Origin of the sequence: Rubripirellula lacrimiformis (assembly GCF_007741535.1) — a bacterium.
Classification (GTDB): Bacteria; Planctomycetota; Planctomycetia; order Pirellulales; family Pirellulaceae; genus Rubripirellula; species Rubripirellula lacrimiformis.
Window position 1 is genome coordinate 2,595,216 of record NZ_CP036525.1, and the last position, 57,671, is coordinate 2,652,886.

Below are 57,671 nucleotides of genomic sequence, written 5' to 3' on the forward strand. Positions count from 1 at the left end.
CCTTGGCGTTCAACGCCACTCGCTCGCCTCCGTTGACGAAGACACGCCGGGTCAGCACATCTTTCAGGGGCAGCAACGATTGGGCGGGCGCGTCGAAAATTTCTTCAAAGATGACGGCTTTGTACTGCGGTGCTAAGAACGAATGCGACGTGTCGTACCGCAGGCAAGTGTCCAGCGACGCCATGTCGGGACCGCCCCAAAGTCGATCTTCGCTCATCCCTTCGCCAAAGGATTGAATGTAGATCTCGTCACTGGTCAGACCCAGCGCATGCAAAGCCGACAACACCATCTCGCTCTTGCCGTGCCCGCCTGGTCCCCACAACAGCAGGTTGCAGGGTTCGTAGAAAGCTGCCGAGATCAGGTCCGCGATCTCGCCGGCGTAGACGAACCGCTGGTCCAGTGCGGATGCAATGACCGGAAGAATTTCGGATCGCGGCGTTGGCAGCCAGTTCCAATCGGGCGGTGGCAAATTACAGGATCCCTGCGGCAGGCAAGAAGTGGTTCGCGTTGTCCCTATCGTAATGTGCCAAGCCAGTGCGGTGTTTGATCGGTTGCCGCTTAGTGGGCTTCTAGCCAATTGCGGCCGACGCCCATTTCTACGACGATCGGAACCGTCATCGGGAGCGTCGTTTTCATGGCCTCTTCGATGACCGGCATGACGGTGTCTTGTTCGCTGCGCAACATATCGAAAACGATTTCGTCATGGACCGTTAAGACCATCTTGGTCTGGAATCCGCCTTCGCGAAGTGCCTTGTGCACCCGGATCATGGCCAGTTTTAGCATGTCGGCAGCGGTGCCCTGGATGGGGCTGTTCATCGCTAGCCGTTCCGCCGCGGCGACCACGGTTCGGCTCTTGGAATTGATGTCGCGCAGGTATCGTCGGCGGCCGGTTTGGGTTGCGACGTAACCGTGTTCTTTTGCAAATGCGATCGTCCGATCGATGTATTCTTGGACGCCCGGATACTTTTCAAAGTAGTTCTGGATCAATTCGCCCGCTTCGGATCGCGGGATGTTCAGTCGTTGCTGTAGCCCGAACGCGGAAATCCCGTAGATGATCCCAAAGTTGACGGTCTTGGCCTTGTCTCGCATTTCACGTGTGACGTCGGCGATGTCCGTTTTGTAAACCTTCGACGCGGTGACGGTGTGGATGTCTTCGCCGGACTGGAACGCTTCCAACATGCCAGCGTCGCCGCTGAGCTGGGCCATCACGCGGAGTTCGATTTGCGAATAGTCGGCGCTTAGGATCAAGTGGTCGTCATCGCGTGGCACAAACGCAGCCCGAATATCACGGCCACGTTCCTTGCGTACCGGAATCGTTTGCAGGTTCGGATCGTTCGACTGCATCCGCCCGGTTGCGGTCCACGATTGGCTGTAATGGGTGTGCAGGTGGCCGGTCTTTGGATTGACGGCCGCGGGTAGCTGGTCGACGTAGGTCGAACGCAGTTTTCTAGCGTTTCGATACTCCAACACGTCCGCGATGATCGGGTGTCGGGCCGACAATCGTTCCAGTTCGGATTCGCGAGTCGAGTATTGTCCGGTGGCCGTTTTCTTGGGGTTGGCTTCGACTTCTAGTTCTTCGTACAGCACGATGCCAAGTTGTTTTGGCGAATCGATATTAAAGTCATGACCGGCGGCGGCAATGATCTGTCCGTGCAGGCTTTCGATTTCGGTATCAAGTTTCTTAGAAAAGATTGCCAACGCTTCGGTGTCCAATCGGATGCCTTCGCGTTCCATGTCGACCAGCACCGGGATCAGTGGGCACTCGACTTCGTAACAGACCTTGCTGACACCACGGGCTTCGATATCAGGCCGCAGTGCCAGGGCGACTCGCCAAGTCACGTCGGCATCTTCGCAGGCGTATTGGGACAAAGCGTCTAGGGGGACGTCACGCATGTTTTTCTGGTCGGGTCCCTTTTCACCGATCAGATCCTTGGTCGGGATCGGCTTGTACCCGAGGTACAGTTTGGCAAGGTAATCCAAGCCGTGCCGCATCTCGGGTTCCTTCATCGAATGGGCCAGCATCGTGTCGAAAAGGTCCCCTCGAACATCGATGCCGTTCCACTTCAACAGCGTCAGATCGTATTTCAGGTTGTGGCCAATCTTGGTGATCGAATCGTCTTCGAAGATCGGTCGGAATTCATTCAGCACCGCTTGCGCCGATTCCAGATCATCGGGGCAAACGACATAGTAAGCTTCGTGCGGTTGGAAGCTGAACGACATGCCAAGCGGCGTGGCTTCGCGCGGATCCAGCCCCGTGGTTTCTGTGTCGAAACAAATCTGGGGCTGTTGTTTCAGTTGTTCGATCAGTTCGCGGCGCTGGTCGGGCGTCGTGATGGTGTGGTATTGGTGTGCGACATCGTGAATCGTTTTTTCTTCGACAGGTTCGTCGAACAGCGAAGCCTGGATTTCGGTTTCGCGCTTTTCACGGATGACTTGAGCACGGTTGGCAGCGGAAGAAAACGATTTGCCGAACAGCTTTTTGCCCAGCGAATCGAACTCCAGTTCCATGAACAGAGTCTTCATCTTTTCGGTGTCGTATGCACGGCAGGCGAACGAGGCCAAGTCGGCTTCGACCGGGACGTCCAGCAGGATCGTGACCAGTTTCTTGCTAAGTCGGGCCATGTCCGCATTTTCTTCGACCCGCTCGCGCTGTTTGCCTTTCAGTTCGCTGGCATGTTCCAACAGGTTTTCGATACTGCCGTATTGGGCAATCAGTTTCTGGGCGGTCTTGGGGCCGATTCCGGGGATGCCGGGAATGTTGTCGCTGGCGTCACCCATCAACCCCAGGATGTCGATGACTTGGTCGACGCGCTGAATTTCCCATTTGGCCAAGACTTCGGGGACACCGATGATCTCGGACTCGCTGCCCTTCCGCCCGGGTTTGTAGATCAACGCATCTTCAGTGACCAACTGGTGATAGTCCTTGTCGGGCGTGACCATGAAGGTGCGATAGTCTTCGCTGCCTGCACGGTGGGCCAAGGTGCCGATGATGTCGTCGGCTTCGAATCCCGGCATCCGGATCGATGGAATGTTCATCGCATCGAATAGTCGATCGATCCAAGGAATCTGTTGGGCCATGTCCTCGGGCATGGCGTCGCGCTGAGCCTTGTACAGTTCGTAATCGATGTGTCGCTGAGTCGGTTCGGACGTGTCGAAGGCGACTGCGATGTGGGTGGGTGATTCACGCGACAGAATATCCATCACCGTGTTGGCCATCCCGAACACACCGGATGTGCAGAGACCAGCGGAGGTCATTCGGGGGCTTCGCACCAACGCGAAATGGGCGCGGTAGAACAACGCCATTCCGTCCAACAGGAACAGTTTTTTGGTTTCGGGAAACAATTCGCCGCTGTGGTCAGCCATGGTGTGGTCACGAGAGGAAGAGATCGAGCGAAGGACAAGGCCGATCGGATAAGCAACCAGACGGCGTACACAATCACCAGCCCGCTAATCGGTCAGCGCGGCATGCTGTTGGGCCGTTAGATCGACGATGCCCTGCTTTGCCAGTCGCAGCAGTTCAGAAAGTTCGTTGTCATCGAAGGTGGCTTCTTCCCCGGTGCCTTGGATTTCTACAAACCGCCCCTTCCCGGTCATGACCACGTTCATGTCAACGTCGGCAGCAACATCCAGCGGGTAGTCCAGGTCCAGTTTGACTTCGCCGTCGATCAGCCCAACGCTGATCGCAGCAACACTATCGGTCAAAGGTCCGCCGGCGGCACCGTCGCTGAACCGGTATCCAGGTACCGCGATTTCGATCGCTTTGGCCAACGCGATGAAACCACCTGTGATCGATGCAGTACGGGTTCCACCGTCGGCCTGCAGCACGTCGCAGTCGACAGTGATCATGTTTTCGCCTAGGGCTTTTAGGTCGACAACCGAGCGCAGGCTGCGGCCGATCAGACGCTGGATTTCCGTGGTTCGTCCGTCCACCTTGCCATCGCGATCACGTCGTTTTCGCGGACTGGTGCTGCCGGGCAACATGTTGTATTCCGCGGTGACCCAGCCCTTACCCTTGCCTTCCAACCACGGCGGAACCTTCGCTTCGATCGATGCGGTGCACAGCACGATGGTTTGCCCGCATCGGTACAGCACGCTGGCCGGATTGGATTGCAGGTATCCGGTTTCAATTTGAACATCGCGAAGTTGGTCGGCGGGACGCATAAAGGAACGATCGTGAAGTGGTGTAGGGGATGAACGGGGAAAGTTTTTAGACGACGCAGTCGGATCAGCTGACGTTCTGGTCGATCCAAGCACGATTCAACAGCCAGACCATCAGGCCCTTTTGAGCGTGCATGCGGTTGCCGGCTTGGCGAATCACATCACTTTGGTCGCTGTCGATCACCGCGTCCGTGATTTCTTCGCCACGGATCGCGGGCAAACAGTGCAGCAGCCGTGTATGCGAAGGCGCCGCGGCCATCAACTTTTCGTTGACTTGATAGTTGGCAAACGCCTCTCGGCGAATGGCCGACTCGGCTTCTTGTCCCATGCTGGTCCAAACGTCGGTGTAGATCGCATCGGCTGAAGCGACGGCCACCATTGGGTCACGCACGGTTTCAATCGCAGCCTTGGGGTAGGCCTTGGCGACAAGATCCATCCAGCCGGCGTCCATTTCGTATCCATCGGGACAGGCCAACGTGAACCGCATGTCTAGCATGGCGCAGATCAACGCCAATGACTGCGCCACGTTGTTCCCATCGCCGACGAACACAACATGTTTTCCAGTCAGGTTGCCCAGCGATTCTTCGATCGTCAACACGTCGGCCAAAGCTTGGCAGGGGTGACACAGGTCGGTCAGCCCGTTGATCACCGGCACAGCATTGAAACTGGCCAGTTGCTCGGCACGGTCGTGTGCTTTGGCGCGGCAGACGACCAGGTCCACGAATTCGCCCAACACGTGCGTGAAGTCGCTCGGGGATTCCCGTTTGCCCCAACCAACGTCGTCACCTAGGAACAGACTGGATCCGCCCAGTTGTGCCATGCCGGTTTCGAAACTAACGCGAGTTCGCAAACTGGGTTTTTCAAACAACAACGCCACCATCTGACGTTCCAAGACGGCGGGACGATCCCCAGCAGCCAAACGCTGTTTCAGGTGCAGCGAGGTTTTCAGGATTCGTCGGACGTCATCCGGAGTGACTTCGAATAGGGTCAGGAGGTGTTGCATCAAATTTCCCTGCGTTACTGATGAATAGCGACGCCGCTGCGTCGGCTGTCCAGGTTGCATTTATAAACGGAGTGGTTGTTCTTAGGACTGAGCGGAAAACAGGTGTTCGATCCCTTTTGTGCGAAGCACCCGGTGGGGCGGTTCCCGGCAAAAGGAGGCTGACGCTTTTTTCTCACGCGATCCTTAGCTGGTCATCGCAACAGTCGATCGTTCCAAGTCCAACATCATATCGGCAATCGATTGCAACAAACGTTGCCGATCGCTGTCCGCCAGCACCAGCGGTGGTTGCAGCCGAATCGCTTGGTCTCCCGCCGCTTCGACTCGCAAACCGTGTCGTTGTCCCATCGGAACCAGTTCGTCCGATGGCAAATCGGTCTCGATTCCGATGGTCATTCCCGTGGCATGGATATCGCGGAGGAATTCGAACTGCGAAACCGATTCGGCCAATTCGACGGCAAAGTCGCGGGCTTCGTCGGCGATTCGATCGATCACACCGGACTGTCGGATCGATTCCAAGGTCTGCGTCGCGACATCACCGATCATCCGATAGCGATCGGTGTCTGTCACCGCGACCGGATGCGCCCGATCGTTGGCGATGACGATCCCGCCGGGCAGTCCTCCGAAGAGTCCGGCCGCCAGGACCGCCACATCCGCCTCGATTTCGGCGATCGATGAAAGTGTCAGTGGCGTACCAGCGGCGCCGAAAACCAACGCCGTTTCATCCACGATCAGCAACAGGTCTTTGTCGTCGCAAAGTTTGCGCAACCCCTGCCAGAATTCCGGTTCGTAAGACGATGCGGCCGCGGCAAAGTTGATGGGCGATATCAGCACCGATCCGGTGTGTTCGTCAATCATCGATTCGATCGCGGCTAGGTTTCCACCCGGTGCGTGTGCGAATCCGGCCATCATCGGGCCGAACTGGTCGTGCAGTTCGGGGATGCCGCTGGCGGTTCGGCACAGGCCGGTGCGACCATGGTCACTGCCGACGATGGCGATGGTTCGATACCTTTCTCCCGCTGTGCGAAAGCGGGCGATGGCGATGGCCTGTTCGATCGCATGGTCCGCCGACGGCAGCAACCAAGTCGATGTCGCTTGGATGCCCGTTGTCATGATGGCGGACAACGCGTCTGCCAAATCCGATCGCTGGGGATCGCCAGCCCGTTGGGCCGAAACGGATCCAGGGCTGGGGTAACGTTCGGCAAAGACATCGCCCTGATAGACGCTGCTGGCCAACTGCATGGCGGTCGCGATCGGAGCAAATCCGAAGCCGAAAACCGATGTGCGACCGGCCATCGCGTCGATGATCAACAGCCCTTCGCTGTCGGCGCGGCACAGTCCCTCGGGATCGCCGGTGTATGCGGGGCGAACCGGTGGCGGTACCGGTGCGACCGGTTCGATGTAGGCGGCAGCGGTGTCTAGCGGTGGCGAGTCGTGATTGGCCGAGTCCGACTGTGAGGCCGAATCGACAGGGATCTCGGATGCTGGTGCCGGCAACTCATCGTCGGCGTCGACACTGTCGTCCTCGTCCTCTTCTTCGTCGTCACCCTCGTCATCATCCTGTTCTTCTTCGTCGTCATCATCCTGTTCACCGTCCGGCGATTCGTCCCGCCATGGTTGCTGCGAATCGTCGGCGGCTGCCGGTTCCACGGACCGGTGCGGAATCGGTTTGACGGAACCATCGTCGTCGAACTCGACGAATTCGGAATCAAAATTCGGCATCGGGTCGGGATCGTCGTGTTCGTTCATTTCGCTCACCGAGGTTGCTTCCGTTCGAAAAGGGGCGAATGGCACAGAAGGACGAAGAAAAGTGAATCCGATGAATTGCGTTTCATCGGATCAAAACGATCAACCGGAATCACGATCAGGCTGGGATGGGTGTCACCGCGTTTGGCATCGGTCTGTGGGACGCCTGCGGTGACGGTGTCATTGGTTAATTTCGGTGCCGACGCCGCTGGTCGTGAAAATTTCTAGCAGCAATGAGTGTCGGATGGATCCGTCCACGATGTGCACCTTTCGTACGCCGCGGCCCAGCGTTTCTAGGCATGCTTCGACCTTAGGGATCATACCGCCCGCGATCACGCCATCGGCAATCAGTTGTCTCGCTTCGGCGGCGGACAACGAATGGATGATGGTTTTGGGATCATCTTTGTCCATTCGCACGCCGTTGACGTCCGACAGGAAGACTAGTTTTTCGGCGCCCAATGCCTGTGCCACGGCCATCGCTGCGGTGTCAGCGTTGACGTTGTAACGTTGGCCGTCTTCGCCGGCACACATCGACGGGATCACCGGAACTTGGTCGGTGTACGAAAGGCCTTCGATGACGCTACGGTCCACTCGCGTGACATGACCGACAAACCCCAGATCTTCGTCATCGGGTGTCGGGAGTTTCTCGCCGAACAATACATTGGTCGTATCGAAAGAAAGGTTCATGGCGCGGCCGCCTAACCGTTCCATTTCTTCGGTCAGGAACACGTTCAGTTCGCCGGCCAACACTCGCGACACTACATCCAGGGTCGCTTGGTCGGTGTATCTTCGTCCGCGAATGAAGTTGGGTTCGATACCCGATTTGGCCAACGCCCGATTGATGGCTTTGCCACCGCCGTGAACGATCACCGGTTTCATCCCCACCGATTCCATGAAAATCACGTCCAACAGGATGTGCATCAGGGCGTGTTCGTCATCCAGCAGGCTGCCACCCAATTTGATAACGGTGGTCTTGCCGCGAAAACGGCGGATCCAGCCCATTGCTTCGATCAACGTGTTGGCTTTGCCAATGGCTTCTTGCATGTCGAAGTCTCCGGGCGGTGGGGGCGTTAACGAGCTAGCAGGTGCAGGCATAAGTAATGGATCGAACAGAGTTGGAAAGGAATAGCTGACATCCAGCGATATGTGCCGCGGTGGGCAGCGCGGACGTTCGAAATGGACGCTGGAAATTCCCGGCGATTTTGCGGGGGTGTTCGGGATGGGAAAAACCGATCAATTTAGAGCCGCCGTAAGGCAGGGTCAATTGAGGACGAAAATGGCGGCATGTCCGTCGAAAAGGCAAATGATGAGTGAAGCAATCAATTTGGCGGTCATCGGCGGAGGCCAAATGGGCCGAGCACTCGTCAGCGGCATGTTGGCCGCCGACGTGGTTCAAGGCGATCATGTCCGGCTGGTCGACCGCAATCCCGCCAGCAAGCAGTGGTGGGCTACAAACCATCCCGAGGTGGTGATCACCGATCTGCCCGCCGCGGTCAGTGACAGCGATGTCGTCCTGTTAGCTGTTAAACCGCATGGAATGGAAAGCGTTGCCAAGCAAAAGGGCCGTTTCTGGAACAAAAAACTGGTGATGTCTGTTGCGGCGGGTGTCAGTCTGGGGTCGCTTGGCCAATGGATCGGCCATGAACGGGTGGTACGCGTCATGCCCAATACGCCCTGTTTGGTGGGGCTGGGGGCCTGTGGGTACTGTGTCCCCGAAGGCTTTCCCGATGCGGATATTGCGATCGTCGAAGCCATGTTGGGCGCCGTCGGCATTTCAGTCAAAGTGCTGGAAAAGCAAATGGATGCCGTCACCGGAGTCAGCGGATCAGGCCCAGCCTATGTGTTTTTGATGATCGAAGCGATGGCCGACGGCGGAGTCAAAGCAGGTCTGCCAAGACCTTTGGCGATGCAATTGGCGACCCAAACCGTGATGGGGGCCGCCAAAATGGTCGCGGAAACAGGGCGACACCCCGGTGAATTGAAAGATTCGGTGGCCAGCCCCGGAGGTACGACCATTGCCGCTTTGGCGACCCTAGAACACAATGGGTTCCGATCGGCAGTCATCGAGGCTGTCGCTGCCGCCGCCAACCGAAGTCGCGAACTAGGTGGTTGATTTCAGGGCGGATACGATTTTCCAACTTTTTCGCTGAAAGCAACCATGGATTCACCGCTAATCCGAATCGATGACAAGCACGTTCCGCTATATCGGATCGTTTGGGTGGCCGATGTGCCGCACTTTTGTGGCGAACCGGATTGCATGCACGAAGGCGACTACGAGGTCCGGCTGGACGTCGATGACTCGCTATGGACCGGTGCGAACGAGCGAGATGAAGTGATTTCGGCGCTGGCGAAATGGTGCAGCGATCCTCGCGGTGAAGAGGGCGGCGATTGGATGTAGCGACCAGCTGCATCGGTGTTTCACGCCGCTGCGTCCCTTGCGATTCACTGTCGGTGAACCCCAGAAGGCGAAGCGGTCAGCCCGCAATCATTCGGGTGATTGGCCGTTTGGCGATCGCAGCGAAGCATTCGTCCTCCACGTTTTCGGCGGTTTTCGTAGCGCAACTCGCCAAGAGTTTCGGCCCGGGGTCTTGGGATCCCCGAAAGTCTTGACGGTTCGTCGGTCTTGTGAGCCGTTAGGCGATAGCCTCGGTTTCGTCACCCAAGAACCGCGGCAATCGGCCAGGTGATTTCGTAGCCAGACGCGTAAGCGAGGGATTCGACTGATCCACTTCGGGTTGTGATTCGCTCGCTCGCTTCTGCGGCGGGATGTGATTTTCTCGCTCGCTTAGGCGGCGGGATTTGAATGATCCGCTCGCTCACGCTTCGGGTTGTGATTTTCTCGCTCGCTTACTCGTTGGAATTTGGCTGATCCACTCGCTTACGCTTCGGGTTGTGATTTTCTCGCTCGCTTCTGCGTCGGGTTGTGGCTGATTCACTCGCTTACGCTTCGGGTTGTGATTCGCTCGCTCGCTTACGCGTGGGGATTTGACTGATCCGCTCGCTTACTCGCCGGGTTGTGAGTTTCTCGCTTGCACTTCGGGTTGCGACTTCCGCTGCGAAATGCTGCGTTGCGTTCGGCCCAGCGTTGCTGCCGGCGTCGGATCACTGTTTCGCGTACTGGTCGTGCTTTGGCGTGATCGCTGGCGTAGGGGATCAGGTGAGATCCATGGGGTGTTTGCCGCGATGACGGTTAGGCCGAGCGAGGCGTTGTCCAGGAGTGCTTGATTGCCGGACCTGCGTCGCTCCGCTCCTTGATCCGGCCTACTTTGCTTACCCTCCGTTTTCAAACTGGAACGCGGCATCGGCCACTAGGGTCGGGATGCTGCCCCGAACAGGGTAGATCTGGTTTCCTCTCTGGGTGGTTAACCCCCCGTCGATCGGATCGGAAATCTTCTGGTCCTGGCGGTCCCGGAGTTCGCCCTTTTCGATGGCTTCGTTGATGCGTTTGACCAGTGAATCGTCGACTAAATGAAGCTGGCTGCCGTCGATCGGGCAGCGCAACATGGAAAGCAATTTTGGGGCAATCACGTATTTTGTCTCAGTTGGTTGTGCGGAAATAGCCGAAATTTTTGGTGAGGCTTCGGGGCGCGGTCAAACTGCGCACCGACATCGGGGCAGACGCTCGAATTGGAGTGTGTGAACCGGCTTCGCGATCGCGAGAGTCGCAGGATGCGGCTGTTTGTGAAAACGAAGCGGTTCGTTGCCAGTCTTACAACCGCTTGTCCGTAGTACTAGGCGAAGGATTGCCATGAAAGCTCGGATCTTATCTTTGGTTGTTGACCGTGGAATGACTTTCGCGGCAGCGACAATTGCAACGACGCTCGTCGTTTCTCAGCCGGCTTCGGCTCAAACCGGCAACGGATTTTACACGGATCCCAGCACCGGGATTGTGTATCGCAAGGTAGCCAAGACCATCGAAACACCCGTGGTAGAAACGAAGGTCGAATCACACCAAGAAACGGTCTACACGCCGAAGACCATCACCGAGACCAAACCTGAGTCCAGAACGATCTACCGTCCGATCGTTGAAAGCACCTGGCAGCCTCGGTTGAATGGCCGCTGGAACCCGTTCCAACAACCCTCGGTTTCTTATCATCACGTTCCCCAGACTCGCTGGGAAGCACACAACGAAGTCGTTCATCGCACACAAACGCGAACCGAGTGGGTTCCCGAAACACGCAAGGTCGACGTTCCCAAGCAGTTCGTTCGGATGCAGCGAGAAGAGAAAGTCGACTTCGAAGCGGTCGGCCGTGTCGCTCCCGCCCAGCAGTCCGCGCCCGGAATCAGCAACGCCATCGCATCGCGGCTTCGCCCGCTGGACGCCAACGAACAGGTTCAACCAATCGGCCAGTCGGCTCCCATGGTTGCACGCTACACCGCACCGCGGATCGCAGCATCGACGGTTGGCCGGATGACCAGTGACCCGCCTCGTCGGACCATCGGCCAAAGCGGAATGGGGACAACCGATTTGACTCCGCAGGGTCCCGGATACCATGGTCAAGCATTGCCGCCAAACGCGGGCGGCATCGGCGTGGCCACTCTACCAACCCTACCGTTCTTTCGGTAAGCGCAGCATCGCAGCAAACTTCTAGCGTAATGACGCTAGAAGGCTTGGCGGTTGAGGGTGCTGTCGCGAGGTGATTCCAGGCAGTGGATTGACTTGGCTGTTCAACCGGAAGCCTCGGTTTGGTCACCCCACGAGAAAATAAGCCTAGCGGCCCTTCAACACCGTGGTGAGACACAGACCGTGACGCCGCGGGTCCGTGACGACGTGGGCAATGCCTGGCCGCACGCGGATTGGCGGCCCTGCGTGATGCGAGGGGGGGGGGGCAGGTGATCCAGCAGTGGCGGGAAGTTCGAGTTCGAGTTTAAGTTCGAGTTGAAGTTGCCAGCCGGACTGCCGGTGAGGAAGCTTGTCCTCGTTCGACTGCCCAAACTTAAACTTAAACTCGAACTCGAACTCGAACTCGAACTCGAACTCGAACTCGAACTCGAACTCGAACTCGAACTGTTCCCCGGGATCGATCCGCTACCCCAGCGTCAATCAACTCTTCTGCCCATCAACGACAAAACCCCGCTGGCCTAACGACCCGCGGGGTATGTCATTTGAATCAGAATCGCTAGTGCGACGAACTACTTCAGTTCGACGGAGCCACCGGCTTCTTCGATTTCGGCTTTGACCTTTTCGGCGTCTTCCTTGGACACTGCTTCTTTCAGTGTTGCAGGGCAGCCTTCGACCATCTTCTTGGCTTCCATCAGCGAAGCACCGGTCAGGTTCTTAACAACCTTCACGACGTTCAGCTTCTTGTCGCCGAATCCGGTCAGGATGACGTCGAATTCAGTTTGTTCGGCAGCAGCTGCGGCGCCTTCGCCGTCGCCTGCGACCATCATGACACCACCACCGCCCGCAGCGGGCTCGATGCCGTAGGCATCCTTGAGGTAGTCGCTAAGCTCTTTGGCTTGCTTAAGAGTCAGTTCGGCGATCTTATCGCCCATTTCTTTGGTTTCGGCGCTAACTTCTACGACGGCGGTTTCGTCAGACATTTCTAAATACCTCAAAAACAGTTGGTGGTTTGATAAAGGATGGAAGACCAGCTAGATGACAAAGACTATTCGTCGCCTTCACTCTTCTTCTTGATTTGGCTGTTAAGTTTCTTGCCCGGTCCGAGCATTGCACCGGATAGTTGCGATCCAGGGCCAAGAATCTGACCAACCAGCATCGAAATTTGTTCTTGGCGGTTAGGCCATTTGCTGACGGCCTTCAGCCCATCGGCGTCCAGCTTTTCGCCATCCATCACGCCGCTGTCAGCGACGAATTTGTTGTACTTCTCTTTGTCCTTGTCTAGCTTGACAAGTTCTTTGACAAGCGAAACAAAGTCTGACGAACCCCAGCAAACTCCGACTTGGCCAGAGGCCCCTTCGAAGGCAGTATGCAACTGGGTTCCTTCGCTAGCCCGACGGGCCAGTGAGTTTTTGACAACCAGCATGTGGATGTCCTTCTGTTCCAACTCGCCGCGAAGCTCGTTGGTCGTGTTGGCGTCCATCCCCACACAGCTGACCAGGACAGCATCTTCGACTCCTTCGAGCCGACGCTTGATGTCGCGAGTCACGAGTTCTTTGACGTATTTACTCATCGATTGGGTTCACTTCGCAGGATCGTTTTCGGTCTGAATTTGCAGTGGACAAAGGCATGGCCTGATGAAATCCCAGTGTCGCGGTTCCCGGCCCGGTTGGGCGTGGGACTCTGACGCCTGTTCTAGGCCGTTCTTCGTCTACCCGGCCACTCGTACGCTTGGGCTCATCGTTGCACAGATGGCAACTCCCCGAACGTATGCCCCTTTGACCGATTGAGGCTTGAGGCCTTCGATGAAATTGGTAAACGCTTTGATGTTTTCGACAAGCTTTTCTGAATCGAAGCTCATCTTTCCGACCATCGCATGGACGTTGCCGCCCTTGTCGTTTCGGAATTCGACTTTACCAGCTTTGTATTCGCCGACCACTTTGGCGACGTCGGGAGTGACGGTTCCGGCACGTGGGCTGGGCATCAATCCGCGAGGTCCGAGAACGCGTCCCAGGGGACCAACAAGGCCCATCATGTCGGGAGCGGCGATACAGACATCGAAGTCGGTCCAGCCATCTTTGATCTTCTTGGCCAGGTCGTCTTGTCCGACTTCGTCCGCACCGGCTTCTTCGGCTGCCTTCGCTGCGTCGCCTTTGGCGAACACGACAACACGTTGTGTCTTGCCGATGCCGTTTGGCAGAACCAGCGAACCGCGGATGATTTGATCCGCTTGGTTCGGGTCGACGCCCAAACGCATGTGGACTTCGACAGTTTGGTCGAACTTGGTCGAATCGTATTTCTTCAAAGCCTCAACCGCTTGGCTTAGCGGGAGTGCTTCTTTTGGTTGCTTTTCAAGCGAAGCGCGATAGCGCTTGGATTTTTTACCCATCTGGTCACGACTTTCGTTGGTCGGGTGGTTCGGCGAAATCACCTGGCCCATCAGAGGCTTATCGGTTTAAAACGACAAGCGAATCACTGCCGATGGCGGCAAAGTCTCCCACTTCGTACAAGCTTTCGCTCGCGAAGTGCAGAATTTGGCGAACGTTGGCTGGATCGTCAACGCCAATCAGCCCTTTCGGCACGATATTTTCACAGATTCTATGTTTTTGACCCTCCACAGCCCGTCCGTTGGGCTAGGACGGACGTGAAATCGATCCAAACGACGTTCCGGTCCGCCCCTATCTGGTCGGCTCCTACTGGTCGGCTCCTACTGGTCGGCTCCGGCCGTCAATCGCCGCAGTCCCTCCAACACGACTTGGAATCGCCGTTTCGCGCGGTCAACCTCCTGAGTTTGCATTCGATCACGCGTTCGTTTGATCTGTAGGTCCTTTGGCGAAATCTTGACCTTGCCTGTCGAGATGTCCATCTCTTCGCGAGCCAGTTGCTGAGTCCGTTGGTTGGCATCCGAATTGAATCGAGAATACAGGGCGTCGATCGCGGCAAAGGCCAGATCGTATTTGCCCAATCGGAATTCGCGGTCGCGAACATGCCCGATCTGGTCGGCGCTGCTGACCAAACCGGACCTCTGAGCGGCGCTCATCAATTGGCCGAAGGCACCCATGTCCAAAACGTTTTGTTGGCCGTCGGTATCATCGAAATCGATATCGTCGGAATCGTGATCGCCCCGCTGATCCGATCCGCCCGAGGTGTGGTCGGAACCTGGGGGTAGAAGGCTGACTTGTTTGGTCAACAAGACCATCATCCGTTGTTGGCCGAGTTTGACAAATCCTTTCCGAGTGAACGGTTTCAGGGCCTGCGGGTCGGCCAAGTTCTTGGCTTCGATCGCGTCGTCCGACGCAGCGGTCAGCGATGTCTGGACCAAATAACTGTCATCGCCGGTCCGAATGAAATACACGGCGGTGGGATAGATGTCGTCGTCTGACAGGACTTCGCGAAACCCAAACTGATCATTGATCAGGTCCATGCGTTGGTCGTCGGTGCCGGATGCAAACGAATCGAGGAAGGATTCGGACAGGTCGGTCGCCGTTGCCAGCATGACGGGTGCCGACGATGACGGGTCTTCGGCGGTGTTTGATTCATTGTCCGGGCCGCCACCTGCGTCGTTGTTTCCGTCGGAATCCGATGCGACTGCGTCGGCGGAGTCATCCAGATGATCGTCGCTCTCGATGGCCGATGCGGGGACAGGTTCCTCGTTGATTTGGATCTTGGCTGCTTCTTCGCGCTTGGCCATTCGCTCGAGTCGCGGCATCAGTTCTTCGAACGACTTCAGGATCTCTCGAGTCTTCTCTTGTTTGCGTGCCAGGACTTTTCGATTTCGAACATCGTCCTTGCCCTTCCCCGCGAATTGCTTCTCCGGATCTTGTTTCATCAATCGCGAACGGCTTTCCATGTACGATTCGCGCGCATCGATCAACTTTTCTCGGGCTGCCGTAAAACGCCCTTCCTGGGCCAACGCCCGCGCATCCAGGACAGGGTTCGCCGACCGACTGCCGCGCAGCAGCTTGTACAGCTCGTCTAGATCATCGCCGATCATGGAACGGAATTCTTGTCTACGAGAAGGGGCAAAGCCGAAAAGATCGATCCATTATACCGGTAATTGCAACGCCGCCGTGGCTAGTTCCAAACGCCCGCATCGATCAATTGTTGGGTCGCCGATCCGGCCCAATCTTTGTTCGCAGCCGGTGATGCCGGGCTGGGGTGCAAGATACGCGCGATCGCGATTTCATCGGGCATATCGGCGATCGTTCGCTGCAAGCATTTCTCGGCATAGGCACCCACGCCAATCGCAATTTCGGGCTGCACCGCTTTCAAGACGGATTTCAAATGCCGATCGCAGGCAGCGTCTAGCGGTTCACGTTCGGACGCCGGCAGTTTGTCGGGCGTACGGTTTCTTGCCGTCGATTCCATGAACACCAGCGGGCAATAGTTGACGACAAAGTGTTCGCTGAAAAACGCGTCGGCACTCTCGAAACGCTCTGAAAATAGGCCCCAAAGACGGCGTCCGCTGACTTCGCTGCGCGGGCAATCGAACCCTTGGATCGGTCGTTTGGGGTGTTCGTTGACGGGATGTTTGACCGGTTCGTTGATTCCCATCCAGTCGCGGGCCGCTGCGATTTCGCCGAACGGCACACCGGTTTGGGCCATCCCCCATGGCCCCGGATTCATGCCCAACAAGACGATGCGGACGCCCTGATCGTTGATCTTCGACAGATACGCTTGGTGAGATTTCCAGGCGTAGTCCAGCGGGTTGTAGACGTGCGAAACCGGATCGGCGAACGACAACGCATCGACGTCCTTGGATAACCTTCGGGCGGCCGCGATCAGCTTCTTTCGCACTCCGCCGGTGACGTTGGATTTGGGTCGGACAGGCATGGCAGTGAGTGGTCCGTGCAATTTTTTGGGTGGGGAGCGAACTGCACGCGAAACGACGATGGCGTGACGAACGATTGGGATTTCGATGGCGAGCCACTGCGTGGCGGGGATGGGTGCACAGGATACCGCCGCAGCGAATGGGGACGTACCCGTAGCGGCCCGGTATCGAATCGGCCCGGTAGCACTGCGGCCCGGTATCGCTGCGGCCCGGTATCGCTGCGGCCGAGTATCGCTGTGGGGCGGCTATCGCTGGGGGGCGGTTTGGGGCATCGGTTTGGGGCATCGGTTTGGGGGGGCTTGGAAACGCCGTTGACCTTCCCGCTTTGAAAACCCTAAAAGGGCATCGGACTGCATGCACCTTCGTTTCCATTCGCCTCGTCGGAGAACTCCGAGTGATTCACCAATTCAAAACCTGGAAACGACGGCGGCGGGCTGCTAGACAGGAACGCAAACTGGCTGATCCAAGCTGTTACCCGGCCGATATGGACCGCGATGCCGTCGAAGCGATTGCTTCGGTTCGCGAATTCACGATGACGTCGACCGAACGAATCTATGGCCTTTGCGAAGCGGTTCGCTACATCAGCGAGACTGGGATCGAAGGTGACATCGTTGAATGTGGTGTGTGGCGTGGTGGCAGCATGATGGCGATCGCCAAGATGCTAGAAGGATCGGGGACGACCCACCGCAATCTGCACCTTTTCGACACGTTCGAAGGGATGAGCGAGCCGACCGATGCGGATGTGTCGGTCGACGGCGAAACCGCGGTCGAGCAATTGGCGGCCGAAGATCGCAGCGATGCGAAATCGGTGTGGTGCGTCGCATCGCTGCAAGACGTGCAGTCGAACATGCAGAAGACAAACTATCCGGCCAACAAAGTTCACTATCACGTCGGCAAGGTCGAAGAAACCATCCCCACCGCCGCTCCGGAAAAGATCGCTCTGCTGCGACTCGATACCGATTGGTACGAATCGACGGCCCACGAAATGGAACATCTGTTTCCTCGCTTGGCCGACGGTGGCGTGTTGATCATCGATGATTACGGACATTGGCAGGGAGCCCGTCGGGCAGTCGATGACTACTTTGCCAAACATAACATCGGAATGATGCTGCATCGGTTGGACTACACCGGCCGAATCGGCATCCATCACAACGGTGTCAAGCGATCCGCCGCGGGAGTTCTAAATCGTGAAGTTGCTTAACGTTGGCTGCGGACGCTGTTACCACCCTGCCTGGACGAACATCGATCTGGTGGCGGCGACACCCGAAGTGCGCGCCTATGATCTGCGCCGTGGATTGCCCTACGCCGATCACTCGTTCGACGGTGTCTATCACTCGCACGTCCTGGAACACCTAAGCCCGGATGCGGCTCGGTCCATGCTGCGGGAATGTCGCCGAGTGCTTAGCCCCGGCGGTGTGCTGCGCGTTGTCGTGCCTGATCTAGAAGGCATCACGCAACAGTATCTGCAGACGCTTCATCAAGCCGACCTCAGTGACGGGGATCCCGAATCGCTGGCCAAACACCGCTGGATGACCCTGGAACTGATCGACCAGATGACACGCCAATCCAGTGGTGGTTTGATGGGCCAGACCATTCGTCAGCCCGAAGCAACACCGACCGAGTTCATCGAGAGCCGGTTGGGGCATCAGGTCAGCGGCAACGCGAAGGTCAAGAATCGCAAGACAATCGCAATGCGAGTGACGCGATGTTTGTCCGATGCACGCAAACAGTTGGCTCTGGCTGCGGTCACCTTGATCGACGGATCCTCGGGGCGGGCTGCCTACCGCGAGGGTCGGTTCCGTCAATCGGGCGAAATCCATCGATGGATGTATGACCGCGTATCGCTAGGCCGATTGCTGGTCGAACTTGGATTCGATGCGCCACGACCTTGTCGTGCCGAAGAGAGCCGGATCCATCACTTCGATAGCTACCAGCTAGACCGTGATGGCGAGTCCATCCGAAAACCGGATTCGCTGTTCTTCGAAGCGGTCAAGCCGATCGCTTCGGCAGTCCCAGCCAGTTCCGAATCTGCGGCGCGGGCAGCCTAGTGTTTCGCGGCACCGCCTAGCACTGAACCTTGGTTTTCGGGTCGCGGAACTCGTCAACGGTTTGTCGATTGAGTTAGCCGCCTGAGGCGCTAGCCTCGGTTTCGTCACCTATGAACCGGGGCTAACGACCTGCCGATTTAGTAACCCGCTGCGTGAGCGAGGGATTCAACAGGATCCCTCGCCCACGCTTCGGGATGTGATTTGCACGCTAAGTTCCGGAAGACGATCAAATCAGCACGCCGCTAGCGCCCAAACGGCTAACATTCAGAATCGAAACGGGATTCAATCGACAAACCGTCAAGAGTTTCGGCCTCGCTGTGATTAACGAAAGTCTTGACGACTTCCGCTACGCTTTTTCCTTGCCGTGACGGCCGCGGGCAATGCGCAGCCGCTGACGCGACGCTAGGCGACGCGACCAATCACTCATTCAGCGTTGGGTGGCGTGACCTGATCGGTCGACGTGTCGTCCGTCGGCGGCCGGCGGTTGCCCTTGGGACGCTTGGTTGCCGGGCCCGGGTCGATGCGAGAAAGCGATTCACGTGACTGTTCCAAGATCATGATCTTTTGCCAGATCTTGCGGCTCAGTCCGGTCGTCAGTTGCTCGACTTCGCTGACCGCCGCGACCGCATCTGCATCGTCGAAGTGTTGGACATACAGGGCTGCGATCTTCCCGGTCAGCGATAACATTTCGCTGCAGTAGTCCAAGTACCGATGCAGCAGGAATGGTGTCATCGATTGGCGCGGCGAATGTTTGGTATCGCGGTTCACCGATTCCGGGGAATCGGATTCGCCAAATTCGGTGCTGCCGATGGGCTGGTTGCGGAAGAAGCGTTCAGGGTCTTTCGTCAGTTGGTGCATGTCGATCACGTGTGCGATCGAGCGCAGTTCGTGAATCGCAGCGAGTGCACGGCGACGTTTGATGCGGTTTTCCAGACTGATCAGAAAGAAGATGGCGATCGCCAGGAACACGATGTCATTCAGGCCCGATTCGATCACCTGAATCCATTCCAGAACGCCGAAGGTTTCGGCCGGCGACGCGGTCTCGGGGCCCGCTGTCGGTCGGACGGCTAGGTTTTGGAAAGCTAGTCCGACCGCGGCGATCAACGCTAGGATCAAGCCTGTTGCGACCAGGTATCCGGAAACACGCAGCCATCGAATTGGCTTTGCGATCGCGGTCGATCGCTCGGACGCTTTGCAGGCCACGACATGCAATCGTTCGCACAGCCCGGCAAGCCCCGAATTGGGAAAGCGGTCCTCGATTCGGCTGTGCAACATGGCGACTGTTTCGATGATTCGGTCATCGCGAAGGACCATGTCGGCGACGGCGGTATTCATGTGCAGGTCACAATCGGTGGCGGAAAGGTGGTGCCGGCGCGTGGCTAGACGCCCAAGTATTCTTCGATCGCTTCGCTGATCACATCCACCGATGACGCGTACGGTGTGGATGTGAATCGGGTCCATCGTTCCAGGCATTGGTCCAGCATGCCGACGCGTCGTTGATGGGCCGTGACAACTTGGTAGCCACGGCGTGCAATTTGGTCGATGTCGGGATGGCAGCCCGACAGGTCGATCACCAGGGTTGTCCCATCGTCTTGCCCCCAATCGTCCAAGTCCAGTTCCACCGGGTCATCGTCATCGGCGACGACGATCAGTTGCGACTGGGAAATCGATTGGGCGCTGGCGTATGCGTGAACGTCGGCGACGTCAAAATTCGACGTGCTGATCACTCGCTGACGGTTAAGATCGTTGTCGAAGGGGCGGCCGATCCACAGTCGTTGCACAACCGGGTGGCGGTCGATCCGGGTTTCCAGCCACTGTTTTTGTTCGTAGCTGGCCTTGAACATCAATTCTTCATCGCGGTACAGACAATCGATTCCGGCCAGGTCGGATTCCGTTTTGTTGGCATGCCAGGCGGCCGCTTCGGACATCACCGACGGATCGATCATGACGCCCGCGATGCCGGTGACTTTGAATCCTTCCAACGCGGCTGCGATGTGGTGCGGATGGACATCGAACGAAAGCACTCGCCAATCGAGATCCTGGGCCTCCAGGGCGCGTTCGATCGCAAATTGGCTGGGGTTGCCGGCAATGGGGTGTCCCAGGACCGCGATGATCGGTTCGGTGGTACCATCCATGTTGTTTGGATCAACTTCGTGCGTGCGTTGTTGAATGAAGTAAAAATGGGACGTGGTATCGGAGTTGGATTTTGCAATCCACCGTTTCGACTATAGACAACGGCGACCGGCAATCGGGTTCCACCGGCGTTGGCCGGCAAAACCATGGGCACAGCAGCGTGGTGCTGCCCCGCGTAGGGTTTCGGTCGATAGCGGTGTTATTGGTGTTCGGGCTGTTCACCGCTGCGATTCGGTTCGCGGTGGCGATTCAGAATGATGGAGTCACGATCTACCGCGTTGATTTGCCGACTCAGATCATCTTGTCGGACCTGATCATCGTCGGCGTCGTGTACGGAACCTGTTCCGGTTTGATCTGGATGATATCCTGCCTGCCCCGGGCGTGGGCCCGTTATCTGGCCCGGTTCGCCGTTGTGGTCTCGATGGCGGCGATACTGAACTTTTGGGGCACCCATGATTGGCTTAAGAATCTGTCCAACATGGGCGGTCTTGCTCTGTCGCAGTGTACGATTTTCTTGATCCTGCAAGTACCCGGATGGCGATGGGGCAGCGCTATGCCGGCGGATCCGGGACCAGGCGATTTGTATGGTCGCCGCCAGTTCCAAATCTCGGACGTGGTCGTCGCTACCACCTGTACCGCGTTTCTGTATGCCGCGGTCGTTCGTTACGTCGCGCCCGTCGCTGCAGCACAGTATTGGTTGGTGACAATGGCCATCTGGGGCATCGGGCCGGTGATTGCCGCCTGTCTGCACTTTTCGATTCTGGTATCCAGCCGATCCAAGCGAATCGGATTGGCGATCGGCGGCGTCGTGTTGGCGTTTGCTGGGACTTTGGGGTTGGCGATTGCACAGGCGTCGGCATCGTCGCTGCAGTTTCCGTCCCTGCGGTTGCCGATTGGCGAAGGCCCGGGCACGGCTGTTGCAGCCAGGACCGCGGTCCATGTGGGGGACGCGACGCCATTTTACGGGGCATTGATGATCGGATTTGTCGTCACATTGGTCATGTTTTCGGCCGCCGGGCGTCTGGAAGCGATCTTTGTTCGCAGCACAGGCCAAGAAAGCTAGCCAATCGGCGAAAACTATCTTGCCGATAGGCTCTACAGGAAGGTCGGCAGGTCGTCCGAACGGCCAACCCAGGACCGCAGTGAATCCAGTGTCCGCCCTCGCCCAACGAAACGAGGGGGGCGAACGCGACTTTCGCCTATAATGCAAACGCCGGTGCGCAGTGCACCGATCAACTCTCTTGATTGGAACCCAGCCGTGGCGCGTGGTGATCATTTTTTCGTTTGGCGGCGGCAATACGGTGTCGGCCGGTTCCAGCACCACGGGATCGACCTGGGTGACGGAACCGCCGTGCATTTCACCGATGGCGGTGACGGCGTGGCCGGTCCGACCGGGCCCAGCGAGAACTTTGTGATCCAGCGGACGACAGTCGAAGTGGTGACACGTGGTGGCCAAGACATGATGCATGTGGTCGCCCATCGCCAGCGATTGGATGTGGAGATGACCGTGGATCGCGCGATCAGCCAAGTGGGAACCGGCAACTATCACCTCGTTTTCCACAACTGTGAACATTTCGCGGCGTGGTGCATCCACGACCGGTACGAGAGCCGTCAGATCAATGTCGCGTTTGATCGGGCGACGGCCGTGGGCGTCAAAACATTGGCCTCCACCTCCGCTCGTGCAGTCTCTCGGTTGGGAACCAAGGGCATCGTCCGCGGCGTCTCGCCATGGATGTTGATCGCCGATGCAGCACAGTGGGCGACCGAAGCAGGCGGGCATCACATCGGACTTCGTGATCCGCAACGTCGCAAACAGGCCAGTCGTGCGGTCGGGGTGACCACCGCGATGTCGATCGGCGCATTGGGCGGTCCGGTCGGTGTCGCGGTCGCAGGCGGGCTGTGGTGCGTGGGCGAAGTCGCAGGTGAAATGTCTCAGGCCGCCTACGAAAGGGCTCGGCTGCGTCGAACCAGGCGTGCGGCTGATGATGATCCAGTCGGCTAGCGACTTCGACAGTGCGCCCTGCGGAACTTGCTGCCAACGGATTCGGTCTCCGTTTCCGACGCTACATCACAGCGCCCGTTCGAGCGTTTGGTCTAGGCGTTCTTTCAGCAGTTCCATCTGGTCGGCGCTGAGGCTTTGCCCGATCTGGCTGGCGATGTGCAACCCTAGGATCAGCAGCAGTCCCGTTGGGATCATCAACAACGCCCAGGGGCGGTCGCCCATCCACCATTGGACGTAACCATAGACCGCTGCTCCGGCCACCAATATCGCCACGACAAAATAGATTGCCATGAACATGGTCCAAATTTCTGGACGTGGTGCATAGCGGCAGTGCAATTGGCTGCCAGATTCGGTGTCGGTGACTTGGACCGACAGGTGCGGGGACCAGAACCTTTGGTCTGCGGCCGCGATCTTGTAATCGATGCACATCGACGCGGTCTCGGCGAACGGCCGCAGGTCCGGTTGCTGCAACGCTTTTCGGACGCGTAAGATCACTTCCGATGCCGGCAGGTCGGATTCGATCAAAAACGACGGTTGTAGTCGTAGCCACTGTCGCATCGCGAGCTGTTCCGGGGCTGTTGGCCAGTCGATTGGTGGGGTGGGGACGACAGGCTTTCGGCTTCCCGCTTGGCGATGCTGCGCTAGCTCGTTGACTGTTTGCTTTCAGACGACTGCATTCGTTCCCGCAGTTCCTTGCACGCATCCGCCGGATTGCTGCACAGCCCGCAGGCAGTGCTGCCGTCGGGGTTCGTCTTGTTGGCCAGTCCGCCACACGAACCACTGATGGCTCGACGTCCGAAGATGACGCCGATCGCCATCAGGAACAGAATTGTACCAAACGCAATCGTGCTGATGGCCATGGTCGCCCAGGGGGACCCGGCGGCGGACTGCGGTCTGGCTGTGCTTGACGTTGCTGGATCGGCATCGGTGGCGTACTGGGCCATCGCTCCGGAACCTGCGCGAGCGAAGCCGTCCGCCGTGCGGCTGATCAGCAGCGCGGAAATGTTTTCGCGTTTGGCGACTTCCAGGCCGTCGACCGGTCCCAGCACGTTCAGTGCGGTTGCCCAGGCGTCGGCATCCACGCACTTTGCTGCGACGACCGACACGGATGCCAAGTCATGTTGGATCGGGCGACCGGTGCGAGGGTCGATGGTGTGCGAGTAACGGATCCCGTCGGCTTCGAAGAAATTGCGATAGTCTCCCGAAGTCGCCATCGCGTTGTCGTTGCCGCTGCCGGTACTGAGCGCGTGAGCCACGGTCCAGGCATCGGTCGCCGCATCGGGCGTTTGAATCCCGACTTTCCACCATTGTCCGGATTTGGATCCGCTGGTGCGAACCTCACCACCGATTTCCACGAACACATCCGGGAATCCTTCGGTGTTGAGGTATTCGACAACGCGATCCGATCCGTGTCCCTTGGCGATGGCGGACAGGTCGATCTGCAGAGCGGCGATTGCCTTCTTGATCGCTGGCGGGTCCGTTCGCACGGCCAGATTCTGATAGCCCGTCGATTGACGAAGAGCTTCGATCGCGGCGTCGTCCGGAACCTTGCCCGTTCGCTGGTCCGGACCAAAGTTCCAGGCGTTGACCAGAGGGCCAACGGTGACATCGAAGGCACCGTCGGTCTGTTCGGATATCCGCTGGGCGGTTTCGACCACGCCCGCGAATTCGGGGCTGACGTCAAACCACTCGGTGGTCTGCGATTGGTTGAAGCGACTGATTTCGGACGATTTCAAGTACGTCGACATCTGGTCGTTGACGTTCCGTAGAACGCCATCGACACCGATTTGGACGTCTTGCATTCGCGCCAGGCTGGGCGTGTCGGCTACGACATGGATCTTGACCGAATAGGTCGTCCCCATGGTGCTGCCGCCAAAGGACACCGTCTCGCCCTGGTCCGCGGACGCGGCTTGGTTCAGGCAAGCGGCGATGAAAAACAGAGCAAGAAAGCGAGGCATCAGCTTGGTATTCCCAAAGATCGATTAGCCACCGAAGTCGTCGTAGGCGATGTTTTCCGGTTCAACGCCCAGGTCATCCAACATGCGGAAGACCGCTTGGTTCATCATCGGTGGTCCACAGATGTAGTACTCGATGTCTTCCGGCGCCGGGTGAGTGCTGAGGTAGTTTTCGAGCAGGACTTGGTGGATGAATCCGACGTAACCGTCCCAGTTGTCTTCCGGGGCAGGTTCGGAAAGAGCGATGTTGAACTTGAAGTTCGGGAAGTCCTTTTCGATGTCACGGAAGTGATCGACATAGAACAATTCACGAGCACTTCGTCCACCGTACCAGTACGAGACCTTGCGGTCCGTCTTGCCACGTTTGAACAGTTCGAAGATGTGACTACGCAGCGGAGCCATACCGGCACCACCACCGATGTAGACCATTTCGGCGTCAGTGTCCTTGATAAAGAACTCGCCGTAAGGGCCACTGATCGTCGCTTCGTCGCCCGGTTTCAGGCTAAAGATCCAACTGCTCATTTGACCAGGCGGCACATCGGGCATCCGCGGCGGCGGTGACGCCACGCGAATGTTCAGCATGATGATGCCTTTTTCGCCGGGATAGTTGGCCATCGAATAGGCACGCACCACAGGTTCGTCGACCTTCGACACGTAACGCCAAATGTCAAACTTGTCCCAGTCGCCGTGGAATCGTTCTTCGATGTCGAAATCTTTGTACTTCACTTCGTGCGGTGGGCACTCGATTTGGATGTAACCACCGGCCTTGAAGTCGACTTCTTCGCCTTCGGGAAGTTCCAGGACAAATTCCTTGATGAAGGTTGCAACGTTGTGGTTGCTGCGAACCTTGCACTTCCACTTCTTGGTTTCGAAAGCTTCCGGTGGCACTTCGACCGTCATGTCGGTTTTGACGGCCACTTGGCACGACAGACGTTCGCCTTCGGCTGCTTCTTTTTTGTTGATGTGGCCTTTTTCGGTTTCCAGGATATCGCCACCGCCCGACGACACTTTCACCTTGCACTGGGCACAGGTGCCACCGCCACCGCAGGCGCTGCTGACAAAGATGCCGGCATCGGCCAACGCACCGAGCAGCTTTCCGCCAGCTGGGATTTCGATGGTTTTCTGGTTGTTGATCAAAATTTTGACCGGACCCGAAGCCACCAATTGTTTCTTGGCGGCCAGGATCAAAAAGACGAGCGCGACCACAATGATCGTGAACATCGCGACGCCGAGGAAAATGGTCATTTTAAGAACTCGTAAGTGGTTTACAGGCTGATTCCGCCGAACGACATGAAGGCCAACGCCATCAAGCCAACGGTGATGAAAGTGATTCCAAGGCCGCGAAGCGGCGGAGGCACGTCACTGTATTTCATCTTCTCGCGGATGCCGGCGAGCGCCACGATGGCCAAAGCCCAACCGATACCGCAGCCCAATCCGTAGACGACCGATTCGCCAAAGTCATAGTTGCGGTCTTGCATGAACAACGAACCACCCAGGATGGCGCAGTTCACGGTGATCAACGGCAGGAAGATTCCCAAAGCGTTGTAAAGCGGTGGGAAGAACTTGTCCAAAACCATTTCCAGGATCTGAACCATTGCCGCGATGACGCCGATAAAGCTGATGAAGGCCAGGAAGTCCAAGTTGACGTCGGCAAAGTCGATCGTGCTGGTCGGGACGCCTAGGTCGTTGATCCATGTCATCGCGCCTTTCTTCAACAACCAACTATTGATGACTTGGTTGGCTGGGATCGTGATCGCTTCGATCACAATCACTGCCGCGCTTAGTCCCAAAGCCATTTTGACGTTCTTGCTGATCGCCAAGAACGTGCACATGCCCAGGAAGAACGCGAGTGCAAGGTTTTCGATGAAAACAGCTTGCAAAAAGATGTTGATGTAGTTTTCCATGGTTCGCTTACGCCTCTTCGATTTGTTCAGGCTTCCAGGCGCGGATCGCCCAGATCATGAATCCGATGATGAAAAATGCGCTGGGCGGCAACAGCATCAAGTTGTTTGGGTTGTACCAACCACCGTTTCGATCAAGCGCGAATACTTCCATGCCGAAGATCGTTCCGCTGCCGAATAGTTCGCGGAAGAACGCGACCACCATCAGCACCAAGCCGTAGCCCAAACCGTTGCCGATCCCGTCTAGGAAGCTAAGTCCGGGACCATTTTTCATCGCGAATCCTTCGGCGCGACCCATCACGATGCAATTGGTGATGATCAACCCGACGAACACCGACAATTGCTTGCTGATGTCGTAGAAGTATGCCTTTAGGAATTGGTCGACCACGATCACAAGCGATGCGATCACGGTCATCTGAACGATGATCCGGATGCTGCTGGGGATGAAGTGGCGGATCGCACTGACGCAAAAGTTGCTGGATGCTGTAACCGCAATCACGGCCAACGACATCACCAGCGATGTTTCCATTTTGCTGGTCACCGCAAGCGCCGAACAGATTCCCAGAATCTGAAGAGCGATCGGGTTGTTGTCGACCAGTGGATCGACCAACACGTCTATGGGTTTCTTAGCCATTGATCGATTCTCCGGATGTGCGAATGTCGGCGGATTTGGCCTCGGTGGCGTCCGCGGTTTCTTCGTTGACCTTGATTTGATCCAAGATCGGCGTGCCGTCTTGGATGTCCTTGCCTAGTTTTGCTAGGAAAGGGCCATACGCGTCGTCACTGGCCCAATAGCGGACCATCTTGGTGACGCCGTTGCTGGTGATGGTCGCACCCGACAATCCGTCGACCGCATAAACGTTGTCGGCTGGTGCGGGGCCTTTGAAAACCATCGCTGCGGGCTCGCCATCGGCGTCGTAAAGTTTGCGTCCGTCCCACTTGGCTTTCCAAGCTGGGTTGTCCACTTCACCGCCCAAACCGGGCGTTTCTTTGTGTTGATAGAACGTCAAGCCTTGGATCGTTTCCAAGTCGCTTTTCAGTGCCATGTATCCCCACAGCGTTCCCCACAACCCTTTGCCGTAGATCGGCAACACGACCTGTTGGATCGTGTCGCTGCCCGGTCGGGTAACGAAGTAGACCTTCATCACCGAGGGGCGTTTTTCTTCGCCGGGATCGTATTCGGGATCGACAATTTTAACGGCGGTGGAATCCGAGGCCGCTTCGGCCAGTTCCCAGTCCGCTGCGTTGACTTCGTTGTTGAACGAGCCATCGTCCATATTGATCAGCCCTTCGTGGACCCATCCATACAGTTCGTCAATTTGTTTCTTGGACAGCTTGCCCGCAGGCACGCCGTATTCGCCGATCGCCAGACCGGCCGCATCCAAGATGTTCTTTTGTTGGTCCAACTTTTCGTTGGCCAATTGGGTTGGTCGCAGTGCAACCGCCGCGGCGCTAACCGCCAGCGAGCAAACGATACATAGGACCGCCGCGGTGGCGACGGTGCTCATTAGGGAATCACGTCGTTGCATAGCGTGCCATCCTCCGGCGAACGTTAACTTGAACCACGAAGTAGTCGATCAGCGGCGCGAATACGTTGCCGAACAGGATCGCCAACATGATCCCCTCGGGGTACGCCGGATTGACCACTCGAATCAGGACGGTCATGAAGCCGATCAGCGCGCCGTAAATCCATTTGCCTTTGTCGGTCATCGATGCGCTGACCGGGTCGGTCGCCATGAAAACCAAACCGAAAGCCAAGCCGCCGATCACAAGGTGCCATTCTGGGGGAACGCTGAACATTGCGTTGCCGCCCATGTTGACGCCCATCATCAACCAGGATGTTGCAAACACGCTACCGATGATGGCAGCCATGATCTTCCAAGAACCAACACCGCTGGCGATCAGGATGAATGCACCGACGATGCACAGCAGTGCGCTGGTTTCGCCGATACAGCCTTGGACGGTCCCTAGGAACGCATCCATCCAGCTGATCGAACTGACCCAATTGGCCTGTTCGGCTGCGGCCGATCCCATGGTGTATTGAATTTCAGAGAGAGCATCCGTCGCTCGGGTTCCTTCCGGAGCCGAAGCCAGTTTGCCCAGTGCGGTTGCCCCGCTGAACCCGTCAACGGCTGTCCACACTCGCTCGCCGCTGATCTGGCCGGCGTAGGCGAAGTATAGGAAAGCACGGCTGCTCAAGGCCACGTTTAGGAAGTTACGACCGGTCCCGCCAAAGACTTCTTTGGCGACGATCACCCCGAAGGCGATGCCCACCGCAACCTGCCACAGCGGGATCGACGCCGGCAGGGTCAACGGGAACAGTAGCCCCGTCACCAAGAACCCTTCGTTGATCTCGTGTCCTCGGAGCACACTGAATACCAATTCGATGTGCCCGCCAACAAACATGCAGACGATATAGATCGGTAAAAAGTGGATCGCACCGAGCACGAAGTTATCGGCAAGGTTGGTCGAATCGTGACCGAAGCCGAGTGCATGATGGATGTCGTAGTGCCAGTCTTGGTCGACGCTAACGCCAACGGCTTGGCCCTGTTCGATCGCAACGTTCGCCAAATGGCCGACGTTCCACATGCCGAACATGGTCACCGGAATCAACGCCAATACGACGGTGATCATCATTCGTTTCAGGTCGATCGCATCGCGAACGTGCGTCGTCCCCTTGGCGACTTCGCCAGGCGTGTAAAGAAACGTGTCGAGGGCTTCGTAGACGGGGTAAGCCATCTCGAGGGGCCCGCCCTTGGCAAAGATCGGATGAACTTTGTCGAGGGCTGTTCGGAGTGCTTTCATGGATCAACCTTCTCGTTCGATCGTGCTCAGGCTCTGACGCAGCAGTGAGCTGTATTCATATTTCCCAGGACAGACAAACGTGCACAGTCCGAGATCTTCTTCTTCCAATTCCAACACGCCCAATTGCTGGGCTTCGTCGGTGTCACGGTAAATCAGCGAACGCAGAAGCTGGGTCGCCAAAATGTCCAGCGGCATCACCTTTTCGTAGGTCCCAAGCGGCACCATCGCGCGTTCGCTGCCGTGGGTGCTGGTCGTCATCGGGAACTTCTTGTTCGGAATCCCCGCCGACGCAAAGACTTTGGTGGTCGAGTACTTGTCGAACCCAGGTTTTTGCCAACCCAGGAATTCTCGCTCGTCACCCTCTTCCAGAACCGAAATCTGATTGTGGTAACGGCCCAGGAAATCGTGGAAACCCAGTGCCGTGCGTCCGCACAGCACGCTGCCACTGATCGGGCGAATCTTGACCGATTCGTCGTATTCGCCGTTGATCAGTTGGCTGATGCTGGCGCCGATGCGGGTCTGCAACAGACGTGGGCGGCCGATCATCGGGCCGGCGACCGAAATCACGCGGCGAGTGTCCAGGGTGCCGGTTTGCAGCATCGATCCGATGGCACAAACGTCTTGGTAGCCGATGTACCAAACCGTTTTGTTCGGGCCGACAGGATCCAAAAAGTGGATGTGTGTGCCAACCAAGCCGGCCGGGTGCGGGCCGGAAAATGATTCGACTTGCACGCCGTTGACGCCCGAGCCGGGAACGTCGCTGGTCGATGCTTTGCAAACAAAGACGCGGCCGTCAGTCAACTGTGTCAGTGCTTGCAGGCCCAAAATGAATTGGTCCTTGCGGTCCGCGATGACGATCGATGGATCGCCGGCGAGTGGATTGGTGTCGATCGCTTGGACAAAGATCGACGATGGCGATGAGCCGATGGCCGGAACTTTGCCAAATGGGCGTGTTCGCAGGGCGGTCCAAAGTCCGCTTTGCACCAAATGTTCGGCGATCGATTCGCGTCCCAACGATGCTGGGTCTTTGCCGGCCATCCCATCGAATTCGACGCGATCGTCGCCATCGACGTCAATCACGATCGATTCGAACTTCCGCTTGGCACCGCGGTTGACCTCGGCGACCGTTCCCGAAGCCGGGGCCGTGTACAGCACGCCCGAGTTCTTTTTGTCTTCGAACACCGGTTGGCCCAAACGGACGCGATCACCCGGGGCGACCAGCATCGTTGGTTTCATGCCGATGTAGTCATCACCCAGCAATGCCACTTGGGACACTTGCGGTGCGATCTCGATGTGTTGTTCCGGACTTCCCGTGATAGGAAGATCCAGCCCTCGCTTGATGGTCGTCATCAATGACCCTTTTCAACGGTCGTCAACAGTGAATCGTGTTGGCAAGAATTGCAGTGCCCCAGCATCGATGAAAACGCAGGAATCGGGCGAACTTGGTCTCCCAAATCACCGTCTACCCCCCTGTTGCAACACAGGCCGTGGTCCATCGTGTGCCGGACGAGCTTTGCCGATTAAAAATCTGTCCGTTCGCCAAGCACGACCGGGAAATAACGCGGCCGAAGACAACCGCCTCGTTCAGTTTGTGAAAAAAATCACAAACTTGGTCCGAGTGAACGCCCGCGTAGAAAAAATCAACGCGAGCCATCGTCTTCATTGCCATCGATGGACATGCGATTGTCGAGGTCCGACGACGGGGGGATTCGAGCAGTCAGGGCGAATACGGGGACATCCATCGAGACGAACCTGCACTGAAATGCTGGTTGCCCGCGGACATCGGATGCGCCATTCCACTCGATCCGTCGTTGGACGCGGCATTCACTTGCCAAACGTTCCATGATCGTGCTGCAAATCGCTCGTTCGAGCTCACTGTACGAACCGTGCTAAGGCGCGTGCAATCAACGCTAAGAAGCGAATTCTTGCGAGTCAGAAATATGGCATAGTGACCGATTCATCGCAACGCCACTGAGTTTTCGACCTCCGAAATCTGCGTCTGACGGTGATAATGTCTTGATCCCACCCGCTAAGTGTGCCGGAAGGGCATTGCAATCGGGAGGGTACCCACTTGCGTCTCGACTTTTAGGCCCCAAATCGATCAGATATTCGCACAGAGGCGGCGCGCATCTTGAAACGGAAAGTTGTTGGGGCTGAAAAACCATCGATTTTCCATCCCGCCGAATCTTACTGGCAGACTGATGTAGTGTTGGGGCAAGGCAACCGTTTTTGCCCGGCCCAGCCGCTTAGGCACGGTCTGTTTTGGATACGCAACTTTTCGACACGCCATTTTTTTTTGAGGTCACCGATCGTTATGAATCGAGCATTCACCCTGCTGTCCTGTGCCCTGGTTGCCACTTTCGGATTCACTGTTTTGGCAGGTTGCGGGTCGTCTTCGGCTCCGCCGGCCGAATCTGCGGATCATGGCCACGACGACCACGATCATGAAGGCCACGACCACGATCATGACGATCACGAGGGGCATGACCACGACGATCACGGTGACGATCACGAGGGGCATGACCATCCTGCCCACGGTCCCAATGGCGGCCATATGGTCGACCTGTCCGGCGGCGCACATGCCGAATGGGCTCACAACGACGACAAAGAACTGATCACGGTCTATCCCGAAAATGCCGACAAGGTCACCAAGGTGGAAATGAAAACCACCATCGAAGGTGACAGCACGGTTTACCCGTTTGCGAAAGCGGACGATGACGGCCAGACCATCTATACCCTGACTAGCCCCGAACTGCTGACGGCCATCAAGATGGGCGATGCGGTCAAAACGGAATTGGTCATCACCACCGCCGATGGCGAGTCGACCGGCAAAGTCGCTCACCACGCTCACTAAAACCCAGTACTGGCTCACTCGCATGACTGATGCATCCACCTTGGTCGCTGACCAAGACCCGACCTCGTCCGCTGACACTAACCACGCGACTGTTAAATTGCGCCGTCAAGATATTCGAAACGTCGTCATTATCGCTCACGTCGATCACGGCAAAACCACTTTGGTTGACTGCCTGCTACGACAAAGCGGACAGTATCGCGACACCGAATTGCAGGGCGAACGGATCCTCGACTCGAACGATATCGAGAAAGAGCGCGGGATCACGATTCTGTCCAAGAACATCGCGCTGCCTTACGAAGGCGTGAAGATCAACGTGATCGATACGCCAGGTCACGCGGACTTCGGCGGCGAAGTCGAGCGAGTCGTCCAGATGGCTGACGGTTGCTTGGTGCTGGTCGACGCAGCCGAGGGCCCCATGCCACAGACGCGTTTCGTCTTGGAAAAAGCTTTGCAGGCTGGTTGCACGCCGATCATCGTCGTCAACAAGGTCGATCGTCCGGACGGACGTCCTTTGGAAGCATTGGACGAAGCGTTGGAATTGCTCGCCGAACTCGGTGGCGAAGAACAGCTGGACAAGGTCAAGTGCGTTTACACCAGCGCCAAAGAAGGCTACGCGACTTTGGACCCATCGGTCCGCACCGAAGACATGCGACCTCTGTTTGATCTGGTGATCGAGGCTCTGCCGGGTCCAGAAGTCGTCGAAAACGCTCCGCTGCAAATGATGGTCACCACGTTGGGCTGGAGCGAGTACGTTGGTCGGATCGCGATTGGTCGGATTGCCGCGGGCAAGATCGAAGCGGGCCAAACGATTGAACTGCACCAGAAAAGTGGTCCGGTCAAAGTCAAAGCTGCCGGTCTGTTTGTGTTTGATAATCTGGGACGCACCGCTGCCGAATCGGCCAGTGCCGGCGACATTGTTGCGTTGGAAGGTTTGACCAACGTCGAAATCGGCGACACGATTTCCGCCGTGGATGCGAACAACGCATTGCCACGTCTGACCGTCGACGAACCGACTTTGGAAATGGTTTTCAGCGTCAATTCGTCGCCCATGGTTGGCCGCGAAGGCAAGTACGTGACGACTCGCCAATTGAAAGCTCGCCTTGAAAAAGAGCTCGAACGTAACGTCGCGTTGCGAGTCGAGATGGTCGAAGGCGTCGAAGCCTACGCCGTGAAGGGGCGTGGCGTGCTGCACTTGGCAGTGTTGATCGAAAACATGCGACGCGAGGGCTTTGAACTGTCCGTTGGCAAGCCACGCGTGATCTTCAAAGATATCGATGGCAAAAAGAACGAACCGTTCGAAACATTGCAGGTCGAAGTGCCCACCGAAACGATGGGGCCAGTGATGGAATTGGTGGGTCTGCGCCGCGGACAGCTAGAGGAAATGACTCCGCGTGGTGAATACACCATGCTGAAGTTCTTGATCCCATCGCGTGGTTTGATCGGACTTCGTACCCGATTGTTGAACGCGACTCGCGGAACGGCGATCATCAACCACCGCTTTGAAAGCTATCGTCCGATCGAAGGCGAAGTGCCCAAGCGATCCAACGGTGTGCTGATCTCGATGGTTGCTGGCAAGACGGTCCCCTTCGCGATGTACGGTTTGCAAGACCGTGCGGAACTATTGGTTCCCGCTGGAATCGAAGTCTACGAAGGAATGATTGTCGGCGAAAACGTTCGCGATAACGACATGACGGTGAACCCGTGTCGCGAAAAGAAACTGACCAACATGCGAGCCTCTGGCAGTGACGAAAACGTCATCCTGAAGCCACCACGCGATATGTCGCTGGAAGCCGCACTGGAATACATCGAGGAAGACGAACTGGTCGAAGTCACCCCTCAGAATATCCGGTTGCGGAAGATCATGCTGAAGGAATCCGAGCGTCGTCGTAAGGGACGCAACGCCTAATCGGCAGCTTCCAAAGATCGCCATGAATCCAAGAAGGCCAGGCTAGTCCTGGCCTTCGTCGTGCGCCGACGAAGGCTTCGCGGCGACCGTATCGAACGTCGCCAAGGCTCTCGGCCGACTCGCGCGCTGCTTCGCAGCCAAGCTCGCCCCGCCGCTTCGTCCTTCGGCTACTGGTTCTTTGTGGGGTCGTCGTTCAGATCGCCTTCCGTGATGATCGTGAACCCTTTCTCGTGCAACGTCTGCATCGCGAATTCGATGTTCTCGACCATGATGGCGACGGCCGGTTTGCCGTTGGGGCGGACGATCAAAGGATACGCCTGTGTGATGTTCAATTCCGCTTGCAGCAAGGCCGAGCAGACTCGCAGCAGTGGTTGTGGGCCTTCGGGCAGTTCGACGCCGATCAGATCGGTTTCGATGATCGCCAAGCCGCTACGTTCCAGGATCTCGCGTCCTCGGTCAGCGTCACTGACTAGAAAACGGACGAAGGCACATTCGGCGGCATCGCTGACCGAAAGGGCACAGATGCGAATTCCGGTGCCTTCGAAGCGTTTGACGACTTCCAGCAATTGGCCGACCCGGTTCTCCAAAAAGATGGTGAACTGACGAAGAGCCGGGAAATTGCGACCGCGAATGGTTTCGAACGCGGTGGTTGAATCGTCGCCAATGCTCATCGCTGGTTCATCCTGTGATGGGTTGTTTTCCGGCAAAGCTGAAAAGTTTAGGCTTTCTAAGGCTTTGCGGTCAATTCGATCGCTGGATTCGGGGGCCTTCGCTGCCGCAACCCGGCGCTAAAGTGTCAACCAAGGACGTACCGAAGATGGTTTTTAATCAGGAAGCGGCGCCGAGCGATCATCCGTTGATGCGCCACTGCGAGCAAATTCGTGTTGCGTATCAAGAAACCGACGGTCAGCGGCGAGTGCACCACGCCAATTATCTGAACTATTTCGAACGCGGTCGAGTCGAGATGCTGCGGGCTGCGGGCGTCAGCTATCGATCCTTCGAAGACGACGGACAGATGTTGGTCGTGACAGAGATGAACGTGCGATATTCGGCAGCCGCAGAGTTTGATGATCTGCTGGAACTGACCGTTACGGTCACCGAGATCCGTCAAGTTCGCATCCGGCACCACTACGTGATCCAACGCAATGGCGAGACGATCGTCGAGGGCGATTCGACGATCGCATGCGTCAACCGAAGCGGAAAGCCGTCCAAATTGCCCCAAGCATTCCTGGACGCGCGAGCGTATCTAGCCTGAATCCACCATCCGCCGTCTTCCGCTAGGTTGAACGTGGATGGTGGGGGGCGTTGAAGTCGGGGGGCGTTGAAGTTGGGGGCGAATGGCCGATCATCGACGTTGTGAATCCCGTCGATCTTGGCGGGGCCGTTCACACCGTCGCATGATTCGGCGGATCGGTTCATTGGTTGCCCATCAGTTGGCTGGCCTTGCGGACCATTTGAATGAACTCGGTTCGCAGGCCGTTTTCGTCTTCGCCTTGGGACGACTTTGCGGCTGCTAGGACATCGTCGATCGCCCAGGATCCGACGTAGGGGCTGCGCCGGAGCTGCATGCCGAATCCTGCCACGGCCGCGGCGAACCGAGTGTCGATGTCGGCATCGTCGAACTGCTTGCCATCGTCCACGACCGGAAACTCGACCAGCGTGCTGGTGTCGCCATCGGGCTGCTTGTAACGCAGTTTCAGTGTCAACGTTTCGTCGCTGTCGGCTGCCGGGGCGGGTTTCGATTTCACTTGATACTTCAGGTCATCGACCTTGGGGGCTGCCGCGTCGGTTTCCTTCCCTGCGGGGACCAATTCGTACAGGGCGGTCACCGAGTGGCCGGCACCGATTTCGCCCGCGTCCTTCTTGTCGTCGTTGAAGTCCTCTTTGGCCAGAACACGGTTTTCGTATCCGATCAGTCGGTACGACGACACCTGTGTCGGATTGAATTCGACTTGCAGCTTGACGTCCTTGGCGATCGTGACCAACGTGCCGCTGATCTGGTCGACCAGGACCTTGCGAGCCTCTTGCTGGCTATCGATGAACGCATAGTTGCCATTGCCGCGGCCACTGATCTGTTCCAGCATCGAGTCGTTGTGGTTGCCCATGCCGAATCCCAGCACGGTCAAGAATACACCGCCCTTGGCTTCGGTTTCGACCAGTCGAACCAGGTCGCTGGTGCTGGTCGTGCCCACGTTGAAATCACCATCGCTGCACAGGATAACGCGGTTGACTCCATCGGTGATGAAATTTTCGCGAGCGGTTTGATAGGCCAACTGGATGCCTGCGCCACCGTTGGTGCTGCCGCCGGCCGAAAGCTGGGTCAGGGCCTTGCTGATCTTCTTTGCCTTCTTGGCTGGCGTCGAATCGAGCACCAGGCCCGCCGAACCGGCATAGACCGCGATCGCTATACGGTCCTTGGGACCAAGCTGTTTGGCCAGCATCTTCATGCCATTGATGACGAGCGGCAGCTTGTTCGACGAGTTCATCGATCCGGATGTGTCGATCAGGAAGACCAGGTTGCAAGCCGGACGCTGTTTCTTTTGCATCGTCTTGCCCTGGATGGCGATCCGAGCCAGTCGATGTTCGGGGTTCCAGGGGCAGGACGAAATGTCGACCGCCGAAGCGAACGGGTGCTCGGCGTCCGCGGCGGGCGGTTGATACGCATAGTCGAAGTAGTTGATCAATTCTTCGATCCGTACCGCATCGGGTTGCGGCAACTGGTTGGCACGCATCAGATGATCGCGAGTCTTGCTGTACGAGGCCGTATCGACATCCACCGAAAACGTGCTCAGCGGATGTTCGTCGACTCGTTTGAATGGGTTGTCCGTGATCGGTTCGAACTTGTCGCCAGATGCCTGCGGTCCACGTCCCAAGGTGGTCTGGCGAGCTTTGCCCCTGATCGAAATTTCAGTTTGAAGCTCGTCGAAGAACAGGTCTTTGTTCGTCGGTACGACAACGATGGCCGGTGGCTGAGGCCCGCCGGGGACCGTTCCCATCGATTGGGATTTTTCCAATCGCTGACGATTCATGGCCAGTAATGGTTTGGAAAGAGTTGGTTCTGGAGCGAACGGGGCAGCGACGTCCGCCTGGATATCGTCACCGGCAACGGTGCTGGATTGCAGTTGAACCGAGTTTGGTGCCGCGGGGGGCGTCGGTGCAGGCATGCCTCCCATCATTCCACCATCCATCCCCATTCCACCCATCCCCATTCCACCCATATCCACTCCACCCATATCCATTCCACCCATCCCCATCATCATGTCATCCATCTCCATGCCGGATGTATCCATGTCCATGACTCCCTCCAGATCCATAGCCATATCCATGCCGCCGGCTCGCCGACTACGACGCGATCGCGTTTCGTTCTCCGGTGCGGGGGCCTGGTTTGGTGCTGTCGAAGCGAGTTGGGGCGTCGTCTGCAGAGCGTCATTGCGTTGAAACGAGAAAGCCGTTGACGCAGGTTCCGGCGGCCGTTCGTTGGTCGACTCGGCGATGGGGCCCAGGCTGTCCGATTCGGTTGATTCTGTGATCGACGAGGTGGGGTTGATGTCGTAGGCAACTTCCGCGTCCGGCTTCAGCATCGGCGCAACGCCGACCATCAAGGCCACCACCGCCGCGGTCGCCAACATCAACATTGGAATCTTCCACGATCGATTGCCGCTGTGGCCCGGTTGCGTACCAGGGTGGATGGGGGGCGGCCCCGTGCGTACCGAGGCGACTGAACCCGCGTTGATCGCGCTGAGCCGGTCGTCGGTCAGTGGCGGAGTCGATTCGGCATCGAACAGGTCCGCCAATTTGTCGGTCACGTGTCGCGCTTCGTCGACAGCCGACTGCAGTTCAGCGTTGGACTGGATTTCTCGCTCGAACGCCGCCAGTTCGTCGCCGGACAGTTCACCGATCACATAGGCGGTGATGCGGGGGTCGTCCCAGGTGGATGGGTCGGACATGGATGGTCTCTTTCAAGTGGTTCCGACAGGCATGCGACTGGCGCGATCGGTGTCGGAAAGGGAGTGTGTGGTGGTGACGGTTTCGACTGCGCCACTGGTGGGACGCCGGGTCGACAAATGGATCCGCTGGGGGGCGTGACCTAGTGGGCCAGCGCGGTGCGCAGACTGCGGACGGCTTCGTGCAAATGGAAACCGACGTTGCTGACTGACAATCCGGTGACGTCGGCGATCTCGCGGTAACTCAGTCGCCCGGTCATCCGCAGTCGCAGCACTTCTTGTTGACGCGGCGACAGGCCGTCCATCAGCGTGTCCAGGTGGACGTGTTCTTCGGCGTCGATGGCGGCCGTCTGTGCATCGGGCGCAGGATCGGGCATCGGCGATTGCGATACATCGATGGGCATCGCACGAGCTGTTCGTTGCATGTCAATCACTCGGCTTCGGCAGACAGAGAAGAGCCAAGCTGCGATGCGGGCATCAATTTTTTCGGGACGCTCGCGACACAGCCGCAGGAACGTTTCCTGCACCGCATCCTGGGATCCCTGCCAATCGCCACCATTCATACGAGCCGCATAGGCAAGCAGTGGCCGCTGGTATCGATCAACGATTTCGTCGATCCGGCCCGGCGGCCAGGGGCTTGGTGGCGTTGTCATGGATGGCGACTAAGGCAGAAGAAAAGAACGCGGTTTCGCAATGACAACGATCGGCCAAGAGATTTCTTAGGCCAAGAATCGAAAAAGTTCGAAAGCATGGCTCAGCAAGCCGCGTTCGGGGCACAAAACCACGTAGCGAAAGTCGCCAAGACTTTCGGCCGTTCTCTTGGCGGTTTGTCGATTGAATCGAACTTTCAACGGCGTTGATGAGCCGCTGGCCGTGAAGCCAAGGGCATGGGGGGGATTCCCGGCCGCTGACGCGATCACGGCTCACTGAATCGACAAGCTCTTGGCGGTTTGTCGATTGAATCGAACTTTCAACGGCCATGGTGAGCCGCTGGCCGTGAGGCCACGGGCATTGGGGGGTGATTCCCGGCCGCTCACGCGATCACGGCTCACTCAATCGACAAGCTCTTGGCGGTTTGTCGATTGAATCGAACTTTCAACGGCCATGGTGAGCCGCTGGCCGTGAGGCCAAGGGCATTGGGGGAGGATTCCCGGCCGCTGACGCGATCACGGCTGACTGAATCGACAAGCCCTTGGCGAGCTTCGCTACGGGATTGGATTCAGCCAAGCTCGGTCTGCCTAGACCAACTTGGTTTTGCCGGGGATCGCGTAGTGCGATTCGGGGCGTGGACCGTTGATGTCGAAATCTTCGGGGAACATCGCCAGCTTGGATTCGTTGGTCAAGAAGTCCCAGGTCACCTTTTTTCCGGTGTAGGCGGCGACGCGTCCCAGCACGGCGGTCAGCGAGCTGGCGGCGGTCTCCTTCAGTTCGACGATCGGTTTGCCGTTGCGGATCGAATCGATCAGGTCTTTGTGTTCTTGTTGATAGGCGGCGCCGATGTCGCCCTTCATCGAAAAGATTTCTTTGCCGCTGCGATCGACAATCTCGACACCCTTGTTGATGCCGTGGATGGTTGCTGTTCCTTCGGTGCCGTAGATCACGTTGGAATTCTCAGTTGCGGCGCCTGGAATTTGGCGGCATTTGAACGAAATCATTCGGTTACCCGGGTACTGATAATCGACCGACATGCTGTCCCACATCTCGCTGCCTTCGGGGCGAGTGAATCGGCCTCCCGATGCAAACGCCGACTCGGGCGGACCGCCCATGACCCAGTTCAGTGTGTCGATGTTGTGGACGGCCTGTTCGACGATTTGGTCACCGGATAGCCAGATGAAGTGCATCCAGTTGAACACTTGATAGGCCGTGTCGCTTTGGTCTGGTTTGCGGATTCGATTCCAGATCCCATTGGAACAGTAGCGTGCGGTTCCCGAGATGATGTCGCCGATCGCACCGTCATGGATCTGTTTGATCCCTTCGACATAGTTGGTTTGTCGACGGTATTGGGTTCCGGTAACGATCGCAGTGCCGTTGGCTTCGGCCTTTTCGTGCGCGGCTACACAAACTTTGTATCCGGCCGGGTCAACGCAGGTCGGCTTTTCGGCGAACACATGTTTGCCAGCTTCGACCGCTTCCATGATGTATTGGGGGCGGAACCCGGGTGGGGTGGCGAATAGGACGACGTCGACATCTGCGTCATCGAGGATGCGTCGATAGCCGTCGATGCCGCTGTACATTTTATTGTCAGCGACGTTGGTCTTGGTGTCGTGCCGTTTCTGCATCGCCGAACGCAATGAACCTAGCTTGGCTTCTTCCAGGTCCGCGATGGCGACCAATTGGATGTTTTCGTTGATGGACATCGAATCGTTGATCGCACCGCTGCCCCGTCCGCCGGCACCGACCAAACCGATCCGAATCGGTTGATCCGAACCGCTGGATGATCCGGTGGTTTCGCCGGCGTGAACGCCACGGACACTGGCTAGCGAGGCGGCAACGCCGGCCGAAACGACCGAGCCGGACTTGATGAAGTCGCGCCGCGAAGCCGCAGGTGTCGAATCCGAGGAATCTTGAAGGCGAGATGTGGCTGGTTCGGTATGGGCCGATTGAGATTCAGGTTTCATCAAAGCAGTTCACGCAGGAGGGTAGAAAGGTGAGTGACAAGTGGGGAGTCTCGTCATTTCTGCATTCTAGTCCGCCGCGGCCATGCGGTGTGGAAATCACTGGGCTGCCCCAGCGACGATTCGCGTTTGGACGTCGTGGGATTCGCCAGAAGTCTGCTGCGGAAGGAAATTCTGCGGGGCGAAATTCATCGGGAGAATTCATCGGGAGAATTCTTCGGGGGGAATTCTTCGGGGGGAATTCTGGCGAATCTCACGACGGGGGGCTCGCGCGATCGCCGGACCGGCGAATTTGGGCTGTGACCCTGGGCTAGGCTGCCCGACGCTGGCACAGGTCGGCAGATGTTTGCTCGGATGGGTTGGCGAGCATCTGCAGCAGCGGGTCGATTCGGTAAGGTTTGCTGACCACCATTTCGACGCCTCCTTGGCGAGCGTGTTCCAGATCGGCGGAACTGGATGTCGATGCGATCCAGGCGTGCCGAGGCGAGCGGTCACAGGTTTGGAACGTCGCGATGCGTCGCCGCCAAACTTGGCTGCCGGCCGGCGGGGCGACCGAATCGTCCCACCATACCGCGTCGATGTTTCGCAGCGTGGTTGAATTGGGCGTTCGGCACCAAACCGCTGTTGCACCGGATGATTGAGCTACGTCCATCAGCGGTTCCGCGTTGGCCATCGTCGATGCGATGACCGCGACGCTTCGCACCGGCGGAACATCGGACAATCCGCTGTCGTGGGTGGCCAGAAATCGCGGCAGCACTTGGTTCGATCGATGCCAAGGGTGTCGCCCGGCGTCGAAAAATGGTTCCGGCATTCGGCTGATGGCAGCACACATCGACCCCAGCAGGTTGACGCGAGATGCGTTGGGATACATCGTCCCCAATGCAGTCAAGTCATCCGATGCGATGTCAAACCGAGTCGATTGGGTCACGATGATGCGATCGACCGCACCGGCGGGACGCCGCAATGCGGATTCCAATTCAGCACGCCACGCAATCTGGGACGCCTGCGATTCGCATTGATGATAGATGTTGCGAAAGTCGACCGAATCGCGGTCGCCGATCCACAGCAGCGTGCCCTGCGGACAATCGCTGCCCCGATGAATGACCTGATGATTGGCCTGGTCATTCCCGACGGCTGAATCGCCGTGGGAACGTTTGGCTGGCTGCGGCTGGGCGGCCGATGGCGGGTTCACGTGGGTCACTCGATTCCATCCTTGTATCGTTAACATTCCGTGCGACCGACCGTACTTGGCCGAGCGATTTTGCCGGTTGAGGGATTCCCAAAAGCAGACGCCAACGTTTGCTGGTTACTCCGCTTCGTCGATCGCTTCTTCGACTTCCTTCAGCACGTGCCACGCTTCGGTGGGTGATCCGGCGGCGCGGATCCGATCCAGCATGCCGTCGGTCGAAATCATTCGACTCAACTTTGCCAGGATACGAAGGTGGACCGTGTCGTCGTAAGAGCAGATCAGGAAGAAGATGTCGGTCATCTGCCCCTGGTCCGAAAATGGAATCGACGACGGACAGACTGCCAATGCGATCACCGAATCGGCCAAGATCGAAGTTTGGGGACGCCGGGGGTGCAGCAGGGCCACGCCGCAGTCCAGTGCCGTTGGGTGCATTTGCTCGCGCGCCGCAACCGCTTCGGCCATCGCCGGCGCGTCCCACATCAACCCCGTTTGCCCCGCTAGATTGCACATCGAACGAATCACCGATCCGCGGGTTCGTGCATTCAACGGGATTTCGATCGAATCGATGCTGCACATTTCGTGGATCGGTCGGTCGACGGCTTGCGGATCGGCGCGGTCCAACACGTCCTGGACCTTTTCCAGCTCCTCTCGGTCGCTGACGCCGATCTGTTCTTCGAGCCAGTGGTGGATCTCGGCTTCGCTGAATCTCCATTCCCCGCCCACTTTTCGGCCCGGTAGTCGACCGCGCATGGCCATCTTGCTGACCTGATCGGGCAGCAGGTGCAGATAGGCGGCAAGTTGGGCAACGTCTAGATCTTCCATCTTTCGGGAGCTCGCTGGGGTGGGGTGGGGCACGGTGTTCAATGGATTTCGTAGCGTCATGATAGCAACGGTTACCAGATTTCAAGCGACGATCGTGACGCGGCAGGAAAGTAAAACCGGCCCGTGGAACGCTAGCAAACCGTGGTCGCTCTTGTTTTTTTCTGAATCTGGTCTCGCTCCCGCGGCCTGATGTTGCCGATATTGGGTGCACGATGGATCGGCCGATGCGGACGTCGATTTAGCAATTTACGATACTGCCAACGGAAACCAAAGATGCGTAACCTTTTCATCATCGGCATGCTTGGCGTTGCCGCGTTCATGGCTGGTTGGTTCAAGATCAATCGCGATGGCGACAGCACCACGATCGAAATCAATCGAGCCGAGATTCGCGAAGATGCTCGCAAGGCCATCGAGAAAGGTCGCGAAGTTCTCGATCGCCGCGAAATGGCGGACCAGGAACGATATGCCGATGGCCAGGACGCAAGTTATGGCAGTCCGATGGGACCGCCGATCGCAAACGGATACCCCGACCAAGCGGGATACCAAAACCAGCCACCGCAACGTCCGACCGACGTTTACGACGATCGTGGTTTCGGTCAACCCGCTGGATACGGTGCGCCAGCGTATCCGCCATCCTATGGCAACGGTTATCCCCAAGGCACCAACCAGTACCCCGGCCAATCGGCCCAGTACCCTCAGCAGCCGCAGCCGAACTATCCCGTTCGCTAGTTCCTCCGCGATACGTTGTGAAGTATTCATCCCCACGTTTGTGCGGTTTTGCGTATCGGAACTCGTCAAGAGTTCGTCGATTGAGTGAGCCGAGAATCGCGTGAGCGGCCGGGAATCCTCACCTGAAAATCCCGTGGCCTCACGGCCAGCGGCTCACCATTGTCGTTGAAGGTTCGACGAAATCGACAATCCGTTGACGACTTCCACTTTGAGGATCGCCGCGGGTTTGCCCGAACGGCTGGAATCTTCGAGCCTAATTTCATATTTGGGTGTCGCACACGATATCGATGGTGACTCGATATCGCAGGGTTTGGTAACAGTGCATCTGAACGGCGGAAGTTCGCCGTTGCCACACCCACTGGATAAGCCAAGTTTTGGCTTGGTCGGAATTGCGATGAAACATTTCCCACACGGACGCCTGTGTGTCACTGTCTGTGCCGCGATGCTTTGCTGGGGATTCGGGATCGGCTTGTTCGCCATGTCTGCCGCCCTTGGTGCTGGCGATACCCCGGTCACCACTCCATCGTGGATGCAAGGCATTTCAACGTTCAACGGAACCGGATACGACACGGTTCCCACACCGTCGGCGCCATCGACACCGTCCACTGCGGCGACATCCGCAACGCCTAGCTACACCATGCCGGTGGATCCCAATGATCCGCTGCGTAGCAATCCGTACTTTCCTGCCGTTGGCACGGCCAATCTTTCAGGCGTCGATGGATCTGTGCACAGCAATCCACTAGCCACCCCAACCAACCCGGTCCAGCATGTTGCCGGTTTGGCAGCGGCAACGGTCGATCAGGGGGCTTCGAAAGTCGAACAGGCCAGCGAGACGGCCGGGGCCGGAATCGATTCGATGGTCAAGGCGGTTTCGGGGGCCACATCATCGCTACCAATGCCGCTTCGCAGTGGCGACGGTTCGATGTCGCTGCAAGATCCGACGGGTACATCGGTCGATCAAATTTTGCCGTCGGCATCGGACCAGATCATTCAGCAGCTCAATGCGGGGACGACGGCCGAGGTGGCACCGCTACAGGAAGAAGTGATTCGCTGGTACCAGTACCCGGCCAGTTGGATGAAGGGATGGGATTCGCACGCCGAATTTGGACTCGACGGCAGCGGCGGTAACGCTGAAACCCTGGCGATTCAAACTGGTTTGGAAACCAAACGCAAAACCGATCAGTACACGTTCTCGCTCGACGTCGACTACCGGCAAGCCAGTAGTCGTGGCGTGACGACCGAGGACAACGGTCGATTCAATTTAGATTACGACCGCTTGCTCGGTGACTCGGCTTGGTCGGTCTTCGGCAAGTACGGGATGGAATGGGACAAGTTCAAAGCTTTTGATTTGCGGCTGAACGTCAACGGTGGTCTTGGGTATCACTGGATTCGAACCGACGATGCATCCTTGGTCACCCGCTTTGGTGCTGGTGCGTCGAAAGAGATCGGGTCGCCGGACGACGCTTGGTCGCCGGAAGCTGTGTTTGGGATCGATGCCGAACGGCAATTGACGTCGCGACAAAAATTGAAGGGCAAAATCGATTACTTCCCCGCTTGGGAGGACTTCGCGGACTATCGAATGGTCGCCGACGCATCTTGGGAAATTCTGCTCGACGGCAGCGACAATCTTAGTCTGAAACTATCGGTCACCGATCGCTACGACAGCACGCCGCAGGGTGCTAAGCCGAACGACATCTATTATTCGCTTCTGTTGCTGTACAAGTTCTGATCGGGGATGACGTTTGGCGAATTCTTCCCCGCCGGATGATTTCCATGCCGGCGGCCGTCATCCGCTGGCCGATTTTGAACGGCCCCCAATCGGTTGATCCGATACATTCGATACGACCGATCCGCCTGGCTGGGGCGATCACGATGAATCCGGCCGTGAACGCGAAATGATGACGCGGGATCCAGTGGCGACCTAGGTTTTTAGGTACCGTCTCTATCGCCCTGGTTCTTTATCATCGTCATGAATTCATCGCCAATTCCGTGGAAACACGTTCGCAACGTTTTGGTCCTGTTTGCTCCTTTGTGGGCCGGTGCTGTGTTGATGTTCGGCGCCGTGGGGATCGTCTACGCGATGTTCAGCAGCGACGTTTACTCGGCCCGTCAACCGCTTGTCGTGCGCGACGAAGCGACGACCGCCGTGGACCGACTGGGACGATTCGCCAGCCAAACAGATTTGAAAGCCGCACAGGAAACGCTGCTGGAGATGACTCAGAATCCCGAAGTGGTTGCCGCGGCCCTGCGCCAAGTTGGGCCACCGTCGGGCAAGCCGTCGGAGAACTGGCCGAGCACGAAATTGATTGACGAGGTTGCCACCAACGCCGTCAATCTGGTCGCGCCGAAGGGATCGGAATTCGGGAACACCGAAGTCGTGTACCTTCAAGTCAAAGCGAACGATCCAAAGCGAGCTTCGGACTTTTGCGAAGCGATGTTCGAACATCTGACGCAGCAATTGCGCAAAGTTCGCCGCGTCCGAGCCGACAGTGTGATCGCGGAACTCAGTCATGCTCGCGACCTTGCTGAGCACGATTTGGATGAAGTTTCGGCCAAGCTGCGCGAGATCGAAATCGGGTTCGGCGAAGACCTGGGAGATCTGCGAAATTTGAATGACACCATCAGTGGTGATGGCACGAATCGACGAACGCTGGAAGAAACCACTCGCGAGGCACAGGTCGTCGAAGTCGAGTTGGAAAAGATGCAGGCTTTGAAAGCAGTCCTGATTGCCGGTGCCAAGGATCCTCAGCAGTTGTTGGTCAGCGGCAGTGATCTGCTAGCTAGCCAACCATCGTTACAGCGTTTAAAGGATGGGCTGATCGATGCTCAGTTGGCCGCTAGTCAGTTGGCGGGCATCTACACGCCTGAGAATCCAAAGCGACAAGCTGCCGAAGCCACCGAGAACGAAATCAAGCGTCGCATGCAGCAGGAATCCATCACCGCGCTAGGGGCGATGGAGCCGACGCTGCGTCTGCAAGCCGAACGTCTGAGCCGACTTCGCGATCGAGAAGCCGGGCTGAAGAAACGATTGGACCACTTGGCGACGATTCGAACGGATTACGCCAAAATCGATGCCGACGTCGAACACCGTACCGCGATCCTAGGCGAAGCGAAACGTTCACTGTCCGAAGCCGAAGCGAGCCGATCGGCCGCACTGTCAACCAACTTGATCGCCGAACTTGGTCCGCCGCAGGTCAATGATGATCCGATCGGGCCGGGCGGTGCCACCGTGACGGTCGGTTCGATGATGGCTGGTCTGATCTTCGGACTCGGGGCCGTGTTCCTGATCGCTCCGGGCCCGACCGAGATTCAGGGTGGCCGCCGTTGGAGCGATTACCTGGGTGCTGGTCGACGTTCTAGCGATCAAGTCGGGACCGTTCCCACGGCCGAACGTCGCCGCCGCAGTAGCGGTGACACCCCCACGCCGCCAACAGCCTGACCCCATCCCAAGGGCGATCTTCGGAGTGCATGTAGGTCACCGAAATCGCCTGGGTTGGACAGCCAACAAGCGGTGATCGCTTCTTGCCGCTGGCGCCGGCCACCCGAATGCCGGTGTGACTAACGAATGGACACGGTCATGGTGTCCCCGACGTTGGGGCGATCGGTCAAAGCGTCTTCGTAGGCCGGTGGGCCAGTGATCGAACGAGCGTCTTCGGAATATCCGTATCGTTCGTTGGGGATCCCCAGCCGATTTCGGTTCAGCGTTTCATCGCTGTTTTCGTCGTGATAGGCCGCGATCGCGAACTTCTCGGGCACCATTTCGAATGGGATCAGAATCTTGGCTTCGCCCTCTGTGATCGGAGCCGACATCTTCAAAAACGCACTTTCCGGGTCGTTGAAACTGTTCGCCGATTCGTAGAACGCGATCCGAATCATCCCGTTATCGCTGCCCGCACCGATCACCGAAAGCACGATCCCTTCGTCGGCGTTGGCCGGGTTCGATACGGCTGATTCGGTCGGATTGTCGATCGCGTCGGCTTCGGGGAAACGGACCGGTACAAAGCGATTTTGACGATACAGCAGGATCAGGGCACCGATCAGCAGGATGACCGCAAAGAAAACCAGCAACAGGTTGCCATGGTTTTCCTGCCAAACGGTCAGCGTCTGGTGGTGCGGAATCGGATCCGATTCGATGGACGACTGTTCTGACAAGGAATTAACCGGCGCAGGAGAAGAACAGGGGCAGGGGATGTTGATCCACCTACGTTATACGATATCGGTTGCTTTTCCCACGCCAGGAACCCTGAAAACGCCCCGGGGGGGATGGGGTTTTCCTGCGCCGCATCGACTGAGCGATCGACGAAAGCGATCTCGTTGATTCCAAAACGCATTTCTAGGCTAGCGTCCGGGGCTGGAAAAAGGCGACTTTAGCTTGGTTGCCAGCGCGATAAAGTTTGATGGCAGGACACCGATCCCCGCTCGCTGCACAGCCCCATTTTCCATCTTCGTTTTGATTCCCCAGGCGCTGCGACCATGGCCGGCCCAATCGCCGAACCGAGTGAACGAAGTTCCAATCATCCGCCGGTGTTGTCCATCCATGGGCTGCGGAAGTCGTTCGGATCACGGCACGCATTGCAGGGGGTTTCGTTTGATTTGAAAGCGGGCGAGCGGTTGGCTTTCTTGGGACCCAACGGAGCGGGCAAAACGACTCTGATCCGCTGCCTATGCGGTCGTTGCACACCCGACGCGGGAACCATCCAACTTTTGGATCGGCCAATCGACGACCTGGGTGTCCGTCAAGCGATCGGGCTGGTGCCGCAAGAGATTGCGATCTATCCCGATCTGACGACTCGCGAAAACTTAACGGTCTTTGCCAAGTTCCACGGGCTCCGCCGCGACGCACTGGTCCAGCGAGTGGATTGGGCGCTGCGTTGGACAGGGCTGCAGGATCGCGCCAGCGAACTGGTGGGCGGATTTTCGGGTGGGATGAAACGACGCGTCAATCTAGCCTGCGGTGTGATGCACTCGCCCCAGGTGCTGTTGTTGGATGAACCCACCGTCGGAGTCGATCCGCAGAGCCGCGAGAAAATCTTTACGATGCTGGACCAATTGAACCAGCAAGGTACATCGATCCTGTTGACCACCCATCATTTGGACGAAGCCGAAAGCCGCAGTGACCGAATTGTGATCATGGATCAGGGACAAGTCGTAGCGGACGGGACGATCGGCGACTTGGTGCGAAAGTCGGTCGGGCCATCCAGAATGGTGAAGCTGCGGTTGGATCGACCGCTGGAACAAGCGATCTCGCTGTTGCCGGATGATGATGGCTGGTCAAACAACGACGGTGAATGCGTGGCGACAGTAGGCCAACGGGAAATCCGGTTGCGGATCGGCGACGTTGCCCAGCAGTTGCCAGAATTGCTTCGCCGCGTGAAAGAATGTGGGTATGACATTGCCGATGTCGAGGTGCATGCGCCGTCGCTGCACCACGTGTTTTTGCATCTGACCGGTCGCGAACTGAGGGAGTGATCCAGCCGATATGATCGCGACAGTATTCGAAATCAGTTTGCGTCGGTTGCTGCACAATAAGGTCGAACTGTTGATGACCTTTGCGGTTCCGATTGCGTTCTTCAGCATCTTTGCGTTGATCTTTGGCGGTGGCGTCGGAAGCGGCACGACACCGAAAATCAAAGTCGTGACCGTCGACGAAGTTCAGTCCGAACAAAGTGCAATGGTGGTCGATGCCCTTCGTGAAAGCGCGGGGCTGCGGTTCATGCGGGATTCGATCCCGGGCGGCGGTGCCATCGATCGTCAGGCTGCCGCCGAATTGGTCCGTCGCGGGTCATTGACGCTGGCGATCGTGATCCGCAACCAGGATGGCAAATTGGTCGCCGACCTGCTGGCCGATTCGTCGGACCAAGTCGCATCGCAGGTGGCCACTGGTTTGGTAGGCCGATCGTTGATGATGGTGGATGCACAGTCCCAAGCATTCACGTTGGATCTTGAATCACTCAACCAAGCGGCCGATGAATCGGGTGCGGAAGTTGGCCCACCGCGGGGTGTCAGCACCGCTGCGAGTGTGGATGCCAATACGAGTGTGGATCCGGTGTCGGAAATCGTCCAAGTGGTGGATGTCATCGGCGAAGGAAAGTCGAACCCGGTTGTCAGCATGTACGCGGCCGGGATCGCGGTCATGTTCCTGTTGTTCGGTGCCACCGGCGGTGGCGGATCATTTCTAGAAGAACGTGAAAATCAAACACTGGACCGATTGCTGTCGACGCAGCTGACCATGGATCAATTGTTGCTTGGGAAATGGTTTTACATGACCTGCATCGGTGTGATCCAAGTCAGTGTCATGTTCCTATGGGCGCAGTTGGTCTTTGGCGTGGACCTGCTGGGGCACCTGGACGGGTTTGTGACGATGACGGCTGTGACCGCGTCCGCCGCATCCGCGTTTGGATTGTTCTTAGCGACGTTGTGCAAAACACGTGGTCAATTGAACGGGTTGTCAGTGATCTTGGTGCTGTCGATGAGCGCCTTGGGCGGATCGATGGTGCCGCGTTACGTGATGAGCGACCAGATGCAACAGTACGGACTGTGGACGTTCAACGCTTGGGCGCTGGATGGGTACGACAAGGTGTTTTGGCGTGAACTGCCGATCGAGTCCCTGGCACCGCAGTTGTCCGTGTTGATGATCAGCGGGTTGGTGTTCATGGTCGCCGCGCGGATGTTGGCCGTCCGCTGGGAAACCGACTGAATCGTGTTTCGCTAGGCAGCTTCGCCGTCGGCGATCTCGCCATTCTCGCTGACGTCTTCGAATCGGATCGAGACTCGTTTGCTGACTCCCGATTCTTGCATCGTGACACCATACAGGGTGGTGGCTGCCGTCATCGTCTTTTTACTGTGTGTGACCACAACGAACTTGCTGTGATCCAAGAACTCGCTAAGCACGGTCACAAAACGGCCGATGTTGGCTTCGTCAAACGGCGCGTCAACTTCGTCCAAGACACAGAACGGGCTGGGGCGATACTTGAAGATCGACATCAACAGGGCTACCGCGGTCAACGCTTTTTCGCCACCGGATAGCAGTGAATTGTTGAAACTCGGTTTGCCGGGCGGCGTGGCAACGATCTCGACGCCGGCTTCCAATGGATCATCGCTTTCTTCTAGGATCAGGTCGGCGTGACCACCACCGAACGACTTGCGATACAGTTGTTGGAAATTGACGCGAATCGCTTCCAGGGTATCCAAGAACAACCGCCGCGAATCGGCATTGATCCGTCCGATGATCCGCTGCAGTGAATCTTTGGCCGCGGTCAGATCTTGGTACTGCCCGTGCAGTTCGTCGTATCGTGACTGCAAGCCTTCGAGTTCTTCGAGGGCTTCCATGTTGACGCTGCTGGTCCGCTGCAACTGGGCGCGCAGGTCGCTGATTTCTTTTTCGACAGCGTCGCGATCTTCCGGGGCTTCCATATCCTCGGGCGGCTCGCTGGCCTGCAGGTCGATCTCGTAGTCTTCTAACAATCGTTGGGATAGCGTGTCACGTCGCAGCCGTGCGCTGTCGCGGTTGGCGGTGATCGAGTGGACCGCTGCGCTGGCCTGCGTCGCATCTTTCATGGCCCGTTCGCTGGCCTTCATGATGTCGCGATTTTCACGCCGGACCTGGGCGGCATACTGGGCTAGGTCTTTCAGTTCGGCGCTGCTTTGCTGGGCATCGACTTGCAGTTTGGCCAGATGGTGGGTCGCATCCAGGATTCGGGCGTTCAGTTCGGCGATCCGGGTGCGTCCCGACTGCGCTTGGACGCGGACTTCTTCGACCGCCGCTTCGCGTTGTGTTTGGTCGCGTTGTTGCTGCTGCATCGTGGCCGACAGTGCTTCGAACTTTTGTTCGGCGCGGGCGACATCGACGGAAATGGCCATCACACCGCTGGTGGCGGTTTGCAGCGCGGTTTGCGTTTCGGACAACATCTCGTCAGCTTCGGCGGCGTCCAGTTCCAGCTGTTCGACTTCTTGGCGGCCGCTCGTGATCTGAGTTTGCAGCCTGGCGTTTTCAACCTTGGCAGCATCGCGAATTTGGGTTGCCGATTGAATTTCGCCGGTGATTTCCGCGCACAGAGTTTTCTGGACCGTCAGCCGTTCGTTGCGGTGACGCAGTTCGGCCTCGGCGGCGGCGCGGTCGGTGATCATCCCCCGATGGCGTTGTTCGATGCGGCCCAGGGCAGCGGCTTCGCCGTCGACCCGTTTGGCCAAGCGGGCGGTTTCGGCTTCGGCTTCCTGCAATTGGTACTGGTAGTGTTTGGTTTCGGCTTCGGCGGATGCCAATTCACTGCGCCGGCTTACCAATCCGGTCGATGCGGCAACCGGACCGATGACAGTCGATCCGTCGTTTTCTAACAGTTCGCCGGCGGCGGTCACGAACCGCAACCCGGCCCCGCTTAGTTTGCGAAGTCCGTAGGCGGTTTCCAGCGAATCCACCAACCAGGTGTTGCTCAATAGGTGCCGCACCAGCGGTTCGAACGCGTCCTGGCATGTGACCAGTTTGTCACCGCGACCGATCACGCCTTGCAGGCCGTCGAGTCGAATTCGGTCGCCCGGTCGGCGGGTCGGCAATTCGTCCAACCGAATCAGACCGACGCGGCTGTTAATCTTCAACACGCCATCCAGGATCGCACGCTGCAGATCGCCATCGGCGGTGATCACATATTGGCTGCGTTCGCCCAACGCCGAATCGATCAACGGTGCAACCTTGAGGTCGACTTCGAAACAGTCGGCCACGATGCCGCGGATCTTCTCGGACAGGGGCGATGACGACGCACGCAGTTCGTCCAGGATCGTCTTGACGCCTTTGGAGATGCCTTCTTGGCGGAGCTGCAGATCGGTCAGCACCCTGACTCGCTCGGACAGTCCCTGCAGCCGCATCTTCATCGCCGACACTTCTTCGCGGCGTCGTTCCAGCGTGCGGCGACTCTCTTGCAGTGCAGCATCGGCCAGATCGCTTTCTTTGGCGACCGCAGTGATTTCGTCGTTCAGTTTTTGGACGCGTTTGGCGGCCGCCTCGGCTTCGCTGCGTGCATCGGCAAAGATGCTTTCAGCGGCGGCGATCCGTTTGGCTAGGTTGGCTAGATTGCGGCCACCTTCGGCGACCTGTTGTTCGGTCCGTTGCCGGGTGGCTTCCAAATCGGCAACCCGTCGCACGGTCGACAGGTGTTGGTGTTGGATCTTGTCGCGGCGCTGGCGAACGTCGGCTGCTTCGGCTTGGATCTTGTCGCGTTGCGTTTCCGCTTCGGCGCTGCGGGCGCGGACCTGGACCAGTTCGGTTTCGTACTGGGCCAATCGCTGGACAGCGCCGCGCAGTTCGGCTGCGGCCGAACCGGCTTGGGTTTGCAGCAACCGGACTCGGCGGAGCGACTTGGCGACGGATTGTCGAAGGTCGACGATCGCGGCTTGGTCGGCATCACGTCGGCCCGCGAACTGGGCGATCTGGTTCAACCAGCCACCGCGGCGGTCTTCGATCTGACGAGCGTCTTCGGCGATCTGTTGCAGTTGCCCGTCGGCAACCTGCCTCGCTTCGCTCATCTGGGTGCGAAGCGTCTCCAGTTCGGTTTGTTTGGCGATCGCGGCGGCCAATTCGGTTTCCGACGATGTCAGATCCGCCGATAGCGATTGCCAATCTGTCCAGGCAATTTGCAAACGCAGTTCTTTCAGCCGTTCGGTCGCCTGGCGATAGCGTTCGGCCTTGCTGGCTTGGCCGCGCAGGCTTTTCAGCCGCGAAGCGACTTCGTCGACGATGTCACCCAATCGGGTTAGGTTCGATTGGACGCGGGCCAGACGCCGTTCGGCCTCGACTTTTTTCGCTTTGAATCGGCTGATGCCGGCCGCCTCTTCAAAAATCGCTCGGCGATCCTTGGCGTTGGCGTTCAACATTTTGTCGACTTTGCCCTGTTCGATCAAACTGTAGGCGTCGATGCCGATCCCGGTGCCGCGGATCAGGTCTTTGACGTCCTTCAATCGAACGGCCTGGTTGTTGATCAGGTATTCGCCTTCGCCGCTGCGGAACACACGCCGAGTGACGTGGACCTCCGGTGCATCAATCGGCAGGGCGCCATCGGGGTTGTCAAAGACGATCGTGACTTCGGCGGACGCTGAGGGGCCGCGAGTCTGTGATCCTTTGAAGATCACATCCGACATGTCTTTGCCGCGGAGACTCTTGGCACTCTGGGAACCGAGCACCCATTTCATCGCGTCGACGATGTTCGATTTTCCGGATCCGTTGGGACCGACGACGACCGTGATTCCATCAGGAAAGTCGAATCGCGTCTTGTCCGCGAAACTCTTGAATCCGGCTAGCTCGAGCGCTTTTAGCATGAGTAGTTCGGAGTCGGCTTCGGTTTGGGCATCGGGCGTATTGCGGGGGAGGCAGGCGAAATCCCGCAGGAAATCCATCAAAACCAGAGTAAATGAAAGCTAGCCTGGGGCCTAGCTCTGTTTTTGCGGGTTTCCCCGTTGGTTCTTGTCTAAGTCTAACCAGGCCGGCGAATCAGGTTCGTAGTACCGGATTTCGAGAGCGTCCAGCTTACGGCAGCCTCGGAGAGGCGAAAGCATGCTTCCGCGTGGGCGGGCCCCACGGATTCAGCGTTATTACCGCCCCCTCACCCCAACCCTCTCCCCCTGGATCATCGAAGCTCCACTTCGATGATCCAGGGGGAGAGGGGGCAGAAGAAAACCAACCAACCGCCATGTCTCCCCCACCTCGTTCTGCCCCCTCTCCCCCGCGTTGAACGCGAGTTCTGCTCGCGTTCAATGTGGGGGAGAGGACTGGGGAGAGGGGGGCAAAGGAAAACCAACCAACCGCAGTGTCTCCCCACCTCGTTTTGCCCCCTCTCCCCCGCGTTGAACGCGAGTTCTGCTCGCGTTCAATGTGGGGGAGAGGGTTGGGGTGAGGGGGGGGAATACCTTTGCCTCTTCCGAGGCTGCCGTAATCTGGGCGCTCTCGAAACGCGGTATGACGAACGATGAACGGATCGCCGTTGGCGAGCCTTGAAGCATGGGACGCCGCTGCAATTGTCGGCTTGGCATTGCCACGGCCACGCAAAATAGGCTATTTGGACATTCTCGTTGGGGCAAGGATCGCCACTCACAAATACGGGCGGCAGAGGATGGAGTCGAGAAAAAGAAGGCTTTGGCAGCCACGAAAGGTCGCTGCATGGACGTTTTTCGTGCTGATCGCCACCTGTTCAAATCACAGCGGTTTGTCCGCCGCACCCCCCGAAAACGTCGGTTTGGGGGACCAAACCCAACCGGTCGCCACCGCCCAGCCCCACGACATTGTCCGGTTGATCGCTGCCGGTGAACTGTCGTCGGCGGCCGAAATGGCCCGCCAATTGGACGGATCGTCGGATCCAACCGTGGATTTGACCATGGTTTTCGCTCGTTTGGGGCGTGCCTACCAAAAACAAGGCGACCTTAAATTGGCGACCGAGTTCTACGGTCGATCGGTTTTCGCGTCGCGCCAGCCGGCTGCGGCCGCGATGGATCCCGAGAAAAAGATTTTTGTACAGTTAGCCGCCGCTTCGTCGATGGTTCAGTCACAGGAACTCCCCAAGGCGTTCGAGGTATTGCAGCCGATTCTGGGCGGTTCGTCCGGCGCCAGTGCGGCTCAGGTGCATACGGCCGTCGATATCAGCATCCAGATCGGCAATCGAGCTTTGGCGGCAAACGATGCTCCGATGGCAACGCGTGCGTACACCTTGGCGGCCAGCCATGCCGACGAAGGACAACGCCCCACCGTGCTGTTGGGGGCGGCTTGGGCGACCGCGGTTTCCCAGGTTTCGCCGATCCAGGCGGCCAAGCAACTCGCCGATTTTGTCAGTGAGTACCCGCAACACGCCGATGCACCGCGAGCCAGCAGGGCCTGTGCGGAATGTTTGCGTCAGGCCGAAAGGCCACAGGATTCCGCGGCGATGATCGCTGACTTGCTGCGTCGTTGGCCCGAATCACCCTCCGCGCTGGAGGTGGTCCAGGGATACACCCACGTGGCGGCAGCGCAGGTTCCGAGTTCGGTTCGCGACTGGTTGCTGCAGCGATCCCAAGCGGGGCAGGTCAGCCAGTGGGACGAAAAAATGACATCGATGGCCATGATTTTTGCCGGTGAAGCGGACCAGCAACCAGCCTGGAGCCACCTGGCGCGTCACTTAGCAGCGATGGACGGATCGGGCAAAACGATCGCTGATCTGCTGGCTGCGTTGGACCAGGACGGCAGCCGCGATCGAGCCGAACGACTAGCGACTTCGTTGATTTCGCCCGAGCCCGATCAAGTGGTATCCCCGGGGGCAAGAGAATCCGCCTGTCGATGGGCCGGACGAACCGAGCGTTGGTCGATGCTGGCCATGGCCGCGGAATCCGAAATCGACCGGATGGAATCCCCTGCCCCGTCCCGCAGCGTCAATGTCGAGCGACTGTTTGCCGAATCATTGATGCAGTTGGGCCGCGTCGACGAGGCCCGCAGGTGGTGGGACCACTTGGTGGATGTTCGAAAATTGACCGATTTTGCGACGCTGTTGCGATGCGCCGAAGCCGAAACTTCGGTGGGCGATGACACCAATCTGGCGGGGCAGCGAATTTCGTTAGCGCGAACCGCCGCCGGCCAGAACTCCTTTGAATCGATGTTGGTCAACCTATTGGCCGCCGAACTGGCTATCCGAAGGTCTCGTTTTGACGAAGCCAGGTCGTTGCTGGAAAGCGTCGTTCGGGCGACCGATACAGGCGTTGGATTGCGCGGGCGTGCCCAGTGGCTGATTGGCGAAACCCACTATCTGCAGGCACAGTTCACCGAAGCGATCGAAGCCTATCGACAGGTCGAAGGGATGGATCCATCGGGGGTCTGGGTATCGGCCGCCTTGGTCCAAGCCGGCAAGTCTTTCGAACAATTGGGGCGGACACGCGAGGCCGCGGTTTGTTACGGAAGTCTGATCGGACGATTCGCCGAGACTCCGCACGCGCAAATCGCCCGTCAACGAATGGCCGCGATCGATCCGAACCTTCCCTCATCCAACAATTCGATTCGAAGATGAACGATCTGAATCCAAGTTCCGCTAGGCGCCGTCTGATGCGTGCCCAGCCCATCACCGCACGTCGTCACATGGCCGGACTGGCGTCACGTATCTTGCCGGTTTTTGTGCTAGCCATCGGTTCGTTGTGGTGGATGATCGCAATGCAACCGGCGCTAGGGCAGTTCCCCCAGGCCCAAAATTACGGTGGAACCGGGTTCAACCAAGCACCCCCATTCCAAAACCAGATGCCGGCCGCTGGCGCCGCGCCCACGATCCCGTCGGCTGCGATGGGACAATCCGAACCGATGGCCGCGCCGCAGGTTGATGGCGAGCCGGCCGAGTCGAAGGAATGGCCTGCGTTCTTTGAAAAAATTCGCCAGGGCGGATGGTTGATGGTTCCGCTTGGCGTGTGCTCGTTGATTGTCTTTGCGCTGTCGATCGAACGGATGATAACGCTTCGCCGTGGCCGAGTGATTCCGCGACCGTTCGTGCGCCGATTCACCGAATGCGTCGAAGATGGACAGCTCAGCTACGAAGAAGCGACGGAGATTTGCGAAGAATTCGACTGCCCCGTTGCCGAGGTTTTCCAGGCCGCCGTCCGCCGCTGGGGACGCCCGATGTTCGAAGTTGAACAGGCCGTGATGGACGCAGGTGACCGCGTCGCCGATGGACTGAAACGTTTTCTGCGAGTCTTCCACGCGATCAGCAACGTGGCACCACTATTGGGGCTGCTGGGCACCGTGTTGGGCATGATCGAAGCATTCGACATGATGAGCAGCCAGGAATCGATCGGCCGTCCGGAAATGTTGGCTTCCGGAATCAGCGTGGCGCTTGTGACCACCGCCGGCGGGCTGGCCGTCGCGATTCCAGCCTACTTGGCATACATGTATTTCAGCAGCAAATCGGACCGATACCTGAACGAAATCGACAAGCTTTGCCAGCGAGTGGTCGATTGCATTTCAGCCGAAGGACTCGAAAGCTCGGGCGGCAACAGCCGAGGCAGCGGCCGGAAACGGCGTGCGGCCTAAGCAAAAGTCGTCAACGGTTTGTGAATTTGTGAGCCGCGATCGCGTAAGCGGCCGGGAATGTCCCTCTGCCGCCAATCAGGTGGCTTTACCAGCCGCCACGCGCAACCGTCCGGTTGATTTCGTAACCCGCTGCGTGAGCGAGGGATTCAGGTGGGATCCCTCGCTCACGCTTCGAGTGATGGTTTGCACGCTCGTTGCTACCCGGAAACGAAGGTGCCGCGAAGTACTAGCCGACACCAAAGGAACTACTCATGTCGAAACGAACCAACAGCGAAGAAGCGACCATTAACCTGACGCCGATGATCGACGTCGTGTTCTTGTTGGTCATCTTTTTTATGGTCGGCAGCAAGTTCAGCGAAGCCGAAAGCCGGATCAAAGTCAACGTCCCCAGCGTCGGCGAGATGCGTTCGATGACGCGCGTCCCGGACGAACGAGTGGTGGCGATCGGTATCGAC

The 57,671-nt window shown here is 57.9% G+C and carries 49 protein-coding genes (2 of these 49 cut by a window edge); 19 read left to right on the forward strand and 30 right to left on the reverse strand.

Translation table 11 applies throughout. From position 1 onward, the window contains the following. The 6 genes from K227x_RS09145 to argB all read right to left on the reverse strand — a co-directional run. Positions 1-469 carry the 5' portion of an AAA family ATPase gene (locus tag K227x_RS09145; protein ID WP_145169231.1) on the reverse strand. It extends 1,604 nt beyond the left edge of the window, so the window shows 469 of its 2,073 coding nt (coding positions 1-469); it begins with the start codon at positions 467-469; its stop codon lies off the left edge, out of view. A gap of 89 nt (positions 470-558) precedes the next feature. Further along, positions 559-3,363, reverse strand: a complete 2,805-nt coding sequence (gene polA / locus K227x_RS09150; protein ID WP_145169232.1) for a DNA polymerase I — start codon at positions 3,361-3,363, stop codon at positions 559-561. Positions 3,364-3,447: 84 nt separating this feature from the next. Further along, positions 3,448-4,161 (reverse strand): ribonuclease PH, encoded by a 714-nt coding sequence (gene rph, locus K227x_RS09155; RefSeq protein WP_145169233.1) that lies wholly within the window; start codon positions 4,159-4,161, stop codon positions 3,448-3,450. A 64-nt stretch (positions 4,162-4,225) separates the two neighbouring features. After that, complete coding sequence (argF, locus tag K227x_RS09160) at positions 4,226-5,161, reverse strand: ornithine carbamoyltransferase (protein ID WP_145169234.1); 936 nt, start codon at positions 5,159-5,161, stop codon at positions 4,226-4,228. Positions 5,162-5,344: 183 nt separating this feature from the next. Next, positions 5,345-6,907 (reverse strand): aminotransferase class III-fold pyridoxal phosphate-dependent enzyme, encoded by a 1,563-nt coding sequence (locus K227x_RS09165; RefSeq protein ID WP_246146835.1) that lies wholly within the window; start codon positions 6,905-6,907, stop codon positions 5,345-5,347. 177 nt (positions 6,908-7,084) lie between these two features. Then, the gene (gene argB / locus K227x_RS09175) at positions 7,085-7,948 is read right to left on the reverse strand and encodes an acetylglutamate kinase (protein ID WP_145169237.1); all 864 of its coding nucleotides are present in this window, start codon (positions 7,946-7,948) and stop codon (positions 7,085-7,087) included. 259 nt (positions 7,949-8,207) lie between these two features. Here argB and proC point away from each other — a divergent pair, with 259 nt between their 5' ends. Both proC and K227x_RS09185 read left to right on the forward strand, forming a co-directional pair. Beyond that, positions 8,208-9,017 (forward strand): pyrroline-5-carboxylate reductase, encoded by an 810-nt coding sequence (gene proC, locus K227x_RS09180; RefSeq protein ID WP_246146688.1) that lies wholly within the window; start codon positions 8,208-8,210, stop codon positions 9,015-9,017. A 45-nt stretch (positions 9,018-9,062) separates the two neighbouring features. After that, entirely contained in the window at positions 9,063-9,302 is a 240-nt protein-coding gene (locus K227x_RS09185) for a hypothetical protein (protein ID WP_145169238.1), read from the forward strand. Between the two features lie 872 nt (positions 9,303-10,174). On the opposite strand, the gene K227x_RS09190 is transcribed toward K227x_RS09185, so the two are convergent. Beyond that, complete coding sequence (locus K227x_RS09190; RefSeq protein ID WP_246146689.1) at positions 10,175-10,408, reverse strand: Trm112 family protein; 234 nt, start codon at positions 10,406-10,408, stop codon at positions 10,175-10,177. Positions 10,409-10,652: 244 nt separating this feature from the next. Between K227x_RS09190 and K227x_RS09195 the strand changes: the two genes are divergently transcribed. Together K227x_RS09195 and K227x_RS30380 are read left to right on the forward strand one after the other, a co-directional pair. Next, on the forward strand, positions 10,653-11,471 hold the full coding sequence (locus K227x_RS09195) for a hypothetical protein (protein WP_145169240.1): 819 nt from the start codon (positions 10,653-10,655) through the stop codon (positions 11,469-11,471). A gap of 318 nt (positions 11,472-11,789) precedes the next feature. Beyond that, positions 11,790-11,990 carry a hypothetical protein gene (locus K227x_RS30380; protein WP_218933880.1) on the forward strand — a complete coding sequence of 67 codons (201 nt, stop codon included), beginning with the start codon at positions 11,790-11,792 and terminating at the stop codon, positions 11,988-11,990. A gap of 47 nt (positions 11,991-12,037) precedes the next feature. On the opposite strand, the gene rplL is transcribed toward K227x_RS30380, so the two are convergent. From rplL to K227x_RS09225, 5 genes are all read right to left on the reverse strand, one after another. Continuing rightward, complete coding sequence (gene rplL / locus K227x_RS09205) at positions 12,038-12,448, reverse strand: 50S ribosomal protein L7/L12 (RefSeq protein ID WP_145169242.1); 411 nt, start codon at positions 12,446-12,448, stop codon at positions 12,038-12,040. A 65-nt stretch (positions 12,449-12,513) separates the two neighbouring features. Next, positions 12,514-13,038 carry a 50S ribosomal protein L10 gene (gene rplJ / locus K227x_RS09210; RefSeq protein ID WP_145169243.1) on the reverse strand — a complete coding sequence of 175 codons (525 nt, stop codon included), beginning with the start codon at positions 13,036-13,038 and terminating at the stop codon, positions 12,514-12,516. A gap of 138 nt (positions 13,039-13,176) precedes the next feature. Continuing rightward, the gene (gene rplA, locus K227x_RS09215) at positions 13,177-13,854 is read right to left on the reverse strand and encodes a 50S ribosomal protein L1 (RefSeq protein WP_145169244.1); all 678 of its coding nucleotides are present in this window, start codon (positions 13,852-13,854) and stop codon (positions 13,177-13,179) included. Between the two features lie 318 nt (positions 13,855-14,172). Next, on the reverse strand, positions 14,173-15,459 hold the full coding sequence (locus K227x_RS09220; protein ID WP_145169245.1) for a hypothetical protein: 1,287 nt from the start codon (positions 15,457-15,459) through the stop codon (positions 14,173-14,175). 80 nt (positions 15,460-15,539) lie between these two features. Next, positions 15,540-16,298: a uracil-DNA glycosylase family protein gene (locus tag K227x_RS09225; RefSeq protein WP_145169246.1), complete on the reverse strand. Its 759-nt coding sequence runs from the start codon at positions 16,296-16,298 to the stop codon at positions 15,540-15,542. A 392-nt stretch (positions 16,299-16,690) separates the two neighbouring features. On the opposite strand from K227x_RS09225, the gene K227x_RS09235 reads away from it, so the two are divergent. Continuing rightward, the gene (locus tag K227x_RS09235; protein WP_218933881.1) at positions 16,691-17,497 is read left to right on the forward strand and encodes a TylF/MycF/NovP-related O-methyltransferase; all 807 of its coding nucleotides are present in this window, start codon (positions 16,691-16,693) and stop codon (positions 17,495-17,497) included. Then, positions 17,484-18,344, forward strand: coding sequence for a class I SAM-dependent methyltransferase (locus K227x_RS09240; protein ID WP_218933882.1), 861 nt, complete (start codon positions 17,484-17,486; stop codon positions 18,342-18,344). Before K227x_RS09235 ends, K227x_RS09240 begins: the two co-directional genes overlap by 14 nt. Positions 18,345-18,767: 423 nt before the next feature. On the opposite strand, the gene K227x_RS09245 is transcribed toward K227x_RS09240, so the two are convergent. Together K227x_RS09245 and K227x_RS09250 are read right to left on the reverse strand one after the other, a co-directional pair. After that, positions 18,768-19,679: a hypothetical protein gene (locus tag K227x_RS09245; RefSeq protein ID WP_145169249.1), complete on the reverse strand. Its 912-nt coding sequence runs from the start codon at positions 19,677-19,679 to the stop codon at positions 18,768-18,770. Between the two features lie 44 nt (positions 19,680-19,723). Continuing rightward, positions 19,724-20,479, reverse strand: a complete 756-nt coding sequence (locus K227x_RS09250) for a hypothetical protein (protein WP_145169250.1) — start codon at positions 20,477-20,479, stop codon at positions 19,724-19,726. Between the two features lie 194 nt (positions 20,480-20,673). On the opposite strand from K227x_RS09250, the gene K227x_RS09255 reads away from it, so the two are divergent. After that, positions 20,674-21,540: a hypothetical protein gene (locus tag K227x_RS09255; RefSeq protein ID WP_145169251.1), complete on the forward strand. Its 867-nt coding sequence runs from the start codon at positions 20,674-20,676 to the stop codon at positions 21,538-21,540. A 195-nt stretch (positions 21,541-21,735) separates the two neighbouring features. Then, on the forward strand, positions 21,736-22,479 hold the full coding sequence (locus K227x_RS09260) for a lecithin retinol acyltransferase family protein (RefSeq protein WP_218933883.1): 744 nt from the start codon (positions 21,736-21,738) through the stop codon (positions 22,477-22,479). A 66-nt stretch (positions 22,480-22,545) separates the two neighbouring features. On the opposite strand, the gene K227x_RS09265 is transcribed toward K227x_RS09260, so the two are convergent. From K227x_RS09265 to K227x_RS09300, 8 genes are all read right to left on the reverse strand, one after another. Then, positions 22,546-23,037, reverse strand: coding sequence for a hypothetical protein (locus K227x_RS09265; protein WP_145169253.1), 492 nt, complete (start codon positions 23,035-23,037; stop codon positions 22,546-22,548). Between the two features lie 83 nt (positions 23,038-23,120). Beyond that, complete coding sequence (locus K227x_RS09270) at positions 23,121-24,437, reverse strand: FAD:protein FMN transferase (protein WP_246146690.1); 1,317 nt, start codon at positions 24,435-24,437, stop codon at positions 23,121-23,123. Positions 24,438-24,461: 24 nt separating this feature from the next. After that, positions 24,462-25,679 carry an NADH:ubiquinone reductase (Na(+)-transporting) subunit F gene (gene nqrF / locus K227x_RS09275; RefSeq protein WP_145169254.1) on the reverse strand — a complete coding sequence of 406 codons (1,218 nt, stop codon included), beginning with the start codon at positions 25,677-25,679 and terminating at the stop codon, positions 24,462-24,464. A 20-nt stretch (positions 25,680-25,699) separates the two neighbouring features. Then, positions 25,700-26,338 carry an NADH:ubiquinone reductase (Na(+)-transporting) subunit E gene (nqrE, locus tag K227x_RS09280; RefSeq protein ID WP_145169255.1) on the reverse strand — a complete coding sequence of 213 codons (639 nt, stop codon included), beginning with the start codon at positions 26,336-26,338 and terminating at the stop codon, positions 25,700-25,702. A gap of 7 nt (positions 26,339-26,345) precedes the next feature. Beyond that, on the reverse strand, positions 26,346-26,969 hold the full coding sequence (locus tag K227x_RS09285; RefSeq protein WP_145169256.1) for an NADH:ubiquinone reductase (Na(+)-transporting) subunit D: 624 nt from the start codon (positions 26,967-26,969) through the stop codon (positions 26,346-26,348). Beyond that, on the reverse strand, positions 26,962-27,864 hold the full coding sequence (locus K227x_RS09290; protein WP_145169257.1) for a Na(+)-translocating NADH-quinone reductase subunit C: 903 nt from the start codon (positions 27,862-27,864) through the stop codon (positions 26,962-26,964). Before K227x_RS09290 ends, K227x_RS09285 begins: the two co-directional genes overlap by 8 nt. Continuing rightward, positions 27,851-29,140, reverse strand: a complete 1,290-nt coding sequence (locus K227x_RS09295; RefSeq protein WP_145169258.1) for an NADH:ubiquinone reductase (Na(+)-transporting) subunit B — start codon at positions 29,138-29,140, stop codon at positions 27,851-27,853. Before K227x_RS09295 ends, K227x_RS09290 begins: the two co-directional genes overlap by 14 nt. A gap of 3 nt (positions 29,141-29,143) precedes the next feature. Beyond that, entirely contained in the window at positions 29,144-30,490 is a 1,347-nt protein-coding gene (locus tag K227x_RS09300) for a Na(+)-translocating NADH-quinone reductase subunit A (protein WP_145169259.1), read from the reverse strand. A gap of 964 nt (positions 30,491-31,454) precedes the next feature. On the opposite strand from K227x_RS09300, the gene K227x_RS09305 reads away from it, so the two are divergent. Both K227x_RS09305 and typA read left to right on the forward strand, forming a co-directional pair. Further along, entirely contained in the window at positions 31,455-31,994 is a 540-nt protein-coding gene (locus K227x_RS09305; protein WP_145169260.1) for a hypothetical protein, read from the forward strand. A 22-nt stretch (positions 31,995-32,016) separates the two neighbouring features. Further along, positions 32,017-33,900: a translational GTPase TypA gene (gene typA, locus K227x_RS09310; protein ID WP_145169261.1), complete on the forward strand. Its 1,884-nt coding sequence runs from the start codon at positions 32,017-32,019 to the stop codon at positions 33,898-33,900. 167 nt (positions 33,901-34,067) lie between these two features. On the opposite strand, the gene K227x_RS09315 is transcribed toward typA, so the two are convergent. After that, positions 34,068-34,571: an acetolactate synthase gene (locus K227x_RS09315; protein WP_145169262.1), complete on the reverse strand. Its 504-nt coding sequence runs from the start codon at positions 34,569-34,571 to the stop codon at positions 34,068-34,070. 146 nt (positions 34,572-34,717) lie between these two features. On the opposite strand from K227x_RS09315, the gene K227x_RS09320 reads away from it, so the two are divergent. Further along, the gene (locus tag K227x_RS09320) at positions 34,718-35,155 is read left to right on the forward strand and encodes an acyl-CoA thioesterase (RefSeq protein WP_391540425.1); all 438 of its coding nucleotides are present in this window, start codon (positions 34,718-34,720) and stop codon (positions 35,153-35,155) included. A 160-nt stretch (positions 35,156-35,315) separates the two neighbouring features. On the opposite strand, the gene K227x_RS09325 is transcribed toward K227x_RS09320, so the two are convergent. The 5 genes from K227x_RS09325 to K227x_RS09345 all read right to left on the reverse strand — a co-directional run bounded on the left by K227x_RS09325 (position 35,316) and on the right by K227x_RS09345 (position 42,470). Then, positions 35,316-37,847 (reverse strand): YfbK domain-containing protein, encoded by a 2,532-nt coding sequence (locus K227x_RS09325; RefSeq protein ID WP_145169263.1) that lies wholly within the window; start codon positions 37,845-37,847, stop codon positions 35,316-35,318. A 140-nt stretch (positions 37,848-37,987) separates the two neighbouring features. Then, the gene (locus tag K227x_RS09330; RefSeq protein WP_145169264.1) at positions 37,988-38,497 is read right to left on the reverse strand and encodes an RNA polymerase sigma factor; all 510 of its coding nucleotides are present in this window, start codon (positions 38,495-38,497) and stop codon (positions 37,988-37,990) included. Between the two features lie 585 nt (positions 38,498-39,082). After that, positions 39,083-40,462 (reverse strand): Gfo/Idh/MocA family protein, encoded by a 1,380-nt coding sequence (locus K227x_RS09335; RefSeq protein WP_145169265.1) that lies wholly within the window; start codon positions 40,460-40,462, stop codon positions 39,083-39,085. A 307-nt stretch (positions 40,463-40,769) separates the two neighbouring features. Then, positions 40,770-41,660: a hypothetical protein gene (locus tag K227x_RS09340; protein ID WP_145169266.1), complete on the reverse strand. Its 891-nt coding sequence runs from the start codon at positions 41,658-41,660 to the stop codon at positions 40,770-40,772. 105 nt (positions 41,661-41,765) lie between these two features. Then, complete coding sequence (locus K227x_RS09345; RefSeq protein WP_145169267.1) at positions 41,766-42,470, reverse strand: PTS sugar transporter subunit IIA; 705 nt, start codon at positions 42,468-42,470, stop codon at positions 41,766-41,768. Between the two features lie 273 nt (positions 42,471-42,743). Here K227x_RS09345 and K227x_RS09350 point away from each other — a divergent pair, with 273 nt between their 5' ends. The 3 genes from K227x_RS09350 (at position 42,744) to K227x_RS09360 (ending at position 46,638) form a co-directional block, all read left to right on the forward strand. Then, entirely contained in the window at positions 42,744-43,199 is a 456-nt protein-coding gene (locus K227x_RS09350; RefSeq protein WP_145169268.1) for a hypothetical protein, read from the forward strand. Positions 43,200-43,593: 394 nt separating this feature from the next. Then, positions 43,594-44,928, forward strand: a complete 1,335-nt coding sequence (locus tag K227x_RS09355; RefSeq protein WP_246146691.1) for a DUF481 domain-containing protein — start codon at positions 43,594-43,596, stop codon at positions 44,926-44,928. A 240-nt stretch (positions 44,929-45,168) separates the two neighbouring features. Further along, positions 45,169-46,638, forward strand: coding sequence for a GumC domain-containing protein (locus tag K227x_RS09360; protein WP_145169269.1), 1,470 nt, complete (start codon positions 45,169-45,171; stop codon positions 46,636-46,638). 119 nt (positions 46,639-46,757) lie between these two features. Here K227x_RS09360 and K227x_RS09365 read toward each other — a convergent pair whose 3' ends face one another. Continuing rightward, positions 46,758-47,351 carry a DUF2141 domain-containing protein gene (locus K227x_RS09365; protein ID WP_145169270.1) on the reverse strand — a complete coding sequence of 198 codons (594 nt, stop codon included), beginning with the start codon at positions 47,349-47,351 and terminating at the stop codon, positions 46,758-46,760. A gap of 321 nt (positions 47,352-47,672) precedes the next feature. Between K227x_RS09365 and K227x_RS09370 the strand changes: the two genes are divergently transcribed. Both K227x_RS09370 and K227x_RS09375 read left to right on the forward strand, forming a co-directional pair. Next, positions 47,673-48,668 (forward strand): ABC transporter ATP-binding protein, encoded by a 996-nt coding sequence (locus tag K227x_RS09370; RefSeq protein WP_145169271.1) that lies wholly within the window; start codon positions 47,673-47,675, stop codon positions 48,666-48,668. Between the two features lie 10 nt (positions 48,669-48,678). After that, on the forward strand, positions 48,679-49,896 hold the full coding sequence (locus K227x_RS09375; protein ID WP_145169272.1) for an ABC transporter permease: 1,218 nt from the start codon (positions 48,679-48,681) through the stop codon (positions 49,894-49,896). Positions 49,897-49,907: 11 nt separating this feature from the next. Here K227x_RS09375 and smc read toward each other — a convergent pair whose 3' ends face one another. Continuing rightward, positions 49,908-53,504: a chromosome segregation protein SMC gene (smc, locus tag K227x_RS09380; protein ID WP_145169273.1), complete on the reverse strand. Its 3,597-nt coding sequence runs from the start codon at positions 53,502-53,504 to the stop codon at positions 49,908-49,910. Positions 53,505-54,355: 851 nt separating this feature from the next. Here smc and K227x_RS09385 point away from each other — a divergent pair. The 3 genes from K227x_RS09385 to K227x_RS09395 all read left to right on the forward strand — a co-directional run. Continuing rightward, positions 54,356-56,209, forward strand: a complete 1,854-nt coding sequence (locus K227x_RS09385; RefSeq protein ID WP_218933884.1) for a tetratricopeptide repeat protein — start codon at positions 54,356-54,358, stop codon at positions 56,207-56,209. Further along, positions 56,206-57,216 carry a MotA/TolQ/ExbB proton channel family protein gene (locus tag K227x_RS09390; RefSeq protein ID WP_246146692.1) on the forward strand — a complete coding sequence of 337 codons (1,011 nt, stop codon included), beginning with the start codon at positions 56,206-56,208 and terminating at the stop codon, positions 57,214-57,216. Before K227x_RS09385 ends, K227x_RS09390 begins: the two co-directional genes overlap by 4 nt. A 251-nt stretch (positions 57,217-57,467) precedes the next feature. Continuing rightward, on the forward strand, positions 57,468-57,671 hold the 5' portion of the coding sequence (locus K227x_RS09395; protein ID WP_145169275.1) for an ExbD/TolR family protein. It continues 207 nt past the right edge of the window; 204 of the gene's 411 nt are visible here — the first part of the coding sequence; the start codon lies at positions 57,468-57,470; its stop codon lies beyond the right edge, outside the window.

Excerpts from the sequence above, each read along its gene's own strand:
- polA (WP_145169232.1), bottom strand. The coding sequence starts at position 3,363 with ATGGCTGACCACAGCGGCGAATTGTTTCCCGAAACCAAAAAACTGTTC.
- rph (WP_145169233.1), bottom strand. The coding sequence starts at position 4,161 with ATGCGTCCCGCCGACCAACTTCGCGATGTTCAAATTGAAACCGGATAC.
- argF (WP_145169234.1), bottom strand. The coding sequence starts at position 5,161 with ATGCAACACCTCCTGACCCTATTCGAAGTCACTCCGGATGACGTCCGA.
- K227x_RS09165 (WP_246146835.1), bottom strand. The coding sequence starts at position 6,907 with ATGAACGAACACGACGATCCCGACCCGATGCCGAATTTTGATTCCGAA.
- argB (WP_145169237.1), bottom strand. The coding sequence starts at position 7,948 with ATGCAAGAAGCCATTGGCAAAGCCAACACGTTGATCGAAGCAATGGGC.
- proC (WP_246146688.1), top strand. The coding sequence starts at position 8,208 with ATGATGAGTGAAGCAATCAATTTGGCGGTCATCGGCGGAGGCCAAATG.
- K227x_RS09185 (WP_145169238.1), top strand. The coding sequence starts at position 9,063 with ATGGATTCACCGCTAATCCGAATCGATGACAAGCACGTTCCGCTATAT.
- K227x_RS09190 (WP_246146689.1), bottom strand. The coding sequence starts at position 10,408 with ATGTTGCGCTGCCCGATCGACGGCAGCCAGCTTCATTTAGTCGACGAT.
- K227x_RS09195 (WP_145169240.1), top strand. The coding sequence starts at position 10,653 with ATGAAAGCTCGGATCTTATCTTTGGTTGTTGACCGTGGAATGACTTTC.
- rplL (WP_145169242.1), bottom strand. The coding sequence starts at position 12,448 with ATGTCTGACGAAACCGCCGTCGTAGAAGTTAGCGCCGAAACCAAAGAA.
- rplJ (WP_145169243.1), bottom strand. The coding sequence starts at position 13,038 with ATGAGTAAATACGTCAAAGAACTCGTGACTCGCGACATCAAGCGTCGG.
- rplA (WP_145169244.1), bottom strand. The coding sequence starts at position 13,854 with ATGGGTAAAAAATCCAAGCGCTATCGCGCTTCGCTTGAAAAGCAACCA.
- K227x_RS09220 (WP_145169245.1), bottom strand. The coding sequence starts at position 15,459 with ATGATCGGCGATGATCTAGACGAGCTGTACAAGCTGCTGCGCGGCAGT.
- K227x_RS09225 (WP_145169246.1), bottom strand. The coding sequence starts at position 16,298 with ATGCCTGTCCGACCCAAATCCAACGTCACCGGCGGAGTGCGAAAGAAG.
- K227x_RS09245 (WP_145169249.1), bottom strand. The coding sequence starts at position 19,679 with ATGAATACCGCCGTCGCCGACATGGTCCTTCGCGATGACCGAATCATC.
- K227x_RS09250 (WP_145169250.1), bottom strand. The coding sequence starts at position 20,479 with ATGGATGGTACCACCGAACCGATCATCGCGGTCCTGGGACACCCCATT.
- K227x_RS09265 (WP_145169253.1), bottom strand. The coding sequence starts at position 23,037 with ATGCGACAGTGGCTACGACTACAACCGTCGTTTTTGATCGAATCCGAC.
- K227x_RS09270 (WP_246146690.1), bottom strand. The coding sequence starts at position 24,437 with ATGCCTCGCTTTCTTGCTCTGTTTTTCATCGCCGCTTGCCTGAACCAA.
- nqrF (WP_145169254.1), bottom strand. The coding sequence starts at position 25,679 with ATGACCATTTTCCTCGGCGTCGCGATGTTCACGATCATTGTGGTCGCG.
- nqrE (WP_145169255.1), bottom strand. The coding sequence starts at position 26,338 with ATGGAAAACTACATCAACATCTTTTTGCAAGCTGTTTTCATCGAAAAC.
- K227x_RS09285 (WP_145169256.1), bottom strand. The coding sequence starts at position 26,969 with ATGGCTAAGAAACCCATAGACGTGTTGGTCGATCCACTGGTCGACAAC.
- K227x_RS09290 (WP_145169257.1), bottom strand. The coding sequence starts at position 27,864 with ATGCAACGACGTGATTCCCTAATGAGCACCGTCGCCACCGCGGCGGTC.
- K227x_RS09295 (WP_145169258.1), bottom strand. The coding sequence starts at position 29,140 with ATGAAAGCACTCCGAACAGCCCTCGACAAAGTTCATCCGATCTTTGCC.
- K227x_RS09300 (WP_145169259.1), bottom strand. The coding sequence starts at position 30,490 with ATGACGACCATCAAGCGAGGGCTGGATCTTCCTATCACGGGAAGTCCG.
- K227x_RS09305 (WP_145169260.1), top strand. The coding sequence starts at position 31,455 with ATGAATCGAGCATTCACCCTGCTGTCCTGTGCCCTGGTTGCCACTTTC.
- typA (WP_145169261.1), top strand. The coding sequence starts at position 32,017 with ATGACTGATGCATCCACCTTGGTCGCTGACCAAGACCCGACCTCGTCC.
- K227x_RS09315 (WP_145169262.1), bottom strand. The coding sequence starts at position 34,571 with ATGAGCATTGGCGACGATTCAACCACCGCGTTCGAAACCATTCGCGGT.
- K227x_RS09320 (WP_391540425.1), top strand. The coding sequence starts at position 34,718 with ATGGTTTTTAATCAGGAAGCGGCGCCGAGCGATCATCCGTTGATGCGC.
- K227x_RS09325 (WP_145169263.1), bottom strand. The coding sequence starts at position 37,847 with ATGTCCGACCCATCCACCTGGGACGACCCCCGCATCACCGCCTATGTG.
- K227x_RS09330 (WP_145169264.1), bottom strand. The coding sequence starts at position 38,497 with ATGACAACGCCACCAAGCCCCTGGCCGCCGGGCCGGATCGACGAAATC.
- K227x_RS09335 (WP_145169265.1), bottom strand. The coding sequence starts at position 40,462 with ATGAAACCTGAATCTCAATCGGCCCATACCGAACCAGCCACATCTCGC.
- K227x_RS09345 (WP_145169267.1), bottom strand. The coding sequence starts at position 42,470 with ATGGAAGATCTAGACGTTGCCCAACTTGCCGCCTATCTGCACCTGCTG.
- K227x_RS09350 (WP_145169268.1), top strand. The coding sequence starts at position 42,744 with ATGCGTAACCTTTTCATCATCGGCATGCTTGGCGTTGCCGCGTTCATG.
- K227x_RS09355 (WP_246146691.1), top strand. The coding sequence starts at position 43,594 with ATGAAACATTTCCCACACGGACGCCTGTGTGTCACTGTCTGTGCCGCG.
- K227x_RS09360 (WP_145169269.1), top strand. The coding sequence starts at position 45,169 with ATGAATTCATCGCCAATTCCGTGGAAACACGTTCGCAACGTTTTGGTC.
- K227x_RS09370 (WP_145169271.1), top strand. The coding sequence starts at position 47,673 with ATGGCCGGCCCAATCGCCGAACCGAGTGAACGAAGTTCCAATCATCCG.
- K227x_RS09375 (WP_145169272.1), top strand. The coding sequence starts at position 48,679 with ATGATCGCGACAGTATTCGAAATCAGTTTGCGTCGGTTGCTGCACAAT.
- smc (WP_145169273.1), bottom strand. The coding sequence starts at position 53,504 with ATGCTAAAAGCGCTCGAGCTAGCCGGATTCAAGAGTTTCGCGGACAAG.
- K227x_RS09390 (WP_246146692.1), top strand. The coding sequence starts at position 56,206 with ATGAACGATCTGAATCCAAGTTCCGCTAGGCGCCGTCTGATGCGTGCC.